The organism is Facklamia sp. P9177 (genome assembly GCF_050409585.1).
Lineage (GTDB): Bacteria > Bacillota > Bacilli > Lactobacillales > Aerococcaceae > Facklamia.
This window is the reverse complement of record NZ_JBNUPE010000013.1, coordinates 1-57,671: the sequence shown is the minus strand read 5'-3', so window position 1 is coordinate 57,671 and position 57,671 is coordinate 1. Positions and strand designations below refer to the sequence as shown.

At 34.9% G+C, this 57,671-nt stretch carries 53 protein-coding genes and 3 pseudogenes (1 of these 56 running past the window's edge); 44 read left to right on the top strand and 12 right to left on the bottom strand.

Annotation, left to right across the window (positions count from 1 at the left end; all coding sequences use genetic code 11):
- The coding region annotated (locus tag ACQV18_RS07410; RefSeq protein ID WP_428892864.1) for a winged helix-turn-helix transcriptional regulator crosses the window boundary (this coding region is incomplete at its 5' end): on the top strand, window positions 1-435 show 435 of its 1,223 nt. 788 nt of the annotated region lie to the left of the window's left edge.
- A 106-nt stretch (window positions 436-541) separates the two neighbouring features.
- On the opposite strand, the gene fni is transcribed toward ACQV18_RS07410, so the two are convergent.
- From fni to mvk, 4 genes are read right to left on the bottom strand one after another with little or no spacing between them, the layout of a single operon-like run.
- Window positions 542-1,630 carry a type 2 isopentenyl-diphosphate Delta-isomerase gene (gene fni / locus ACQV18_RS07405; protein WP_428892863.1) on the bottom strand — a complete coding sequence of 363 codons (1,089 nt, stop codon included), beginning with the start codon at window positions 1,628-1,630 and terminating at the stop codon, window positions 542-544.
- 3 nt (window positions 1,631-1,633) lie between these two features.
- Window positions 1,634-2,782 (bottom strand): phosphomevalonate kinase, encoded by a 1,149-nt coding sequence (locus ACQV18_RS07400; protein WP_428876171.1) that lies wholly within the window; start codon window positions 2,780-2,782, stop codon window positions 1,634-1,636.
- A 10-nt stretch (window positions 2,783-2,792) separates the two neighbouring features.
- The gene (gene mvaD / locus ACQV18_RS07395) at window positions 2,793-3,791 is read right to left on the bottom strand and encodes a diphosphomevalonate decarboxylase (protein ID WP_428876170.1); all 999 of its coding nucleotides are present in this window, start codon (window positions 3,789-3,791) and stop codon (window positions 2,793-2,795) included.
- Window positions 3,784-4,803: a mevalonate kinase gene (gene mvk / locus ACQV18_RS07390; protein ID WP_428892861.1), complete on the bottom strand. Its 1,020-nt coding sequence runs from the start codon at window positions 4,801-4,803 to the stop codon at window positions 3,784-3,786. The genes mvaD and mvk overlap by 8 nt, the downstream gene beginning before the upstream one ends.
- 160 nt (window positions 4,804-4,963) lie before the next feature.
- Between mvk and coaA the strand changes: the two genes are divergently transcribed.
- Complete coding sequence (gene coaA, locus ACQV18_RS07385; RefSeq protein WP_428892859.1) at window positions 4,964-5,911, top strand: type I pantothenate kinase; 948 nt, start codon at window positions 4,964-4,966, stop codon at window positions 5,909-5,911.
- Between the two features lie 192 nt (window positions 5,912-6,103).
- A pseudogene (guaA, locus tag ACQV18_RS07380) lies at window positions 6,104-7,030 on the top strand (glutamine-hydrolyzing GMP synthase); the annotation flags it as partial.
- A 210-nt stretch (window positions 7,031-7,240) separates the two neighbouring features.
- Here guaA and ACQV18_RS07375 read toward each other — a convergent pair.
- A pseudogene (locus tag ACQV18_RS07375) lies at window positions 7,241-8,551 on the bottom strand (ISL3 family transposase).
- A gap of 695 nt (window positions 8,552-9,246) precedes the next feature.
- Between ACQV18_RS07375 and ACQV18_RS07370 the strand changes: the two are divergent.
- Together ACQV18_RS07370 and ACQV18_RS07365 are read left to right on the top strand one after the other, a co-directional pair.
- Complete coding sequence (locus tag ACQV18_RS07370; RefSeq protein ID WP_428875290.1) at window positions 9,247-9,846, top strand: type IV toxin-antitoxin system AbiEi family antitoxin domain-containing protein; 600 nt, start codon at window positions 9,247-9,249, stop codon at window positions 9,844-9,846.
- Between the two features lie 77 nt (window positions 9,847-9,923).
- The gene (locus ACQV18_RS07365; RefSeq protein ID WP_428892857.1) at window positions 9,924-10,682 is read left to right on the top strand and encodes a nucleotidyl transferase AbiEii/AbiGii toxin family protein; all 759 of its coding nucleotides are present in this window, start codon (window positions 9,924-9,926) and stop codon (window positions 10,680-10,682) included.
- A gap of 644 nt (window positions 10,683-11,326) precedes the next feature.
- Here the strand turns inward: ACQV18_RS07365 and ACQV18_RS07360 are convergent.
- Window positions 11,327-11,962 carry a DUF2812 domain-containing protein gene (locus ACQV18_RS07360; RefSeq protein ID WP_428892855.1) on the bottom strand — a complete coding sequence of 212 codons (636 nt, stop codon included), beginning with the start codon at window positions 11,960-11,962 and terminating at the stop codon, window positions 11,327-11,329.
- Between the two features lies 1 nt (window position 11,963).
- On the bottom strand, window positions 11,964-12,284 hold the full coding sequence (locus tag ACQV18_RS07355; RefSeq protein ID WP_428892854.1) for a PadR family transcriptional regulator: 321 nt from the start codon (window positions 12,282-12,284) through the stop codon (window positions 11,964-11,966).
- 297 nt (window positions 12,285-12,581) lie between these two features.
- On the opposite strand from ACQV18_RS07355, the gene ACQV18_RS07350 reads away from it, so the two are divergent.
- The 21 genes from ACQV18_RS07350 (at window position 12,582) to ACQV18_RS07250 (ending at window position 31,267) form a co-directional block, all read left to right on the top strand.
- Window positions 12,582-13,112 (top strand): hypothetical protein, encoded by a 531-nt coding sequence (locus ACQV18_RS07350; protein ID WP_428892852.1) that lies wholly within the window; start codon window positions 12,582-12,584, stop codon window positions 13,110-13,112.
- Between the two features lie 636 nt (window positions 13,113-13,748).
- A complete protein-coding gene (locus tag ACQV18_RS07345) occupies window positions 13,749-14,165 on the top strand; it encodes an NUDIX domain-containing protein (RefSeq protein WP_428875285.1) in 417 nt (138 codons plus the stop codon).
- A 276-nt stretch (window positions 14,166-14,441) separates the two neighbouring features.
- A complete protein-coding gene (locus ACQV18_RS07340) occupies window positions 14,442-14,987 on the top strand; it encodes an N-acetyltransferase family protein (RefSeq protein WP_428892850.1) in 546 nt (181 codons plus the stop codon).
- A gap of 213 nt (window positions 14,988-15,200) precedes the next feature.
- A complete protein-coding gene (locus ACQV18_RS07335) occupies window positions 15,201-15,770 on the top strand; it encodes a DJ-1/PfpI family protein (protein WP_428892848.1) in 570 nt (189 codons plus the stop codon).
- Window positions 15,771-16,178: 408 nt separating this feature from the next.
- On the top strand, window positions 16,179-17,021 hold the full coding sequence (locus ACQV18_RS07330) for a hypothetical protein (protein WP_428892846.1): 843 nt from the start codon (window positions 16,179-16,181) through the stop codon (window positions 17,019-17,021).
- 271 nt (window positions 17,022-17,292) lie between these two features.
- Entirely contained in the window at window positions 17,293-17,502 is a 210-nt protein-coding gene (locus ACQV18_RS07325; RefSeq protein ID WP_428875281.1) for a PIN domain-containing protein, read from the top strand.
- Window positions 17,486-18,523 carry a PIN domain-containing protein gene (locus ACQV18_RS07320; RefSeq protein WP_428892845.1) on the top strand — a complete coding sequence of 346 codons (1,038 nt, stop codon included), beginning with the start codon at window positions 17,486-17,488 and terminating at the stop codon, window positions 18,521-18,523. Before ACQV18_RS07325 ends, ACQV18_RS07320 begins: the two co-directional genes overlap by 17 nt.
- 520 nt (window positions 18,524-19,043) lie before the next feature.
- Window positions 19,044-20,078, top strand: coding sequence for a phosphate/phosphite/phosphonate ABC transporter substrate-binding protein (locus ACQV18_RS07315; RefSeq protein ID WP_428892843.1), 1,035 nt, complete (start codon window positions 19,044-19,046; stop codon window positions 20,076-20,078).
- An 83-nt stretch (window positions 20,079-20,161) separates the two neighbouring features.
- Window positions 20,162-20,929 carry a phosphonate ABC transporter ATP-binding protein gene (phnC, locus tag ACQV18_RS07310; RefSeq protein WP_428892841.1) on the top strand — a complete coding sequence of 256 codons (768 nt, stop codon included), beginning with the start codon at window positions 20,162-20,164 and terminating at the stop codon, window positions 20,927-20,929.
- Window positions 20,922-21,746 carry a phosphonate ABC transporter, permease protein PhnE gene (phnE, locus tag ACQV18_RS07305; protein WP_428892840.1) on the top strand — a complete coding sequence of 275 codons (825 nt, stop codon included), beginning with the start codon at window positions 20,922-20,924 and terminating at the stop codon, window positions 21,744-21,746. Before phnC ends, phnE (ACQV18_RS07305) begins: the two co-directional genes overlap by 8 nt.
- A 9-nt stretch (window positions 21,747-21,755) precedes the next feature.
- On the top strand, window positions 21,756-22,565 hold the full coding sequence (gene phnE, locus ACQV18_RS07300; protein WP_428892838.1) for a phosphonate ABC transporter, permease protein PhnE: 810 nt from the start codon (window positions 21,756-21,758) through the stop codon (window positions 22,563-22,565).
- Window positions 22,566-22,932: 367 nt separating this feature from the next.
- The gene (locus ACQV18_RS07295; protein ID WP_428892837.1) at window positions 22,933-23,628 is read left to right on the top strand and encodes a type I restriction-modification system subunit M N-terminal domain-containing protein; all 696 of its coding nucleotides are present in this window, start codon (window positions 22,933-22,935) and stop codon (window positions 23,626-23,628) included.
- Window positions 23,618-24,112: a hypothetical protein gene (locus tag ACQV18_RS07290; protein ID WP_428892836.1), complete on the top strand. Its 495-nt coding sequence runs from the start codon at window positions 23,618-23,620 to the stop codon at window positions 24,110-24,112. The genes ACQV18_RS07295 and ACQV18_RS07290 overlap by 11 nt, the downstream gene beginning before the upstream one ends.
- Before the next feature lie 208 nt (window positions 24,113-24,320).
- Window positions 24,321-24,500, top strand: coding sequence for a hypothetical protein (locus tag ACQV18_RS07285; protein ID WP_428892835.1), 180 nt, complete (start codon window positions 24,321-24,323; stop codon window positions 24,498-24,500).
- 272 nt (window positions 24,501-24,772) lie between these two features.
- On the top strand, window positions 24,773-25,186 hold the full coding sequence (locus ACQV18_RS07280) for an ASCH domain-containing protein (protein WP_428892833.1): 414 nt from the start codon (window positions 24,773-24,775) through the stop codon (window positions 25,184-25,186).
- Between the two features lie 260 nt (window positions 25,187-25,446).
- Window positions 25,447-25,890 (top strand): 8-oxo-dGTP diphosphatase, encoded by a 444-nt coding sequence (locus ACQV18_RS07275; protein WP_428892832.1) that lies wholly within the window; start codon window positions 25,447-25,449, stop codon window positions 25,888-25,890.
- Window positions 25,891-26,409: 519 nt separating this feature from the next.
- Window positions 26,410-27,072 carry an ATP-binding protein gene (locus ACQV18_RS07270; RefSeq protein WP_428892865.1) on the top strand — a complete coding sequence of 221 codons (663 nt, stop codon included), beginning with the start codon at window positions 26,410-26,412 and terminating at the stop codon, window positions 27,070-27,072.
- Between the two features lie 58 nt (window positions 27,073-27,130).
- Window positions 27,131-27,844 carry a type I restriction-modification enzyme R subunit C-terminal domain-containing protein gene (locus tag ACQV18_RS07265; RefSeq protein WP_428892830.1) on the top strand — a complete coding sequence of 238 codons (714 nt, stop codon included), beginning with the start codon at window positions 27,131-27,133 and terminating at the stop codon, window positions 27,842-27,844.
- Between the two features lie 583 nt (window positions 27,845-28,427).
- Window positions 28,428-28,820: a hypothetical protein gene (locus ACQV18_RS07260; RefSeq protein ID WP_428892829.1), complete on the top strand. Its 393-nt coding sequence runs from the start codon at window positions 28,428-28,430 to the stop codon at window positions 28,818-28,820.
- A 209-nt stretch (window positions 28,821-29,029) separates the two neighbouring features.
- Window positions 29,030-29,446, top strand: a complete 417-nt coding sequence (locus tag ACQV18_RS07255) for a type I restriction enzyme endonuclease domain-containing protein (RefSeq protein ID WP_428892828.1) — start codon at window positions 29,030-29,032, stop codon at window positions 29,444-29,446.
- Window positions 29,447-29,476: 30 nt separating this feature from the next.
- On the top strand, window positions 29,477-31,267 hold the full coding sequence (locus ACQV18_RS07250; RefSeq protein WP_428892827.1) for a hypothetical protein: 1,791 nt from the start codon (window positions 29,477-29,479) through the stop codon (window positions 31,265-31,267).
- A 313-nt stretch (window positions 31,268-31,580) separates the two neighbouring features.
- Here ACQV18_RS07250 and ACQV18_RS07245 read toward each other — a convergent pair whose 3' ends face one another.
- Window positions 31,581-31,877, bottom strand: a complete 297-nt coding sequence (locus ACQV18_RS07245) for a hypothetical protein (protein ID WP_428875273.1) — start codon at window positions 31,875-31,877, stop codon at window positions 31,581-31,583.
- 426 nt (window positions 31,878-32,303) lie between these two features.
- Here ACQV18_RS07245 and ACQV18_RS07240 point away from each other — a divergent pair, with 426 nt between their 5' ends.
- The 5 genes from ACQV18_RS07240 (at window position 32,304) to ACQV18_RS07220 (ending at window position 37,396) form a co-directional block, all read left to right on the top strand.
- Window positions 32,304-32,936, top strand: coding sequence for a GntR family transcriptional regulator (locus ACQV18_RS07240; protein ID WP_428874098.1), 633 nt, complete (start codon window positions 32,304-32,306; stop codon window positions 32,934-32,936).
- Window positions 32,937-33,170: 234 nt separating this feature from the next.
- The gene (locus ACQV18_RS07235; protein ID WP_428892826.1) at window positions 33,171-33,542 is read left to right on the top strand and encodes a GrdX family protein; all 372 of its coding nucleotides are present in this window, start codon (window positions 33,171-33,173) and stop codon (window positions 33,540-33,542) included.
- A gap of 12 nt (window positions 33,543-33,554) precedes the next feature.
- A complete protein-coding gene (locus ACQV18_RS07230) occupies window positions 33,555-34,841 on the top strand; it encodes a glycine/sarcosine/betaine reductase component B subunit (protein ID WP_428874100.1) in 1,287 nt (428 codons plus the stop codon).
- Window positions 34,842-34,857: 16 nt separating this feature from the next.
- Window positions 34,858-36,153: a glycine/betaine/sarcosine/D-proline family reductase selenoprotein B gene (locus ACQV18_RS07225; RefSeq protein WP_428892825.1), complete on the top strand. Its 1,296-nt coding sequence runs from the start codon at window positions 34,858-34,860 to the stop codon at window positions 36,151-36,153.
- Between the two features lie 145 nt (window positions 36,154-36,298).
- Window positions 36,299-37,396, top strand: a complete 1,098-nt coding sequence (locus ACQV18_RS07220) for a YkvI family membrane protein (protein WP_428874102.1) — start codon at window positions 36,299-36,301, stop codon at window positions 37,394-37,396.
- A 502-nt stretch (window positions 37,397-37,898) separates the two neighbouring features.
- Here ACQV18_RS07220 and ACQV18_RS07215 read toward each other — a convergent pair.
- The 3 genes from ACQV18_RS07215 to ACQV18_RS07205 form a co-directional block, all read right to left on the bottom strand.
- Window positions 37,899-39,509: a hypothetical protein gene (locus tag ACQV18_RS07215; protein WP_428892824.1), complete on the bottom strand. Its 1,611-nt coding sequence runs from the start codon at window positions 39,507-39,509 to the stop codon at window positions 37,899-37,901.
- Window positions 39,502-40,200 (bottom strand): ATP-binding cassette domain-containing protein, encoded by a 699-nt coding sequence (locus ACQV18_RS07210; protein WP_428892823.1) that lies wholly within the window; start codon window positions 40,198-40,200, stop codon window positions 39,502-39,504. Before ACQV18_RS07210 ends, ACQV18_RS07215 begins: the two co-directional genes overlap by 8 nt.
- A gap of 224 nt (window positions 40,201-40,424) precedes the next feature.
- Window positions 40,425-41,012, bottom strand: coding sequence for a TetR/AcrR family transcriptional regulator C-terminal domain-containing protein (locus tag ACQV18_RS07205; RefSeq protein ID WP_428874105.1), 588 nt, complete (start codon window positions 41,010-41,012; stop codon window positions 40,425-40,427).
- 164 nt (window positions 41,013-41,176) lie between these two features.
- On the opposite strand from ACQV18_RS07205, the gene ACQV18_RS07200 reads away from it, so the two are divergent.
- A complete protein-coding gene (locus ACQV18_RS07200; protein WP_428875268.1) occupies window positions 41,177-43,240 on the top strand; it encodes an efflux RND transporter permease subunit in 2,064 nt (687 codons plus the stop codon).
- Window positions 43,241-43,242: 2 nt separating this feature from the next.
- The gene (locus tag ACQV18_RS07195) at window positions 43,243-45,243 is read left to right on the top strand and encodes a hypothetical protein (protein ID WP_428892822.1); all 2,001 of its coding nucleotides are present in this window, start codon (window positions 43,243-43,245) and stop codon (window positions 45,241-45,243) included.
- Between the two features lie 176 nt (window positions 45,244-45,419).
- Here ACQV18_RS07195 and ACQV18_RS07190 read toward each other — a convergent pair whose 3' ends face one another.
- Entirely contained in the window at window positions 45,420-46,016 is a 597-nt protein-coding gene (locus tag ACQV18_RS07190) for a hypothetical protein (RefSeq protein ID WP_428892821.1), read from the bottom strand.
- A 178-nt stretch (window positions 46,017-46,194) separates the two neighbouring features.
- Here ACQV18_RS07190 and ACQV18_RS07185 point away from each other — a divergent pair, with 178 nt between their 5' ends.
- The 11 genes and pseudogenes from ACQV18_RS07185 to ACQV18_RS07135 form a co-directional block, all read left to right on the top strand.
- A complete protein-coding gene (locus tag ACQV18_RS07185) occupies window positions 46,195-46,923 on the top strand; it encodes a LytR/AlgR family response regulator transcription factor (RefSeq protein ID WP_428885370.1) in 729 nt (242 codons plus the stop codon).
- Window positions 46,916-47,644 carry a sensor histidine kinase gene (locus ACQV18_RS07180; protein ID WP_428874110.1) on the top strand — a complete coding sequence of 243 codons (729 nt, stop codon included), beginning with the start codon at window positions 46,916-46,918 and terminating at the stop codon, window positions 47,642-47,644. Before ACQV18_RS07185 ends, ACQV18_RS07180 begins: the two co-directional genes overlap by 8 nt.
- A 76-nt stretch (window positions 47,645-47,720) precedes the next feature.
- The gene (locus ACQV18_RS07175) at window positions 47,721-49,541 is read left to right on the top strand and encodes an ABC transporter ATP-binding protein (protein ID WP_428892820.1); all 1,821 of its coding nucleotides are present in this window, start codon (window positions 47,721-47,723) and stop codon (window positions 49,539-49,541) included.
- A complete protein-coding gene (locus ACQV18_RS07170; protein ID WP_428892818.1) occupies window positions 49,541-51,355 on the top strand; it encodes an ABC transporter ATP-binding protein in 1,815 nt (604 codons plus the stop codon). The genes ACQV18_RS07175 and ACQV18_RS07170 overlap by 1 nt, the downstream gene beginning before the upstream one ends.
- A gap of 739 nt (window positions 51,356-52,094) precedes the next feature.
- On the top strand, window positions 52,095-52,361 hold the full coding sequence (locus ACQV18_RS07165; protein ID WP_428892817.1) for a hypothetical protein: 267 nt from the start codon (window positions 52,095-52,097) through the stop codon (window positions 52,359-52,361).
- A gap of 236 nt (window positions 52,362-52,597) precedes the next feature.
- Window positions 52,598-53,140, top strand: a pseudogene (locus tag ACQV18_RS07160) (nucleoside phosphorylase).
- Between the two features lie 73 nt (window positions 53,141-53,213).
- Window positions 53,214-53,588, top strand: coding sequence for a hypothetical protein (locus ACQV18_RS07155; protein WP_428874115.1), 375 nt, complete (start codon window positions 53,214-53,216; stop codon window positions 53,586-53,588).
- 449 nt (window positions 53,589-54,037) lie between these two features.
- A complete protein-coding gene (gene glnA / locus ACQV18_RS07150; protein ID WP_428874116.1) occupies window positions 54,038-55,378 on the top strand; it encodes a type I glutamate--ammonia ligase in 1,341 nt (446 codons plus the stop codon).
- A 111-nt stretch (window positions 55,379-55,489) separates the two neighbouring features.
- Window positions 55,490-55,957, top strand: coding sequence for a GNAT family N-acetyltransferase (locus ACQV18_RS07145; RefSeq protein ID WP_428892816.1), 468 nt, complete (start codon window positions 55,490-55,492; stop codon window positions 55,955-55,957).
- Window positions 55,958-55,961: 4 nt separating this feature from the next.
- Window positions 55,962-56,771 (top strand): hypothetical protein, encoded by an 810-nt coding sequence (locus ACQV18_RS07140; protein ID WP_428874118.1) that lies wholly within the window; start codon window positions 55,962-55,964, stop codon window positions 56,769-56,771.
- A 133-nt stretch (window positions 56,772-56,904) separates the two neighbouring features.
- Window positions 56,905-57,671: LysM peptidoglycan-binding domain-containing protein (locus ACQV18_RS07135; protein WP_428892815.1), on the top strand; the 767-nt coding region annotated here is incomplete at its 3' end.

The window sequence follows — 57,671 nt, the reverse complement described above, 5'->3', positions numbered from 1 at the left end:
AAAGTCTTTCGAGAAATTGGAATTGCTGATGAACTAGGCTCTGGTATGAGAAACACCTATAAATACGCAAAACTTTATTCAGGAGCCGAACCTGTTTTTGAAGAAGGAGATATTTTTAAAACCATCATTCCTCTTAAGGAAATTGCCACGAAAAAAGTGGGTGGGGAGACTGTCGTTCACGGTGACGCTCACGATGTCGTTCACGGTGACGCTCACGATGTCGTTCACGGTGACGCTCACGATGTCGTTCAGTCCAAGGAAGATTTAATAGACTTTATTATAGATAAGATAAGAGCTAACAATAAGATAACAAGAAAAGAAATAGCTGAACAAGCTGGTGTAAGTGAAAAAACTATTGAAAGACGAATTAAAGAAATAGAAAACCTAAGATATATTGGAAGTGGTAATAATGGATATTGGGAATTAGACGAATAAAAACTATTAAGAAAATTCTAGAGTTGTCAAACATATGTTACACAAGGTGCTTCTAAAATGGGCATGCTTATGTCTTAGCGTCTAACAAAAATAAACATTAAAAAAATTAAGTCTTGAAAGTTTCGCTTTTTCGACTGCGTTGGGCAAGAGCGTTGACATCAAGCTGTCTGGCTGTAGCCCAATGGTAACTTTCGCCACTGAGGATTAAATCTGTTTTGCGCAAATCTTCAATTGATTGACACGATAGGAGGAGTAAGGTTCGTTTAAGGGCTGAGGCCCAATCACCTACCCAATCAACGGTCGCATCAACACCTAATTGGTCCACCGAATGCAGAAATTTGCCTGCAATCCCACAACTTTTAGCGCCCAAAGCTAAAGCTTTGACGATGTCTAAAAAGTCGCGGATACCACCCGAAGCTAAAATGTTGATTTGATCTTGAAAATTCAGCGATTCTAGCAAAGCTTCTACACTGGTTTGCCCCCAGTTGGTCAAGCTTGAAAAGTCTAGCTGGTCATTGCGCTGATTTTCAATCTGAATAAAGTTGGTGCCACCACGTCCACCTAGGTCCACCGTTTGGACCCCTAATTCCTTTAGTTCTTGAAGGGTCTCTTGACTCATACCAAAGCCAACTTCTTTAACAATAACAGGCAACCCTAGGTCATCAACGATTTTTTGAATGTTTTCTTTCCAGTTTGAAAAATCACGATCCCCCTCTGGCATTACAACCTCTTGAGCGGTATTTAAATGAATCTGTAAGGCATCGGCTTGAACTAAGTCGACGGCTCTTTTGGCATTTTCCAGATCATGATGGGCTCCCAGGTTGGCTAAGATAAAGCCTTGGGGATTCATTTGACGAATAATGGTAAAGGAATCAGCCACTTGAGGGTCTTTAAGGGCAGCTGAAATAGAGCCGACCGCCATGGTTAAACCAGTACTTGCAGCAACTTGGGCTAAATGCTGATTGTAACTTTTTGTTTTAGGACTGCCACCTGTCATAGCATTTATATAAAAAGGTAAAGAATGTTTTTTACCTGCCCATTGAGTGGATAAATCAATTTGATGGATATGAAGACGACCCAGTGAATGGTGGACAAAACGGACGTCATCAAAGGAATTATTTTTTCTAGTCTTTTGTTGGTCTAAAGCATAACGCAGGTGGTCATCTTTACGATTGGTCGATAAAGAAGAAGTCATTATCTATTCAATCCTTTCTGAGCTTGATTGTGGGGCCACTTGAAGATTTAGGGGCACAATTCCTTGAACTTTCCATTGCTTGAGAATGCTCTCCTTGGTATTTATATCATAACCTAAGGCAATACCGCAATCTCCACCACCAGCCCCTGAACTCTTGCTAGCATAGCCATGTTGATTACCAATTTCAATCAGCTGATTTAAAGCAGCCGTTTCAATGGATAGGTTATAAGCCTTACCTAAGCCAAGTAGTAAGTTACGGTAATTACTGATGGCTTGTTGGATCAGGTCTGCTTGATTATTAATTAGTCCATCTTTTAATTGACGAACGACTGCAGGGGCTTGATCTATAAAGGCTTGGAAAGCTTGTGGCTGAGCAGATATTTGGTCTTTTAATTGTTTGACCAAATTGTCGGTAGAAGCCGTATGCTGAGTCCAGCCAATCAGGACTTGCAAGTCTTTAGAAACGGCTAAGTTTTCAATTATTAAATCTGGCCATTCTTGCTTTAATAAAGCCGTAATCGAAGGAGCGTTAGCGATCATTTCTTTTAAAAGCTTGCGATCAGGTGCCATATAATAGGTCCAACCACCAAAAGCGTTAGCAGCGATATCGCCAAAGCTACCAGAAGCTCCTAGACGCAGTTGACTGATAACGGCTAGGCGGTAGAGCCTCTCAGCTGAAAGCTTGATTTTGTGAAAGTTAAGTATAGCTTGGATGGTACCGACTGTTACGGCACCGCTAGAGCCTAGACCGTATTTTTTACCCGAGTCACTTAATAGTTGTGATCGAATGTGTAAATGAAAGTTTCGACTATTAAAGTTCGATTCTTGTAAGAAGGTGTGGGTCACCTTAGCTGCTTCTATCACGTAACGCCACTGGTCCAGTTGATCTTCTTCTAGGGAATAGTCTTCTGCAACTCTCAAGTGCGAATCATCTGTTTCTAAGCAAAGGGGCGCATAGCCTCCTTGATGGTTTTCAATCAGCCAGCCTTTCTTAGTCCTTTGACGGATTGTCAGCTCAAGGTACTGGTCGACTGCAATCAAGATAGCTGCTTGCTTAGGCGCCAAAACAGCGTATTCACCAGCAATATAGAGTTTGCCAGGGATTTTTATGGTTTGAGTTTGTGATGATTGAAGGCAATGCTTAGGATTCATGACGATCCTCCTAATGATTAATAAGCGGAATTGAGAAGGGTTGAGGTCCGGGGCGAGAGACAATAATTGTTTGCGGGTGAAAGTCTTGCCTCAACTTTTCTTGAATGGCAGGAATTTGACTGTAGGGACAGATGATTTTAACATTCGGTCCCGCATCCATGGTAAAGTAGGCAGTTAAGCCAGTCTTTCTCAGTTGGCGAACGGCTTCCATGGCCTTTAAGGATTCCGCTTGAAAGTAGCTAAAGCTTGGATTAGCTGCCAACATGGTTGCGTGCATCTTCATGGCATTATGTTCAGCGATTTGACCGATTTTTTGAATATCTCTAGCCTTAATGGCTGCCTTAATTAATGCTAAATCTTTAGCTACTTCCTCTGCCCATAAAGCGTAGAAAGGGGAAGTTTCAATGGTGTGTTGCATGGCTTGACGGCTGGAAAACTTTTTAGCCTTATGATTGACTACTAAAGCAATCATGCCAATGTCCCAATCGGCATCATCAAAAGCACGAGCAAAACTCGATTGAGAGTCCTCACCTTGTCCTTTTTCCCATTCCACAAAGCCGCCAAATAAAGAGCGAGAGGCAGAGCCTGAACCAAAGCGGGCCATGATTGAAAGTTCTTCTTGAGATAGATTGAGATTTAAGGCCTCATTACAGGCACAGGCTAAAGCAGCAAAGGCTGAGGCCGATGAAGCTAGACCCGCTGCAGTGGGGACGTGGTTGTAACTAATTACTCGTGCTTTTAAATCCGTGTTCTTGATTTGACGAAACGGGTCTAAAAAGCGCGAAATCTTTTGCCGCTCTTGGATAGATTGAGTTTGATCATTTAGGATAAATTGATCCTCGTCATAACTCTTAGAAAAATGCACTTGTGTTTGCGTATAAAAAGCCTCTAGCGTTAAAGAAAGGCTAGAGGTAACTGGCAACATCAAGTCTTGATTGCGTTTGCCCCAATACTTGATTAAAGCAATATTAGTATGGGCTTGAAAATTAGCAATAAAATCTTTAGTCATGATGTGACTCCTTTGCTTGTTCTGCTTTTGAAAGGTTAAGTAGCCATGTTTTTTCTGCACCGGCTTGTTCCATCGATTCAGCAATCATTTGGGCATGAGTTTGATCTTTAGCCAAGGCAATCACGCAACCGCCCATGCCACCACCGGTTAATTTAGCTCCTAAAGCGCCAGCTAACCAAGCGGCATTGACGATGTGGTCAAGGGAAGGGTTGGAAACACCTAATTGGTTGAGATAATAGTGGTTGTAAGTCATTAAACGACCCAGTTCAAGTGGATCTTTTTTACGAATCGCTAGGAAGGCTTGACGCACAAAAAACCCAATCGTTTCCATAGCGCCATTAACAAAGCTAGCCTTACTTTGTCTTAGTTGGGCAACGTGATTGACAGCTAATTTGGTCTGGCCAACTTGACCGGAATCAGCCACTACTAGATAAGCTTCTAAGTCCAAATCAAAATCACGAGCTTGCTGACTCTTACAGTATATAATAGATCGATTGGAAGAAGTTACTAGGGTATCTATCCCCGATGTTGATTGATGGGCAATCACTTCTGCTTCATTTGTAATCATGCGTAAGTGATAATCCTTGATGGTCTTACCATAATAGTCACAAACTGCTCGAATTAAAGCCACAGAAACAGCTGCTGAAGATCCCATACCACGCTCTTGTGGTATTTCAGATAGAATTTCAATATGAAGTGGTCTTTTGGGTAGTTGTTTGGAGTCTAAGGTTAGTTTTAAAGCCATCTTTAAATTATTTAAATGATCCGGTGCTTGTTCAAAAGCTCCCTTATAATAAGGACAGTGAATGGTTGAATAAGCGTAAGCAGAAGGTGTCACTTGGACTTTTACCTGACAGGGTTTGAAAGGAATGGCAATGGCCGGATAGTCATAAACCACGGCATGTTCACCCATTAAAATAATTTTAGAATGAGCAAATCCAAGGCCCAGCTTATTTTTTTTGCTTGAAGTTGATTTCAAAGAATAATGAGGTTTACCGAATGAATGGTTCATGAACTAGCTCCTTTCTGTAAAAGATATATATTAATGGTAGCGCTTATGCTAAAATAAGAGCCAAATTAACCATTAAAAAATACTGTTTCATTGGAGTATTTTAACACATATTACAAGAAGTTTGTATTAATTCATTATGAGACTTCAGTAGGAGGAAGATATGTATTTTGCAATGAACGATTATTATGCCACCTATAATCGTAAAGAATGGCAAGCTTTCCAATCGGAAAATTTAGAGATTTTACCGATTGATGAGCTGGCTAGTTTAGTGTCGCTCCAAGACCGTTTGACGCAAACAGATGTTAGAGAAATTTATGGTCCGTTATTACATTATATTGAAGCAGATTTTCAACATACCATGAAATACAATATGGCTAAACAGGAATTTTTTGCCATGGGGGAAGTGGACCCATTTGCATACCGCAAGGTGCCTTTCATCATTGGAATTTCAGGTTCAGTAGCTGTTGGCAAATCAACGACGGCTCGTTTGCTCCATCAATTGCTAAGTGAGACCTTCCCTAAACGGAAAGTGGAGTTAATCACTACCGATGGTTTTCTCTATCCAAATGAGGTTCTAGAACAAAGAGGGATGCTACACCGTAAAGGTTTTCCAGAGTCCTATGATATGTCCTTACTCTTAGAATTTATGACTCATATTAAGACGCAGACTTCTCCTTTCTCAGTACCAACCTATTCCCATCTATGTTATGACATTGTCAAAGGTCAGTATCAAATCATCAATAATCCGGACATTTTAATTGTGGAAGGGATTAATGTTTTGCAACTTCCTTCCAATCAACAAATCTATGTCAGTGATTTCTTTGATTTTTCGATCTATATGGATGCTGAACAAGAACTAATCCATAAGTGGTTTGTTGAGCGATTCTTGGTTCACTTACAAATGGCGAAAACAGATTCTTCTAATTATTATCATAAAATGAGTAATATGAGTCGAGAAGAAGCCATCGCTTATGCAGATAATGTTTGGTTTACCATCAACTTGCCTAACTTAATCCAACATATTAAGCCAACTCGTTCACGAGCGGATGTGGTCTTGCATAAGTCGGTTAATCACTATATCGACTATATTCACGTTAAAAAATACTAAAACTTATCTTTTGGCTGAATAGATTTAAAAGGCGAACAAAAAGGATAAATTCCGAATAAAAACTTGTAAAAACATACTTTCATTCGCTGAAGCATGATAGAATAAACGCAAGAGATAAAATTTAGGAGGAATACAATGGTAGAAGTAAGAAGACCTGAAGCTATGGAACGTATTTCAAGCCCAGAGATGGCTGAGAAATTTATTGAAGAACAAATTTCCTTAATCAGAGAACAAGTAGGCGACAAGAAAGTTCTATTAGCATTATCGGGAGGCGTGGATTCCTCTGTAGTAGCTGCATTATTAATTAAAGCCATTGGCAAACAATTAATCTGTGTCCATGTCAATCATGGCTTATTGCGTAAAGGCGAGCCAGAACAAGTAGTTGAAGTCTTTAAAAACCAAATGGATGCCAACTTAATTTATTCAGATAGTGTGGAGCGCTTCTTAACGAAATTAGAAGGCGTAACTGATCCTGAAGAAAAGCGGATGATTATCGGTAATGAATTTATCGAAGTTTTTGCTGAAGAAGCGCGCAAGTTAGAAGGCGTAGATTTCTTAGCTCAAGGAACTATCTGGCCCGATATTTTAGAAAGTGAAGACGGCATCAAAGCCCACCACAACGCGGGGGGGTTACCAGAAGACATGAACTTTGAATTAGTAGAACCCGTGCGGATTCTCTTCAAGGATGAAGTGCGTATAGTTGGTGAAACTTTGGGACTCCCTCATGAGATGGTCTACCGTCAACCCTTCCCAGGACCAGGTTTAGGCGTTCGTTGTTTGGGCGAAATTACTCGTGACCGTTTAGAAGCAGTCAGAGAATCAGATGCAATTTTACGCGAAGAATTTGCTAAGAACGGTCTGGCTGAAAAAGTATGGCAGTATTTTACCGTGGTACCTGATTTTAAATCAACTGGTATCAAAGACGGTAAGCGTACTTACGATTGGCCAGTTATTGTGCGTGCCGTCAATACCAAAGATGCAATGACAGCAACCGTCGAAAACATTCCATTCGATCTTATGCAACAGATTGTTGATCGCATTACCCACGAAGTGCCAGGCGTGAGTCGTGTACTTTATGACTTCACACCAAAACCGACAGGAACGATTGAGTGGGAGTAGTTTAAAGAATGATTTTAACTGATGTAGCAATATGTTTGAAATCAAAGCTTCTTTTTGATTCTAAATGATACATCTAAATATAAAGGCTTTTTGTCAAATCGGGTTGATGAGTAGGTGAGGTAACCGTGCGGTTACTTCGCCTCTTTTTTTATAGATTCAAATATATAATAAGCGAATAAGTGATTGGATCGATTGTATCTAAGGTCAATGTTAAGAAGCAACGCTTTTGGATGAGTGTTTTGATTGATATAAACGCATCATCAATAAAATTCTATTTTTAAAGTGTGAATAATTACGGTACCCAGAAGCATTGCGCTTAAGCACTTTGATTTTGTTGTTCAATCCTTCAATTGGCCCATTCGTTAAGGTCGGATCGGTAAAGGTATTTTGAATATAAGTGTGATAGTTTTTAAATGTTCTTAAAACGGTTTTTAGTGATTTTGGAAGAGGTAATGTTAGGCCATAATTGATTCAATGTTCAAATCGATCGATTTGAAGGTCTTCAAGGGCTTCTCTTAATTGATGAACGACCTCGTAAGTGACTTTTAATTCACTGCTTGATGCTAATAAATGATCAACAATGCCACTCGTGTGTGTTAGCCAGTCGAATAGTCGGTAGGATTGATACGTTGCATAACGAAGTTGATCTCTTGGTATCAATAGAAGTCGCCAATAGCGTTTATGTTTGTTATAAAGGCGTTTGTCTTTCGTTCTGAAAGTATTCATCACACGAATTCTTGTGCGATTTAATTCACGGTTCAAGGCTTGAATGAGATGAAATTTATCAATAATAATCTGTGCATTTGGAAAAGTTCTTTTAATTAAATCGATGTAAGGACGGTACATATCAATCGTAATCGTTTGGACAGATTGACGAGTTTCCAACGGAAACTGTTGGAAATAGTTCATCAATAGTGACTGCTTGCGATCAAAAGAAATATCAATTAAGCGATGCGTTTTAGCATCACAGTAAATAAAGATCATCGCTGCATTAATGCTTCGAACACTTTTGAATTCATCAAAACATAGATGGTTCGGTAATGTGTGCAATGGTTTGAATTGAAGGTGTTGTGCCACTTGATCGGTCACACGACGAACGGTATGAACAGAGACATGAACTAATTGGGCAATGTAAGATTCTGATATCGTGTGTGTTAATTGATCAGCGATATACCGTTTCAAATGATTGGATAAATGACAGTGACGAGCGACTTCTGGTGTTTGAGCGGTAAAAGATGAGTGACAAACTTTGCAGTAATAACGCTGTTTTTTCAAATTTAAATAAGTGGGATAGCCTGCCATTGGTGGTAATTGAATACGTGATGTACGCGTACCATTTTTAACAATGGAATAGTTAGCCGCTGGTTGACCACAACATGGACAACCATCAAGAGGTTCGATTAATTGACCAGATAACAGAAAAGACAATCGTCCTTTAATTGAACATTTTTCGAACTTTTGGTCATTTATTTTAATGTTTTTATCGTTTAATCCGAGTAAAGATGATATAATGTGAGTCATGGGACAGCTCTCCTTTATTATGGTTTTGTCGCTTATAATATACAGGAGATCTGTTCTTTTTTGTACCCTAAAATAAAAAATAGAGTTGAGGTCTTCGGCCATCAACCCTATAAATTATAGAACCAGAAATTCACCAAGTGGGGTTTCGATTCGGGTCAAACTTTATTATCAAAAGTGAGAGCAAATAGAAGGTGATTTTACCGAGAGGGTCACGGAAAACATTCCAAAAGAATGGCGAGAACCTGAACAGATAAAAATGGCCATAGAGTAGAAAAAAACGGGGATAAAATTTGTAACTTGTAACTAAGTTTTTAAAAGCCTATGAATTAGGCGAGTGAAAATCAGAAGTTAGTCCTAGCAAAAGTTTCAAGACTTATCAAGAAGATTTCTGCCTCATTGAAACACTTTTGAAAGTGCAGGTTACAGTTACAAACTCTCCTGTGTCAATTTTTCCAAGAAGATAAATTAGAAAATAAATTTTAAAAAATTGAATAAAAAATGAATAGCAAGCACAGCAAGTGAGTACTCACTTGCTAAAATGTTTCCGGTCAATTCATTTATAAATTTATATGCAAATTTTTAGGGATAACCCTAAGATCTTAGAAGTAATGAACAAAAACTAAAGAAACCCACTTCACAAACGTGCGTTAATAATATATAATTAAAGCGCGAAAGATGATAGGAGAGAAGCAATCATGAATAAAGAAAAAGACCTTTTAGAAAAATTATCTGATGAACATGGCTTAATCTTTGTAAGAGAAGCTGAAGCCAAAGGCATTGACCGATATAGACTATCTTACTTGGCTAAGGAAGATAAAATAGAACGAGTGGGTCATGGTGTTTATACTTTGAAAGATGAAATCATTGATGATTACGTCTTGCTTCAAAGAAGCAGCAAACGAGTGATTTATTCTTACCATACTGCCCTTTATTTTCATGATTTAGCTGACAGAGTGCCTTCCCAGATTCATATTTCTGTTCCCCAAGGTTACAATGCGTCCAGACTAAAAGAAAGATTTGATGACCTTGTTGTTCACTATGTAAAGATAGAACTTTTTGAATTAGGGAGAGAAATGACCACAAGTCCTCTAGGTGGAGAGATTATTCTATATGATGTCGAACGAACCATTTGTGATATTGTAAAAGACCAAAGGAATATCGATTCTCAAATTTTTACAGGAGCTATTAAAGAATATTTTGGTAGAGGAAATATCAACTTCAGAAAACTTATTAAGTATGCTAGAGCTTTAAAAGTCGAAGAAGAGATAAGACGTTATTTAGAGGTGATGATATGAGATCAAGTGAGCAAATAAAAGGGAAAATCAAGCACTTAGCCAAGACAAAAAAACTAAAGCCACAGGAAGTTTTTCAAATGTACTTTTTTGAAAGAGTCCTAGAAAGACTAGAAAAATCTTTCTACCGGCATTCCTTCATTATCAAGGGAGGACTTCTAATTTCTTCTCTCATTGGTATCGATAATCGCACGACCAAGGATATAGATGCGACGGTCAGAGGCATTACCTTAACGGAAGAAAATATTACTAAAATTGTGAAAGAAATTTTGGCAATTGATGTTCAAGATGGGATTGATTTTGTCTTTGAAGGGGTAAGAGAAATCAGAGAAAGCGATGAGTATGAAAATTACCGTATTAGCTTTTCGGCCCGCTATGGCAGAATTAATAATCCCATGAAGATGGATATCACCACAGGTGATGCTATTACACCAAAGGAAATGATTTATCAATACCCACTAATGTTTGATGAAGGTCATGTGGAAGTCATGGCTTATCCTTTGGAAACCATTTTGGCAGAAAAGATTGAAACCATCATCAGAAGAAACATTGCCACTACAAGGATGAGAGATTTTTATGATATCTATCTCTTGCGTAAACTTTATGGGGATAAAATTAACTTTAAAACTCTAGCACGTGCCATTGAGAATACGTCTAAGAAAAGAGAATCTTTAGATGATTTGGCTGATTATAAAGAAATTTTAGAAGATATATCGAGTGATGATTATCTTAAACAGCATTGGCAAAACTATCTTCAAGACAACCCTTATATCGGAGAGGTTGATTTAGATGATACCTTAGATGTTTTATCAGAAATATTCCAAAAGATAAGCAATTGATAGAAAAGTTTGTATGAAAATTATGAGTTAGTCCACCATTTTAGTGGGTTAGCTTTTTAAATTAGATTGAGGATAAAGAAACTTAAAAAAGAAGTATCACAATCTGAATGCTCTTTATGAAATCCTGATTTAGGACGCCATCTTCAAGAAAACATTTTAATCATACTAACTTATAATTCATTAGTGATACTAAAATGATACTATTCCTTTAAAAACAGAGGAAAATATGAGTAAAAACTAGATTCTATTCACAAAAGTGACTATTAAAAAACTTATAAATAGCCATTTCAAGTTTTCCATCAAGGAGTGGGAGTAATTTGATAAAAAGAATAATGGATCAATATCAGCGCTTTAAAAACGCAAATAAAAAATTTAAAGAAGAAAAAATAGTGTTAAGAATGGCTTCTACTTAGTTAGAATGAGCTAAAACTCTAGTCTATATGACTGGAGTTTTTTATATTTTTTCTAATTTAGACTATTAGAGTCATTATTAAGAAGTATAACAACAAGAATTTGTTTAAGATAATGAAAGATGATTCAAAGAAACGTGAGGAATCTATAGCATCTTACGAAAAAATATGGTGAGCAAAGAAAGACGACAGTAATAATTCATCACTGTCGTCTTTGATGTTTTTTCAAAAATATTAATTGCTATTATGAATTAAGTCATTATATTTACGCTTATTTACAAAAGCTTCAAACCCCATCCATGCTGCTAATACCAACCAAATAACTTTAGAGAGTAGTCTCATTAATGCAAAAGGAATTTCAAATATAAAGGAAGACCAGAACTGCCAGCCGGTCATTTCCCATAAGCCAGGTGTAAGAAATGCAGTCCTTGGGTTAAAAAGTGAATAACTGATATCTCCAGTAGAAAAGATAGTAAAGAAAAACAGAAATATAATAGACCAGTTTAGAGCTTGTTGGCTGTAGCGCTTGTATATTTCAGCATAGGACTCTTTATTTGAATAAATAAAGTCTTCTGAATTAGGATTATTTTGCTGAAAGTAATGCACACCGGAATTTTTCCTGCTTGAAACAACTGTCCATCCCATATCACTAAAAAGTTGAATGTAGTTTTGATATTCACTCGATTTCTCAAATTCACGATAATCAATCCGAGTAATAGGAACTTTATCATCAATTTTTTCAAACACAAAGCAAGCAGGGAACTTTTTATTTATAAAGCGATAACCTTCTTTTCTAAAGGAGTTAATCCAAGCTTCTTGTTTGTCTAAATCTTTGAATAAGAATACTTTCCTTTTTATAATTTGTTTCATTTTAGCTTTCTCCTCTCATCAGTTCTTCTGCAAGGTTAAGCAATTTGTGCATTCTCTTTGTTTCAGCTTCAATGACATCATAACCAGATTTAGTAATTTGGTAGACTTTGCGACGTTTGTCTTCGCTTTTTACCTCTTTAATCCAACCTTGTTTTAGTAAATTATCTAAGGCACCATACATGGTGCCAGGCGCAATTTTTACATTGTTATTACTAAGCCGATCAACTTCTTGCATTATTACATAGCCGTGTGCAGGTTTTATTAGTGACAACAAAATTAAATAAGTCGTTTCTGTTAAGGGTAAACTTGGGTGTCTAGGCATAATATTAGCTCCTTTATATCGTTAAACTATTCAGTTTAAATGTATAGTCCGATTGTATATCGTCGAACTGAATAAGTCAATACATATAAAGATAAATTCTGAAATCGGACTATCGAGAGATTGGAAAAGGAAGCAACTAAAATTGAACCTATTTAGAAATATTGTCTGAAAAGAAGTTGCAGTACTGTCAAAGTTCATATTAATTTACTCTTCTATATTCATAAAGAATATCTTATCATGGGAGTAGAGTATTAAAAATTTTATGTTATTTAAAAAAACATAAAGGAGAATTGAAATTTGGATTCATATTTCTACATTATTTTATTTTCAACCATTTCAGCAATGTCCAGAGGATTAATAAGTGTGATTGATAGGTATCAAATAGGGTATAAAAAACAATCTGTGTTAAAAGTTAATTTTTCAAACAATTTATATACGCTATTATTCATAATAATTTCGTTCTTTTATATAAATGTTAATGATCTGTTTACTATGATTCTTAATTATAAAATAATCATTTACAGCATCTTAGTACAAATTGTTGCAGTAGGATACTCAAAACTATTTAAACGCTTATCCATTTTTGAATCGGCGATCGTATCAAAAACAGCTGTTTTTTTTATTCCTTTAGCCTTATTTTTTACGACAGGAAGAATAAATTTTGGTAATTATTTCATTTCTATCTTAACAACTATCATAATTATTATTTGGGTAAAGAAAAAAAGTGATTTAAAAACATTATTACATGGAGTAATTATTATTGTTCCACCGTTAGTTATACAAGCTTGCTTATTTCCTCTTTTGGTTGGAGACTATAAAAAATATTGATTCACTGATTTTATTTACAGTAAGTACTTTAATATTAAGATTTTTTGTATCTTTTATAAGTTTGATTCCAACCTTAAATCAAACTGATTGGAAAAGACACAATAAAAACTCTTTCGATAATCTTTATTTTTTAGAGCAATTTTAACGTGTATTGCACAAATAACATTTGTTTTTGTGACATCTTCTAATATTTCTTCAATTGCTTGGATCTTCTTGAATATTACATCGCTTTATGGAGTAATGTTTTCAAATTTGATTTTGAAAGAGAGTAAGAATAAGAACGAGATTTATATAATCATTGTTGTGAGTACTATAACAATTTTATCGCAATTATTAATTCATGGATGATTTACACGAAGAATTTAAAAAAGCGATTTTTGTAAAAACTATCTGCACTAAAAAAAAGGCTTATATAGTTGCAAAATAAATTGGCTGGATCTAAATTTTTAGACACTACTGCTCGATTTCGTGTCATAATTAGCCATAATGCAAATAACGGTAATTGATGTTGAGTTTAAAAACTTTCTACTAGGAAAACAAATTAAAGAATGATCTACCTTTTAGAGTGATTATTGAGTTAGTTTATTCTTAAAATTTAAAAGAGCAAAAACATAATTAGATTGAGGAGGTTTAATCATGAATCAAATGAATTTTATAGGTGTTAAAGTAGCACTCATTAATAAAGGGAAAGTATTAACTATTTTAAGAGATAATCTCCCAAACATTCCTTATCCTAATATGTGGGATTTAGCTGGTGGTGGAAGAGAAAATGAAGAAACACCATATGAAACTATGAGAAGAGAGGTTAAAGAAGAATTAGCTATTGATATTTCTGAATCAAATATTGTATGGACCAAATACCATGAAAGCATCACAAATGCAGGAGAAAAATCAGTTTTTATGGTTGCTAATATATGTGATAGTCAAATCGAGAATATAAAATTTGGAGAAGAGGGACAAAAGTATGAAATGCTAGCTTTTGAAGATTTTATTGATAATGAAGATGTAATCGAACAATTAAAAAAACGTTTCTTAGAATATCTTAATAAGTAATTTAAAACTAACCAATCTCAGTTTGTTAAGTAACAAACTCTTCTAAAACAATGAAGAGTTTGAATCTACAACCATTGATATTGCGTAATATTTTTCACCCGAATCTAGTGTCAAAGTTATGAAAAGAGCAAATAGTAAAGATGAAAACTGGGTTCAAACCTTCTACTAAGGAAACGAAATGTCGAGTTAAGTGCTTTTTAGAGCAACAGATGATTATTTTCCTCTAAAAATAATACTAGGAAAAAGTACAAATTTAAATTTATGTGGGGGATAAATATGAAATATACACCAGAAAATTTTAAACTAAAAGATGGCAGAATCTGCAAAATTCGAGAGATTCAAGTAAAAGACGCTGCAGAAACTGCTGAATATTTGAAAACCATTATGGGAGAATCTGACTTTTTGAATTCCTATCCAGAAGAAATAACCATAACTGTTGAAGAGGAAGCAAAAATGATCAAAGGCTTTAATGAATCTGATAATACACTTATGATTGTTGTTGAAATGGATGGAAGACTGATTGCAAACGGCACAATAACAAGACTAAGAAAACAGAAAATGCGCCATCGAGGAAATGTTGCCCTTGCTGTGCTAAAAGAATTCTGGAACTTAGGAATAGGGAAGAAGTTACTTCAAGTTCTCGAAGACTATGCTAAAGAATGGGGCCTTTCCCAACTTGAGCTTGACTATTTCTCAGGTAATGAAAGAGGCAGGGTTCTTTATGAGAAATGCGGATTCATCCAAGTGGGAGAAACTCCTAATGCCTACATTTTGAAAGATGGAACCCGATACAACAATATAAAAATGGTAAAAAGTATTTAGAAAAGTTTTAGTTCTACAAATCCCAGTTTATTGGATTAACAGTCCACCTGAATATCTAGAAAACTTAGTATATATAAGTGTTGATATTACTTTATGATTTCACAGGTGAGTTTTGTGTCATAATTATGACAACGGTACATAGTAGCGATGGTGACTGGGTTCTAGGCTTCTACTGGAGAAATGAAACATAGCAAAATATGTGGAGGTTAACTAATGAACAAAACAGCAGTGCTTATATATGATCAATTTTGTTATTTTGAAATAAGTGTGGCATTAGAAACTTTGGCCTTAAATGGTAGAAGGATTGATGTATTTGCAAAAACTAAAGATATAGTTAAATGTGAAGAAGGTCTAAAAGTTCTCCCAGATCAAACAATTTATGATTTAAACATAGAGAGATATGATAGTCTCTTATTACCCGGTGCGGTTGATATACGTTCAGCAGTTGAAGATCATGAAATAATTGAATTTATTAAAAAGTTTGAAGGTAAAATAATAGGTGCCATTTCTATTGCTCCTATTTTGCTGGTAAGAGCCGGCATATTAAATGGCAAGGCTTTTATGATAGGAACAGATAAAGAAGGTTTGCTACAGGAGGGATACAGTGAGGCTGATCTTAAATATATGAAGGATTGGAATAATTGTATAACAAAACCTATTGAAGAAGGTTATATTCTAAATGATAATATAGTCACGTCTGTTTCTTTTGAATTTATAAGATTTGGAATTCAGTTTTGTAATATGTTGGGAATTGAAATGTCTCCAAAAAGTTTTGGATTGTAAGATATTAACCACATGTTTTATTTAGCTTTAATAAAAGCTATAAGATTTATCATCTAGGTCTCATTTCATAATTATGATAATGGTAGATAGTAACGGTGAACACTAGCTTTTAAGCGCTCTATTAAGAAATTTAATATGGATTGATGTGCTTTTTAGAATACTACTTTGAAAATGTATGTATATAGGTTTGATTAAAATTTAATATTAGAAATTGTTTTTAACATTGGCAATAACGTAAGAATTAGGACATTGGGAAATAGATAAAGTAATAGGTAAAAAGGAAGCAGATAATCCTGTTCTCTTAACTTCAGTTATAAGAAGGGGTAGGTTTGAATGGATGATTAAGATAGACGGGAAAACAGCAGAAGGAGAATTTTTAAAATAGGAGAAAAAGAAAGTAGAATATATATGAGATTTAGTAAATATGATACTCAAGAGACAAAGATTAAAAAAATTGAAAAAGATATAGAGAGAGCTAAGTTTAATTGCCTTACTTTAAATGAGTTAATTGAATTGTTAAAAATAAGTTCTTTTTCTATTTTCAATCATTGTGAAAATATTTTAAATAGAATTGGAGACTATATTTATTTAAAAAAATACACTGATATCCAAATAGAGTATTTAATTTCTTTAGTTGAACGAACGATTAAAGAAGGGGAAGAAATTCCATCTAAATATAGGTATAAAAGTGATAGCTTACTTAAAAAATTACTTAGAATATTGCCAAGTGAAATCTCTTATAAATATGCAATGTCTTGTTTTAAGCATAGAAGAAAAGCTAGAAGAGAAGTAGGGTTTAATTATTTTAAAAGAAATTCTCAGTGCAAAGAAAGTATTAACAAATTATTAGAATTGTATAGAGAGACCTTTGATAAAAGAATTTTGGAGCTTATTGCTAGAAATTATAAAGTAGGTTTTCTAGAACCAAAGGATTTGAATTTTGTTTTATCTGAAATTGAAGAAGGATATTGGAGAACTCGTATAATTGAAGTTTTAATTGAAGGTGTATTAGAAGAAAATACAATAAAAATAATAAACCAATACCCTTATGACTCTACATATGCAATGGGAAGACTTGAAGATGATTCAATACTGCCAATAATAATAGATAGTTTTGAAAGTTTTGCTAGTGATTTAGAATCAATAGGGTTAGTTTTTTGGGCATTGGGTAAGGTTGGGGCTAAAGATGAAATAAATAAATTAGCCAAGATGTTTTATCAATGCTATCCGGTGGAAGAAATTAGAAAATAATAAACTATATGTACAATTAGGCTTAGTTTTAGCTACATAGTGTAGAATATCTTGTGTAAACCTAAATTGTTCATTGAATATAAAAAGCCCCGGGTTTCGTGTCATAATTATGACAACGGCAGATAGTAACGATGAACACTGGCTTTCAAGCCACGTACTATAGATACAAAATAAGGATTGGTGTATTTTTTAGACCAATTATGGCTCACGATTGTTCTAAAAGGCGTATTGGAATAGATATAATTTGTTAATTATTAAAAAGGAGGAAGAATTGGAAGGTAAAGAAGAATTAGAGTTTCCATTAAATGTTTTTGTTGATACACAAATATTTGAAAGTCAAAGTTTTGATATAAGTGATAAAAGTAGATTAGGATTGCTAAAAAAACAAGTTAAAAAGGGTGCTATCAATTTTCTTACAAGTGAGATAATTGTTGGAGAGGCAAATAAGCACATAAAAGAAAATGTTGAAAAAAAACAATGAAATAAACCAAAACTTTAATAGCAGAGAAATAGCTATTCTTAGAAACAGTAAGTATGCTGATAGTTTTAATAAATTGGATACTGAAGAGGTAGTTCAAGAAGCGCTAAATCAATTTCATAATTATTTAAATGAGGCAGAAGTAACATATTTAGATTTAGATAGTATTGAATTAAAAACTATACTAAATGATTATTTTAATAACAGAAAGCCATTCGGAACAGGTAAGAAGAAGCACGAGTTTCCTGATGCTTTTAATATTTCAATGTTAAAGAGTTTAAGAAAAAAAGAATATCAACCCATATATGTAATAAGTGGAGATAAAGATTTTGAGGACATAAAAGGAATTTATCTTTATAAAAGTATAGATGAATTATTGAATCTTATTAATACGGATAAACTTATCGCTCAACAAGCTTTAAAGTACATCAATAGTATTAATTATAGGTTTGCTGAGGAAATTAAAGAACAATTTTTGATAATTCACAAAACATCGAAATTGACGGGTTTGATTATGATCGTAAAGGCATTATCGGTGGATATGAATATGATGAAACTGAGCTTCAAAATGTTAAGCTATGTAGTTATAGATTATAACTCTGAAGAGCATGAAATAGTAGTTGCTTTAAAGTGTTTAGTAGAAATTGTAATTAACTGTACATTTTTTGATTTAGAGAACTCTATTTGGGATTCTGATGATAAAGAATACGCTACAATGGAATATGGTTTAATAAAAGAAAATCACAATAAAAAAATTGAGATAGTTGCACGTATACACTATGAGTATGAAAATGAAGACGAAGATTCTTATCCAGAATTTGAAGTAGATAGCATTGAAGTAGATAGCATTGAAGTAGATACAGCACAAAAACTTACGCAGAGAACGTTAAATAGTAAAGGTAGACAAATCATTAATTATCCAGATCTTATTTGGGAAAATTATTGTCCAGATTGTGGATGTGGACTAACATGGGAAAATGATGGTGGAAACGATTTTTGTGATAAGTGCGCTCCTAATCATTAACAATTCACCTAAAACAAAGGAAATATACAGAAAACACCTGGGTTTAATAATAAAAGCTCTAGTAATGTGTTAGGAATAAACTACATCCACTTTTGTATTCGCTGAAATTGCTCATGATTTTACACCCGGTAGTGGTAACTTTCTAACAGAAACTTATATTACTTTTCGTAGACTAGAAAATCAAATTCTAAAGACCCCTAAGGAAACCAGATTGTAAGGGAGAAAATGCACAACCTTATTTAGGTTTTCATTAGTCAGTTTTATGGAATTGAAATTATTGATTTTGCTGTTTCAATAATAAAAGCTTTTTAATGTAGAGAGTTTTGTCAAATTTATTTTATACGAAAATAAAAATATCTTCTTAGTATGAGAAAATAGTATTAAAAAAACACATGATAACAGGAGAATGATTGAATGGCTTCTTACCTACTGTAAACTTTATGTAAAATTGAACAAGCAAGTTGCTCTACTTTACTTAGTTCGTTATAATTGAGCTATCAAATATTTGGAGGTAACATCTGTGAAGAAAAAGTTTAGTCTATTAATGGTCCTATTTCTACTGGCAAGTGTTTTTTTGAATGTATTTACTGTAAATGCCCAAGAAGAAGCAGTTGAAATTGAGACGTTAAAAGTTGCTTTTGTTCCATCCCGTGATCCCGAAGAAATTATTACAACAACAGAACCTTTGAAACAGCTCTTGATTGATGAGTTAGCTAAAGAAGGATTTGATGTTAAGAATGTCGAAATTACTGTCGGAACATCTTATGAAGCAGTCGGAGAAGGTATGGCTGCAGGAACGATTGATGTTGGTTTAATTCCTGGCGGAACATATGTCTTGTTCGAAGACGATGTGGACGTCCTTCTTACATCGACCCGTCAAGGTTTATCGAAAGACTCTGAGAATCCAGCAGACTGGAATGACGGCCAAGCGACTGAATTAATTGAAGACCAAGTGTCTTACTACAAAGGCTTAATTATTGCAGGACCTTCTGAAAAAGGCCAAGAATTAGCTGAGAAAGTAAACAATGGCGAAGAATTAACATGGGAAGACTTAGACTCTGCTAAGTGGTCAGTTATGTCCTCCTCTTCTTCATCAGGCTACATTTATCCTTCCATTTGGTTAGGAAACCAATTTGACGGCAAACAAATTTCTGATTTATCTAATGTTGTTCAAGCAGATTCCTATCCTTCTTCGATTGCTCGTTTAGCATCCGAGCAAGTAGATGTGGTGGTTGGCTTTGCTGACTTACGTCGTGATAATGTAGAAGCATGGATGGAAGATATGGGACGCGAAGCGAGTATTTGGGAAGAAACAAATGTCATTGGAGTCACTCCAAATGTTTACAATGATACAGTTTCTGTAAGTAAGACTTCAGAAATAATGACAGACGAATTAAAAACAGCCCTTCAAAATGCTTTCATTAATATTGCTGAAACCGAAGAAGGTAAAGAAGTCATTGCCATCTACAGTCACGAAGGCTACAAACCAGCCAAAGCTGAAGATTATGAAACAGAACGCGAAGCACAAAAGATTTTACGCGAACAAGGGGAATAATAAATACAGGCCAATCGATTAAAGTAAAACACCCACTGGATGGTGGGTGTTTCTTTAGTTGAAAGAGGAAAAAGGAGAACGCAATGATCAAATTTGAACATGTCTATAAGAGATATCCGAAAGGTGTATTGGCATTACAAGATATTAATTTGGAGATTGATCAAGGAGAATTTGTTGGAATTATCGGTTTATCGGGTGCAGGAAAATCGACACTCATTCGAACCATTAATAAAATGCATTCTATTTCAGAAGGAAAATTAACGGTTGACGGGGTGGATGTCAATGGTTTGAAAGGTAAGAGCTTGCGTCAGTTTCGCCGTAAAATAGGGATGATCTTTCAGTCTTTTAACTTAGTGACTCGTGCAAAGGTCATCACCAATGTCTTATCGGCTTTTGTCCCTGATTTACCTTTTTGGCGCGTCTTAATCGGCTATTACAAGAAGGAAGAAGAATTAAAAGCCCTGGAAGCTTTAGACCGGGTAGGAATTCTAGATAAGGCCTATACGCGAGTCGACCACCTATCGGGTGGCCAACAACAGCGGGTGGCTCTGGCTAGGACTTTGGCGCAAGATCCACGGATTATTCTAGCCGATGAGCCTGTTGCTTCTTTGGACCCGGTCACTGCTGCTGTAGTGATGCGAGATTTCCAGAATATCAATCAAACAGACAACATCACCGTCATCATTAATATTCATCATGTGGAATTGGCGCTTGAATATTGTGATCGGATTATTGGCATTCGCGAAGGAGCTATTGTTTATGATGGGCCTTCAAATGAAGTCACCCAAGAAGTCCTAAACCATATTTATAAGGGACAAACCATAGAAGAGGAACGTGGGTCCTATGAATAATCCATTACTTTCATTTATGCGCTCAAAAGAATTAGTCCTTTCAAATGGCAAGAAGGTGTATAAGAAACGTTCTTATACCCTGTTGGTTGTTTTATTGATTGCGTTATTGATTTACTGGTCAGCCAAAATGACTGGCTTTGATCTACAAGTCTTAATCAAGCGTGGTGAGGAATTCTTCGTTATTTTAAAACGGATGGTACCACCCAATACGGCTTATTTTAATGAGGTAATCCCTCCGCTGCTCGATACGATTAAAATGTCTGTACTGGGGACCTTTATTGGTGCGCTTTTAGCGATACCTTATGCCATGTGGTCTGCCACTAACTTAACCAGAAATCACTGGATAACTAGTCTTTTAAAACTATTGTTGAGTCTAATCAGAACTTTACCAACCTTAGTGACCGCTCTGATTTTGACTTATATTTTTGGCTTGGGGACTTTTGCAGGGACCTTGGCAATTGCTTTATTCACCTTTTCTTTCATAGCTAAACAACTTTATGAAGCAATAGAGACAGCGGATATGTCGCCCTATGAAGCCATGGAAGCTTTAGGAGCGAATAAAATGTATAGTTTTCTCGGAGCGATTAAGCCTCAGGTGCTTCCAACTTATCTGTCAGTAGCCTTGTATACTTTCGAAGGAAATGTTCGCCACGCTGCTATTTTGGGTTATGTTGGTGCGGGAGGAATCGGTATTATTCTTGATGAGAACTTAGGGTGGCGAGAATATCAGAATGTCGGAATGATCCTGCTTTGTCTGTTCTTAACGGTAGTGGTGATTGAAAGTGTCAGTCGCTATCTAAGAACAAAGTTAACATAGGAGGTAGTCATGGTAGATAAAATCAATCAAATGTATGAAACTAAAGACACTCAGCGTTGGCAAGCACTTGCTTGGACGATGTTAGTAGTTGGGCTAGTCATCTGGTCTGCTTCAACCATTAATGAAGTTGGCATTGCTAAGCGGGGCATTACTTTTGCTCTAAGTATCATCCAAGGAATTGTTAACCCAGACAGAGAACTGCTTTTTAATCTTACGAAACAGTCGGTTCCTTATTTATTATTGGAGACGATGGCGATTGCCTTTTTAGGGACTCTGGTCGGAGCAGTTTTCTCCTTTCCTCTTTCCTTTTTAGCATCGAGTAAAGTAGTTCCGGTTCCTGTTGTAGTGATGACCCGTTTTTTGGTGATGGCTATTCGAACCATTCCAGCCTTTGTCTATGGTCTAATGTTTATTCGGGTGACGGGTCCAGGACCTTTTGCAGGCGTTATGACGATCTCAGTGACTTCCATTGGTATGTTAACCAAGTTATTTAGTGAAGCCATTGACGATATGGATAAATCCATTTTAGAAGCGCTCGATGCAGCTGGCTGCAATACTTTCGAGAAGATTCGTTGTGGGATTATTCCTCAATTATGGTCTAGTTTACTATCAACAATTATTTTCCGCTTCGATATGAATTTAAGGGATGCTTCTATTTTAGGTCTGGTAGGAGGGGGAGGAATTGGTGCACCCCTTAAATTTGCCATGTCCTCCAACCGTTGGTCGCAAGTAGGAGCCATTCTAGTAGGACTGGTTGTGCTCATTCTAGTGGTCGAATTTTCTTCTTCGTCTATTCGTAAACAATTGACAAATGGTTAGTAGAAGATAAAACACAGACTTACTAATGTAATGAGCTTAGTATTGGACTGAAACTGAATAATAGTACAAAACTTTAGAACACTCCCATTGGATTCAAGGAAAATGAATTTGATGGGAGTGTTTTTGTATGAAAAGAGTCTTCAATTCAGATGAAGCGAAACTTATGTAAATATTCCGTTTAAAATCATAGGTTTTAATTATATAATTAGGCCAAACTAGGGTTTTGTGAGGGTGAAAATGAAGAACTCACTATTAACAAAATAATTTGTATAGGATTAGTGTGCGGAAATTCAATTTAAATAAAAATTTAATATTTAATGTAATAAATTAAAGGTATATTTAAATTGAATTTTATAGGAGGGAAAATATGTTGACAGGTGAATTAAAGAATAAAGTAGATAGAATATGGGAAACATTTTGGACGGGTGGAGTTACTAATCCGTTAACTGTAATCGAGCAATTTACATATCTCATCTTTATAAAAACATTAGATGATAAACAATTACAAAGTGAAGCAGAAGCGAATATATTAGGTCTTGAACCAAAAATTATATTTAAAGGGAATAGTAAAAAATACAAAAACAGCTTTGATTATGAAGACTTGAGATGGCACAATTTCAAAGAGTTTGAAGCAGAAAAAATGCATAAAACGATTGTTGAAGGAGTATTTCCATTTATAAAAGACTTGAATAGCAATGAAGGATCCTCCTTTTCTAAATTTATGACAGATGCAATGTTTCAAATTCCTACAGCTCAAATGTTAGAGAAAATTGTAACAGCAATAAATAGTTTAGTTTTAGAAGGAGATTTAAAGGGAGATCTTTATGAGTACTTGCTATCTAAACTATTTACATCAGGTACAAACGGCCAGTTTAGGACACCTAGACATATTATAAAGATGATGGTCGAACTGGTAAAGCCAACCCCATCAGACATCATAATAGATCCAGCCTGTGGGTCTCGTGTCATAATTATGATAACGGCAAATAATAACGATGAATACGGGGTTTCCAGACCCTCGAATAGAAATAGAATAGTAAACTGGGGGAGTAATGGACTATAAATTAATAGTGGAGAGCATTAAAGATGAAGGCAAGCTACTCCATGACATATGTGATTATATCCAAATAGACAATAAAACAATCGCCTTTGGTAACGATACAAGTCCCTCAAAAACTGATATTAGAATTAATTTTTATGTCAATAAGGATTGGGTCATTAAAATTAATTCAAAAAATGAATTAACTCAAAATGACTTTATTGAAATGATTAAAGTGATTGATAACTATAACAATAGTGGCATTTATGTACCAAGTTACCTTCAATCTCCCGATGGAAATTACTTATATGAATTTAACTTGGAAAAAATAGAATTTGTTTCTTGGATTGAAGAATATGTTCCATACGAAATCTGTAACTTCAATGACTATTCAGACAATATAAAATTTGAAGTGTTAAAAAATACTGCCAAATATATGGCAAAAAATTCAAATAAAGATTTGATGAGTAGATGGAGTATGTGGTCAATCATTGAATTACCAGATTGAGAAGAAAAAATTGATGAGAAAGAACAAAATTATCATTTATTAAGAGAATGCTTATTGTCTATAAAACCAATCAAATTTAATTTCTACATTAGATGAGGTAAATCAGAACTATAGGAATGGAATAAAAGAAGCTCTGCCTCAATTAAGAAAGTGCTCCATACAAGGCGATCTTAATGCAACAAATATTTTAGTTAATAAGAATGAATTTGTGGGTCTAATTGATTTTAATATGTCTGGAACGGTAGTGAATAATAATAATATTCTTAACGAAACAAGATATGAATTATCTATGTATGATTTTGAGAATCTAACGGCGAAAGAAAGCTTCGAGAAAATGACCGACTATCGTAATGATTTGCTGAATCATGTTTTAAAATTTATGATTTAGATAATATCGAGCAGAGTGTTTGGGATGATTATCGAAGGATTGTAGATTTATTTTTATGGCCGAATGTTGGTCTATGGAATTATTTGATTAAAGAAGATATTCATGTTGATAAAGTTATGGATCTTATAACGTTAATAATCAAGAGTTAGTAAGAAATTTTAGGAGTTTACATCTGGGTTTCGTGTCATAATAATGACACAGGCAAATAGTCAAGTAAATACAAGGGTTTTAGAGCTTCTAACAAAGTTTAAAATCAAAAAAATGAGTTATTGATGTACTATGTAGCAGGGTTTTTCGATAATAAATATTCTAAACAGTACATCATTAGGGAGGTGAATAATTTGATTCATTATATGAACTTACATCCTGAACCTTTTTATAAAATAAAGTATAAGCAAAAAGATATTGAATTGCGATTATTAGATGAAAAAAGGCAAATGATACAAGTTGGAGATTTCATTAAGTTTACAAATACTGAGAATAGTGAATGTAAATTAAGTGCAGTCGTGGTTGCATTACATAAATTTCCATCATTTGATAAGTTGTATGAGTCATTATCTTTATTGCGATGTGGTTATACTATCGACAATATTAATCAAGCTTCATCAGCTGATATGGATGTATACTATCCAAAAGAAAAACAGCAAGAGTATGGTGTAGTTGGTATTGAGATAAGAATATTATAAATTTGAGTTTATAAGGTTAGCAATTCACCTGAATAGATATAAAATTTGTATTTATAAGTGTAGATATTACTATACGATTTAACAGCCGGGTCTTGTGTCATAATTATGACAACGGAAGATAATAACGATAAACACTAGATTTCAAACCCTCTACTAGAGAAACAAAATATGAAATGAAATACTATTAGATCAATAAATTAATTATTTTGCTCTAAAAAGCATGAAAAAAGATAAATTATAATTTACAGGAGTTTTGATAAATGATAGAAAAAGTTGAATTCACGAATATGTGTATGATATGTGATGGCAGTAAGGTTATTGTCATTGATAGAAAAAAGGAGGACTGGCCAGGAATTACTTTTCCAGGCGGTAAAGTAGAGTTAGGAGAATCTTTCTCTGATGCAGTAATTCGAGAGGTAAAAGAGGAAACAGGACTTGATATATATTCTCCACAGCTGTGTGGAATTAAGGATTGGTATGATAATCAATGTAGGTATGTAGTTTTTTTCTATAAAACAAGTAATTTTCAGGGTAATCTCCAGTCTTCCATTGAAGGTGAAGTTTGGTGGGAAGAGATAGATAATCTTCCGAATTTGAAGCTCTCATTAGATATGAATGATATGATTCGGGTTTTCACTGAAGAAGTATTAAGCGAATTTTTCTACTATAAAGTTGGAGATGATTGGAAGTATAGCTTGAAATAAAAATGATAAATACAAGCTTGTAGTATTAGCAATCCATCCTAACAGGTAAAAATTTTATATCTACAAGTGTTGATATTACTATACGATTTTACACCCAGGTCTCGTGTCATCATTATGTCGACGGCAAATCTTAACGATGGATACTGAGCTTTAGAGCTTTCATCAAAGAAATAAAAGTTGAATCAGAATACACATATTTCCCAAAATTGAAATAAAATTGATTTTGGGAAATAATATAAAATAAGCTTAGGAAGGTGAGCTTATGAAAATAATTAAAAAAATATTTGGATAGACTTATTAGTTTAAAAGATACTCCAGATATAAAAATTTTTACGGGTATACGTCGTTCTGGGAAATCAGAACTGCTTAAATCCTATATAGATTATGTAAAAAAGTAGAGCCAAAAGCAAACATAGTTTTTCTATATTTGCAAGTTTTAAGCAATGAGCCTTACTTAGATTATAGAGAAATGAATATGTTTGTTGATAGCCAATATATTCCAGATGAAAAGAATTATTTATTGATGAAGTCCAATTATGTGAAAATTTCAAGAAAACGATAAATAGTCTACATTCAAAAAAACAATATGATATCTATTTGACAGCGTCAAATGCTTTTTTGTTGAGTAGTGACTTGGCAACTTTATTCACAGGTAGAACAATAGAAATAGAGGTTTTTCCATTTTTCTTTATAGAGTTTTACGAGTATTTTGATTTTAAAGATGTTACAGATGCTTTTGAAGCATATGTCGACATAGGTGGGATGTCAGGCTCATATGTATACGAAGATAATCTTGATAGGAAAGCATATTTAAAGAACGTATATGAAACAATTTTGTTAAGAGATTTAGTCGATAGACATGGTATTCGAGATGTAATGCAATTGGAGACAATTGGTAAATTTATGTTTTCAAACATCTCAAACTTAACCTCATTCAGAAAGATTGCAGATACACTTACAAGTAATAAACAAAATATAAATCACAAGACTGTAGGAGAATATATTTCTCATTTAGTAGATGCCTTTTTATTCTATAGAGTAGACCGATATGATGTCCAAGGAAAAGCATATTTATCGACTATTAAAAAATACTACTTAGTTGATCATGGATTTAGAACGGCCATTCTTGGAAGAAAAAACATGGATTACGGACACGTTTATGAAAAAATTATAGCTATTTAACTACTAAGACGAGGTTATGAAGTTTACGTTGGCAAACTATATAAAAAGGAGATAGATTTTGTTTACTATTCAGTTTGCCTATTTAGAAAAAAGATCAATGAATAGACCTGTTGGAAGAGTCATTGGAACTGCGGAAAAACTAGAAACTAAAGGATCAATAGATCAAGTTAGGAAGAATGCAAATTTGATAGATAAGATCCAAATAAAAGAATTCTGGGAAGATGTAGATATACTCGACCATGAATTGGTAAGGAAGGCATTAAGAGAACTCATCAAACTTTTGGATAGTAATACAGAAGTATATTACACTGATTTTAAAGATGAAGTGGTGGGTGTGAGAGAATCTAGCCCTATTTATGGTGTAAATGATTTAGGTAACTATAAAAGAAGAGTTGAACATTATTTAAAGGAATATAAAGATAATTTATATATTTATAAGTTAAGGAATAATGAGGAGCTAACAGAATCTGATATAAAATATTTTGAAAGGATTCTATGGGAAGAATTGGGGAGTAAAGAAGAATATGAAAATACTTTCGGAGAAGAACTTTTATTAGAATTAGTAGCTAGTATAACAGGAATGGAAAGAAGTGCAGCAGAGAAAGAATTTTCAAAATTTTTAGCAGATGAAAAACTTAATTCAAATCAAATTGATTTTGTAAACAATATTGTAAATTATATAGTTAAAAATGGTTCTATTGAGAAAAAATTTTACAAACACATCCCTTTAATAAAAATGGTGGGATTATTAATTTGCTCAAAGACCAGATAGATGTAGTTAAAGATATTGTTTTAACTATAGATACAGTTAATAATAGACTCAGTGTTTAATGAAAAGATTGACAATAAAGTAAATAATAAGAAGGTTTTATACAGTACTTTTATACAATCAGTTATAACTCTTTGTAAAGACTCTTTTCATAACAAGTAATAGTCCTCTTAAATTCATTTTGCATGAACTTAAGAGTACTGTTTCTGTTTTTCTATTACTATTTAGAGTCAGTAAGAAATAAGAAAAGGTTTTTATTTAGAATTTCAAACTTTGTTTCGAGAAATATATCAAATAAATGTTAAGTAAATCTAGAGTAAATAATATTTAACTAATTATATACTACAAAAAAATGAATTTTGATTATATAATTAGGACAAACTTCATAGGGTATCCAAGAGAGCAAGTAATAAAATAAGTATAGAAAGAAAAAAATTTATTGGGAATGAGGTGCATTTCTAGACATGAAAGATACAGAGTTAAATGAAGCACTACTATTTACTGCAGATTACTTTATACGAAGTAATCATAATCAAGGAAAACCTGCTTTTTACATTCGATAAGAGTTTCTCAACTTGCTCTCAAAATGAATTATGAAAGAGAAATTGTTATTACTGCTGCATTGCATGATCTTATAGAGGATACAGATTGTACAATTTTAGATATTCAAAAGAAATGGGGATCATTTATTTCTAAAATAGTGGATTCATTGACAGTTAAGAATAGTGGAATTACTAAATTAGAAGCATTTTATGATTCTATAGAAAGATCAATTATAGTTGGAAAAGAATCGTTAATCGTCAGAGTTTTAGATGTAATCGATAATATGGATTATTTTGATCTTGCTGATGAAGAAGATAAAAAATATCTTCGAGAAAAGTATAGTTGTTTGTCTGAAGTCTGTAAAAGAGAAATACCAAAAGAATCATCCTTTCTATATTTTCAGGATAAGTTTCAAAGAATGTTTTTTAAACATTAGCAATAACTTTTAATGAAATATCAGTTATTAGTGATTTGACATTGAGAATACTATATAGCGTTTCTATAGCTGTATTAATAATTGGAATAATCAATAACAAAAATACCTCGTCGTGTCTAATATTATGAGACTTAGGAATCTATGACTGAAGAGTTCATGAAAGGTTAGTTCCTGTCGATAATGCAGAAACATTAGATCGATTTACAGGTTTGGCTGAGGTATTAAATGAAGAGGATTCAGATTATGAAACCAATCGCCTATCTGATATTAGAAAACAATTAATTGACCTCGCAAAAGAAACGATGGAATCTGAAAAAGAGCATGAGAATATTGGTTTATCAAGAGCAGAAATGGCCTTTTATAATGCTGTCGCTAATTCAGAGAACATCCAGGACTTCTATACTGATGAACAACTAATCAAGCTTACAAAAGAGTTGACCGAAACCATCTCTAATGAAATGACTCAAGATTGGGCAGTAAAAGAATCTGGAAGAGCAAACGTTAGAAGGACTATTAAGAGATTGCTTAAGAAATATAAATATCCTGGTAATTTTAAGGAGACTATACAGTTAGTCGTGAAGCAGGCGGAGCATTGGGATGTGATTAAGGACTCTAAAATTTCTTAGATATATATAAGTAAAAAGGAGGAAGTGTGTTTGAGTAAACTAGATAATTTAGCAATTGAAACACTAGCTGTAAACGCTGTAAAAGATACTTTATCTGTATCTCCTTTTATGTCTCCTTTTATATCTGATAATGATAAAGAACCATCTTGGGATGGCGATGTATATCTTTATAAAACTAGAGATAAAAAAATCAAATCTAATCTAAAAGGGAGAGTACCAGTTCAAGTTAAAGGGAAACATGTAGCTAATTTTTCAAATAGGAAAGTTAAATATCCTATACAAATTTCAGACTTACAGAACTATTTGAATGATGGTGGTATTATTTTTTTTCTTGTTCACATAGTAGATGCAACTAAAAAGAAAATTTATTATATAGAGTTGACACCTGTGAGAATAAAAAAGGTTTTAAACTTTGGGAAAAATACACACAGTTATTCCTTTGAAATGAAAGAATTTCCAAATAACGAAGCTAAAAAAGCCTCTATTTTTTTCAACTGCTTTGATCACTGCCAAAAACAAAAAAGTTTTGTACAATCAGAACCTTATTTTTTAAAAGATATAAAGAGCGTTAGTGGCTTTGATAGTATATCAATGAAAGTAACGGGGGTTGGTATATCAGACCCTATAGAAGCATTTCTATCTGGAGATGTATACATGTACTTAGAAGGAAAAGAGTTTAGTATACCTTTCCCAATAGAGGATATTCCAGAAAATCTGCGCATGTTTACCGAAAAAAGTGCTGAGGTTAAGGTGAAAGATAAATCTTTTTATCATAAGATAGGATTAGTGCGTGATATAAATAGCTCTACTATAAAAATAGGTAAAAGTTTGACTTTAGAATTCTCTGGGAAAAACAAAGTGACTTTTAATTATAGACATTCAGATAGTGTAAAAGCATTAAAAATTGATTTAGACTTTTTTATATCATTTTTTGAAAATAAGAGTTTTTATATTAACGATAATGAAGTTCCTTTTCCAAACAATGAAGCTTTCTCAGAAGGGTTTGATATTGAAGATAATAGAGAACTGTTGGATAATGCGAAGAAATGTGTTGAAGTTTTAGATTTTTTAAATTGTGAGGATGATTTGAACCTTTTTGAATTAAATCAAGAAGAACTTAGAAATATTAATATACTTTGGGATGCACTTATTGAAAATAAGTCTGTTGTAGGTTTGAAAGCAGATCTTCCAGCTGCAATGAAATTAAAAATCCAAAATTTGAATTTCATTTTAAATATGGAAAAGAGAACTGGATTTTTAGAAGATGAATATATTATATCGGATTTCTTTTCTAAAAAGACCGTGGAAGTTGTATATTATGACAATAACGAAAAAATATATTTAATGTCTCGCTTCGAAAGCTTAACAGAAGAAGACTTACTTCAAATAAGTAATTTTAGCACTAAATATATTTTGGAATCATTTAAAGAAATTGATAATAAAGATATATTTAACAGAGCAAATTTCTTTTTGCTAAAGTTAATAAATGCATATGATAAAAGTGATGGCAAAAGGGAAGACTTATTAATCTTAGCTGAAGATTTTGTAAATTGGTTAAAGAACAATAAAGAAAGAATTGGAGAAGAAGTTCTTTTACTTAATGAATTACAAATATATAAGAGAAAAAGAGATTTATCTATTTCAGAAGAACAAAGTCTATGGAGTATTATAGAAAGATTTAATGATGACCACAGAGTTAAAGCGGGAGCATATATACTATTAAACCAAAAGATTCCTGTTGAAAATTGTTTAAAAAAAATGACCCAAGAAGAGCTTGAAGAATTTCAAAAATATCCTATATACTACTTATACAACAAATGATTTTCAGGGAATATTTTATGTCAATTAGGTAAAAAATATATTTAATAAAAAGGTTTTTAGCTAATAAAAGCTAGTTATTTACAGAAAGAATATTGATTTTTCCGATGGACAGAACAATTCTAAACACGGTATTTAGCATCATTAATATTTGAACAGGCGATGAGAAAATAATAATAATATTAGAACATTTTAAGCCCCTAAGGCATTATCATCTGCCTTCAGGGGCTTAAAACATGTTTGGTAATGGACTGGTCGTATTCCTTCAAAGAGGGGAACGGAGATATATTCAAAATAACTTTCTGAAACTTCAATTTTATCTCAGTTTAAAACGTTTGGGTCCAAATAAATAGACGATCATTATACCTAAAACAAAATACTTTAAGGCATTAAGAATAAGAAGAGTGATGTCAATGATGGCTAATCGAATCTGAATTTTCTTTATAAAGACTGAACCAATTTGGTCATAGAAAATCTTATTAATATAGATAATTCCCTGATCATTGGAATAATCAGTCTTTCCTATTCGGATATCTTCGACTTTCACTTTTGCGGACTGGCTATCTATTTCTTCAACGAATTGTCGGGATTCAATTAAATTGCTTATATTCAAACAATTAAAACAAACTGCTCGAGATAAGAAGTTTTTAAAGTAAAAATAATGGTTAGAACGAGCATTAAAAGACCAGGGGCTAAAAAATTGATTGAGAAAAATAAGTCATAGCTAAACTCTAAATCTACCAAAGTACCGGCTAATGCGAAAAGAAAACCAACATCGCAAGTGAAAAAACACTATGAATGAGATAATCAAAGAAAAAATAGTTTAAACGATTTAAGAGAGAGGATTTAAGAATTCATACTTTATAAAAGTTCTTTTAATTCGCTGTGCAAAATAAAATTGAGTGCTAACGTAAAGATAACCTAGGAGATTATACATAATTAAACATTATTTGATTTTCCTCAAAGATTGAGGTTATAATAAGTGAGGTCTATGTATAGTGTTATACAGAATGGCTTGATAGCTAAGAGGTGAAGAAGATTGGATCAGAAAAATTTAAGTATCTATAATCAATTGAAGCGTCGCATCATTGAGTTTGAATATAAACCCGGAAAAATACTCAATGAAGTTGATCTAGCTGAAGAGTTTGGCGTAAGTCGTTCACCGATTCGATCAGCCTTGCAAGAGCTAGAGCGAGATGATCTCATTAATATTGTGCCAAGGTTTGGAGCACAAGTTGCTCCTATCGATTTTCGTAATATCAAGGGGCTATTTGATGTAACAAAGCAACTAGATCCCTATGCGACTCGTCAAGCCGTAAAACGGATCACCCCCTCACAATTAGCAGAGTTGAAGCAAATTATTAAAAATTTAGAATCTTATTCTACTACAGCAAGTTATCAAGAGGCTATCAACGAAGATGAACGATTCCATCAAATTATTTTTCAAGCTTGTGATAATCGATGGTTAAAAGAAACACTAGCTCATCTTCATTTACATACCGAAAGATTGTGGCATTATTGTAATGATTACTTTGATGATATGACTATCTTTACCAGAACCTTCCGTAAAATCGTGCAAGCGATTGAAGATCAAGATGAAGAGGCAGCCGAACAATATGCTTACGAACATATTGAAGACTTTCTTTCTAGAATTAAAGAATCTCTCTTTTAAGAGTGAATGAAATATAGTTAAAAACCTTAAGGTCTTAGTAAAAAGATCTTAAGGTTTTTTTATGTAAATTTTTATTTTAAATAAATCAAAATTTTTATCTAAATACAATTGACATTCATCTGAAAAACAGTTAGTATATCAGTGAGGTGATGAGATGGTTTCAACCCACAATTTATTATTGGATGTAAGCGTTAGCATTGTCTTCATTAAAAGTGAAAAGATAGAGGTGGTGATATGATTTTAACGAATAATATAACCGTCAATGAAAGCGGTAACACAATCTTGGTTGAAGGTGATCAATTAGCTGTTTTGAAAAAGGCACGTGACTTGATTCACAAAGGACATTATTTAATGGCATCTCCTTTGGCCGCCAGTGGTCGGATGCATTTTTCTCCCGTACGGTCGATCTTGATATCAGATAAACCAGAAGGAGATAACACTCAGTCTCTTTTGGCAATTGAAAATAGCATAGAACTTTTACAAAACTCTTTAGCTACCCATACAGTGGATTACAAGAATAAGGAGGATTACGAATTTATTGATTACGAGCTTTTAAAAGTAGCTCTTAAAGAGGTAAGTGAGTTGGGAGATCGTTTTAACAAATAGGAGGGAATCAATTTGAAACTAGAAAGACGTAAAGTAAAAATTAATGATGTTGTCTTTGGCGATAAAAATGAAGTAGTAGGAGAAAAACTCGTTTTAAATCGCGAAGAATTAGTCAATTATATTAAGAGTTTGGACAATATTAAAGAGGTTACTGTCGATATCGCTAAACCAGGTGAAAAGACACGCATCATCCCTGTAAAAGATGTCATTGAACCACGGGTAAAAGTAGAAGGTGTTCCTGGATTTGCTGGGATAACTTCGCAGACTGGCCAGCTTGGGAATGGAGCTTATAACGTATTAGAAGGCGTTGCTATCGTTACAATTGGAGATATTGTCGGCTTCCAAGAAGGTGTGATTGATATGTGGGGAGAAGGAGCAAAATGGACGCCCTTCTCCAAGACTTTTAATTTAGTGGTGGATCTATCGGTAGTCGACGGATTAACAGCGCATGAACATGAATTAGCAGTTCGAATGGCAGGTCTATTAATCTCTGAATATGTCGGACAGTTTGCAAAAGACGCTCCAGTCTATGAAATCGAAACGTTTGAAGTAGGATCAAATCCAGAAGAAACAGCTAAATATCCAGATCTTCCTAAGGTAGTCTATGCTGAGATGTTAATCACTCAAGGACTTCTCCATGACTCTTATATCTATGGAGTGGATGCTAAAAATATTATTCCAACACTTCTGCATCCGCTGGAAGAACTGGATGGAGCAGTCGTTTCGGGCAACTGTGTAGCAGCTTGCGATAAGATTACGACTTATCAACATCAAACCAATCCAGTTATCTTAGAACTTTTGAAAAAACACGGCAAAGAAATTAATTTCCTTGGTGTGGTTATGGTTCCAGAACTAACAACCTTAGAAGGAAAATTTAGATCGTGTGATTTCACTGCTAAATTATGCAAGCAGTTGGGGGCAGATGGGGTGATTGTATCGGAAGAAGGATATGGAAATCCAGACTCTGACTTAGTCATGATTGCTGAACGATTAGAAAAACAAGGGATAAAAGCTGTTCTGATTACAGATGAATGTTCTGGTTGGGATGGAGCCAGTCAACCACTCGCAGACTCAAAGCCAGAAGCAAAAGCTGTAATATCAACAGGAAACGTTTCTCACGTTGTAACATTACCAAAAGCGGACCGTATCCTGGGAGATCCAGAAGCGATTGCCAATTTGGCAGGAGGATGGGCTGGAGCCTATGATGCTGAAACCGGTGTTATGAAGTGTGAATTAAATGCTGTGATTGGAGCCACTTCAGAGATCGGATATCATAATTTGATGGTCACTGAGTATTAGAACGAGGAGGAAGACAATGGAAAAAAGAATCTTATATTATTTGAATCAGTTTTTTGGCCAGATTGGTGGAGAAGACAATGCCGACTTTGCTCCCGTTTTAAAGGAAGGGACAGTCGGTCCTGCCGTAGGATTTGAAAAGGAGTTGGGCGATGTAGGTAAAGTGGTCGCGACTTTTATTTGTGGCGATAACTATATCAATGAAAACAATGAAGCAGCTTTAGCTGAGTTTAAGAAAGCAATGGATGAGATTCAACCGGATTTAGTAGTAGTCGGCCCCTCCTTTAATGCGGGCCGCTATGGGGTGGCTTCATCCTTAATTGCTCAGTTCGTGGTGGATAAATACGATATCCCTGTAGTATCAGGTATGTATGAAGAAAACCCAGGTCTTGAAATTACCAGACTAAAAGCATATACCGTTCCAACTGGAAATAGTGCAGTTGATATGCGATCTGCCTTACCTAAAATGGCTGCGATTGCGAAGAAAATATTAGCAGGCGAGCAAGTTATTCCTGAAGAAGATGGGATCTTCAAGCAAGGTAAGCGTATTACAGGCTTTTCCGATAAAATCGGTGCCGTTCGTGCGGTTGAGATGCTGATGAAGCGCTTGAACAATGAAGAATATGAAACTGAAATGCCAATGCCTAGCTTTGACTTGGTTGAGCCAGCCCCTCCAATTAAGGACTTAACTAAAGCCACAATAGCTTTGGTAACTACTGGAGGGATTGTACCGGTAGGAAATCCCGATCGGATTCAGTCTGCCTCTGCTCAAAAATGGGGTAAATACAATATCGAAGATCATGCTAACCTTACAGGCGATTTCATCACCATTCATGGTGGTTTTGATCCTATCTATTGTAATGAATCGCCAGATCGTGTTCTTCCATTAGACTCTCTTAGAATAATGGAAAAAGAAGGCAAAATTGGTAAGGTTCATGAGAAATTCTACACCACGACAGGTACAGGTACGGCAGTTGGTAATGCCATCATATTCGGTAAAGAAATAGGAAAAGAATTGAAGGAAGCGGGAGTTGACGGAGTAATTCTTACCAGTACTTGAGGGACCTGTACACGTTGCGGAGCAACAATCGTTAAAGAAATCGAACGTTTTGGTATTCCAATTGTTCATATGGCTACAATTATTACCATTTCTCAATCTGTTGGAGCGAACCGAATTGTGCCAACAGTTGCTATTCCTCACCCTACTGGAGATCCATCCCTGGAGCGAAAAGATGAAGAGAAATTGCGCATGAAGATGGTTGAACGTGCGATAAATGCACTGAGCCAACCAGTAACGGAAGTTACGGTCTTCTAAATCCACTCGAACAGAGTGAATAGATTCTAAAATAATAAGAGCAGTCCCGATCGAATAGCTTTATAACTGTTCTATGGACTGCTTTTTTTAAAATTTACTTCTTCAGAATGACAAGATGTTCGAAAGTAGAAAAGAGGGGGAAAACATGGAAAAATCAAAAATGAACATTTGGACGATTCTAGGATTTACAGGCGCGTGTATCGCCTTTTACATTGGGGCCGGATTTGCGACAATGCAAGAAGTAATGCAATATGAGGCTTCCTATGGCTCACGATTTTGGATTGTCATAGCTGTTGCGGCAATCATTTATGTCTATACGAATTTATCCTTTGCGACCAATGGTAATCGCTTGAAACTTGAAAGAGGCGGCGACATATACCAACATTATACCGGTAAGTACATCGGTGCTTTCTTTGATTATTTTTCTGCCTTTTTCTGTTATATGTGTTTTATCGTTATGTGTGGAGGGGCGAATGCTACGGCCTCTCAACAATGGGGATTAGCAAACGGAGTAGGTGCATTGGTTCTAACCATTGCAGTAGTTGCTACAGCTGTCTTTGGATTAGACGGAATTATCAAGGCACTTAGTAAAATAGGACCGATTATTATTATTCTTATTCTGATTGTATCAACAATTACTGCGATCACTGGCTTTCCAAACTTCAGCGAAAATGTAAGCGCAATTGATCGAGGCGTTTATGATTTGGTTCAAGTAGGCGGCGACAATCCATTTTTTTCAGGCGCATCATACGGTGGCTTTGTTATTTTGTGGTTTGCAGCTTTTCTATCTGAAATTGGTGCAAAAAATAAATTAAAAGAAGTGAACACAGGAATGCTTCTATCTACTTTATTCATTTTCGGGGCAGCAGCCATTTGTTGTATCGCTTTAATTAGCTACATTGGTGAAACTGGTAAGGCTGATATTCCAGCATTGGTATTAGCTAATAAAGTGAACCCGGTATTTGCGCAAGCTTTTGCCGTTATTGTTTTTGCTGGAATCTATACCACGGCAGTTCCTCTACTCTGGACAGGGGTGGGTCGTGTGGCCACAGATGGAAGCTCACGCTATAAAATCTTAACCATTTTGGGTGGAGTTATTGGAATGGTAATCGCTATTTTCTTGCCCTACAAGGATCTTGTAAATGTCCTTTATGGAATTAATGGGTATTTAGGATTTATTCTGGTTGGTTTTATGGTTGTTCATGATATCCGAACAAAAATGGGTTCAAAATTGATTCAATAAATTAAATGTCTATACTCTATTTTAAATGGCTATTCTCTTTCTTCATTGATAGCAAAGGATCCAATCAACTAAGACCGCCATTCTTTGTGATTGCTTAACTTCAAAATAGCATAATGTTTAAAGGCATGTTAAAGTTATAAAGGAAATTCTTTGTAAATGGTTAAGTGTATAGGTTAAAGAAGGGTTTTGACTGTAAGCTTTTTCCTTAACCAATGGGGAAAACAAAATCAAATGAATAAAAAGTAGGCAAATACAGACGGATAAATGAAGGTTTGAATAATATAGATGGTCTATGTAGTAGAGTTAAAATAGACTGGGCGATTATTGGATTGAGATTAAATAGCGAGAGAAAATAAAAGCACTCCCCTCAAAGTCATGTGGAATGGATTAGAAGGGAGTGCTATTCGCTGTGAGAAAAAGGTTTATTTATGGACTTTAAACGGTCATTTTATCAGATGGAAATTATTGAAATGATAAATATTTTGCATATTCTTTTGCGTATTTATCTCAGTCTAAAACGTTTGGGTCCAAATAAATATACGATCATTATACCCAAAACAACATACAAGATCACGAATAAGAAAAAGCCGAATACCAAATAGTGAGTATAGGAAGATAATCTAACCATACTAAAATACAAAATATAGAGGACAAAATTGAGAATTCCAGTATAGACAGGGTTTTTTACCTTCATTTGATTGGTAAAGGGTTGAAACATATAATAAGCAAAAAGAAAATGAAAGGTCATAAAGACATACCCACTGATTAAACTGGTGACCATCACTAAAACGCTTTGACTATCGAATAAATCCCAATGATAATAGGTGAATAATAGACCAATTAAAGCGACAATAAATTGTGGACGATTGTACTTAAGCAACTGTTTTGTTCTAAAAACAATAGCAGTAGTTATATTTTCTTTCGCTCGATAAAAATGAAAGCTTAACAGTTTACGGTCCATATAGTAAAAGCTTGTTTTGGTAAAAAACTCACCTAAATACATACTTCTAGCAAGCAGTAATAATATTAATGGAATAAATTGTGAGAGCCCTTTGACATCGGCAGGAGAGAGGGGAACAAAATACTTTACGACATTAAGCATAACAAGAGTGATGCCAATGAAGGCTAATCGAATCAGGATTTTCTTTTTAAAGACTGAACCAATTCGGTCATAAAAAATCTTGTTAAGATAGATAATTCCTTGATCATTGGAATAATCAGTCTTTCCTATTCGGATATCTTTGTCTTCCACTTTGGCGGACTGGCTATTTATTTCATCAACGAATTGTTGCGATTCAAGCAAGTCGCTGATATTTAAAGACTTCAAAATAAATTGTTCCAGATAAGTAGTTTTCAAAGTGAAAATAATGGTTAAAACGAGCATTAAAAGACCAGGGGCTAAAAAAATGACCGAGAAAAAGAAGGCATAGTTAAATCCTAAATCGATAAAAGTACCGACTATTGCCAAAAGAAAGCCTACTCCACAAGTGAAAAAAACTAGAAAATTAGCCACTTTTTTGCCGAGAGGATAATTGTTGCGACACAAGTAGAGAAAGATACTTCTAATAAATAATCTTAGTCCAATCGAAAAAATAACAAATGAAAAGCCTTCAAGTAAAGTGATCTTGAAAATAAAAGAAAAGAGGAACATCCCAATACTAAATCCGACGATTTTAGGTCCAAATTTCAAAAGATCATTGGCTAAAGAGTAGGTTCTAGGATTCACTCTAAAAATTTTGATATGCATATATTTATCTTCAGCATTTTCAAAGGCGCTATAAACTTCACTTGCTACTGCCATCATTAGCATCACAATCGATAGATAAAAGGGTCCATAGCTCAAAAACATAATCTCTTCTGATTCGACATACTTATTCGAAAAAGTAGGAAGCAAAAGACCGATAAGCGCGATAAAAATTATATTTGTTACAATGGGTTTTATAATTTGAAAGATTACTGAAAGTGGAGTTCCCCATTTAAGTAAGAATTTAGAGTGGTATAACTTATTCGAAAAGATTTTTCCAATGAGAGGTATTCTTTGCAAATTAAAAATGAACCCATTGTAAAAACTAATCAGTTGGTATTGGATTAAAAAGGTTAATATTTTATTCACCTCCTTTGTCCTCCTTTAAAAGTTCGACAATTTTCGATTCAAAATCTTCATCTTTTTTTAGGTGTTCAAAGGGCATGCATTTTCCATCACTTAATATGACTATTTCATCACATAGTTCTTTGGCAAGTTCAAGCATATGCGTAGAGAGAATCAAAATATGTTCTTTTTTTAATTCTTTTAATATTTTCTTTATCTCAGCCGCCATTACAACATCGATGGAAGTCAGTGGTTCATCTAAAAGAATTATTTTTTGTTTTCCAATGATAATTGAGAGGAGCGAGAGTTTCGATTTCATCCCATGCGAATAGTCTTTGATTAAGCGGTGTCTGTCTTCTTCAGAGAACGCCATCAAATCCAGGTAATGATCGGGAGCTTGACCTTCTCCGTTTAAATCATTAAAAAACTTAACATACTCATAGCCTGTTAAGAAATCGGGCAAAAAATTTTCTGAAAATAGCATGCCAACCTGCTCATAGCTGATATCAGAAAGCCTTCCGTTTTCTTCAAGAAAAAAGAGACCACCACTTTGTTCTAGTTCACCATAAATAATATTGAAAAAGGTCGTTTTACCTGCTCCATTTTTCCCTAAAAGACCATATATTTTGCCTGCTTCAAACTCAAAGTTAACGTCTTTTAAGACTTGTGTTTCTTTAAAATCTTTTTTAAGTGTTTTATTATTAACTTCATCCAATGGGCTCCTTACCTTTAATTAGTTTGAGTACTTTGTACCAGTAAAACTTAAGATAATAAAATCTTATCATACAAATTATTCATTAACGACTAAAAATTGAATGACAAAGGGGCTGATAACTGACGGTTTCGAGTATATTTCTGGCGAGTAAAGATCAAATAACTTTTATTAAGAAAACAAAGCCCCTGAGATCAGTCCAATCTGACTTCAGGGGTTTTTAATAGTTACTGATTAGCAAAGTGTTCATGTGTCCGTTCAAGATCAGGACGTATTCCTTCAAAGAGGGTAATAGAGATGTATTCAATATATTTTTCCTTATCTTTTTTATCTTTGTTGTGTGTCCAATTAGTCAGTAGGGAAGCAAAGGAATCGGTATAAAAGTCAATCAGGAAGTCCTTATAATCTTCAGGAATGACCATCTCTTTTGAAATGTCATCGACAATATTACGCATATTTTCAATGAAGTTATTATAGAAGAATTTTTTCAATTCATCTCTACCTAAGGCATTGATGGCTGAGCTAACTACGTGTTCATTTTCTTCCACATAGTTCATGGCAAAGCGCACCACTTCATCATATTCGGTAAAATAGTCATATTTTTGTATCGGTTCAATCGCTTCATCTTCAAACATCCAGTTGAGTAAATCGTAGATATTAGTAAAATGGTAATAAAATGTTTTGCGGTTGACGCCACAGTCTTCTACAATTTCACGAATCGATATCTTGTCTAAGGCTTTTTTATTCATTAGTTTCTTTAAAGAATCAGCTAAAGCTCTTTTCGTCATTGTTGTTGTAATTCGTTCTTTTTTCATACTTCCTCCTTGAATGAACAATCGGACAAATAATATAAAATGTCTAAAAATAGGCCAACTGTCCTTATATTGAACATTGTCTAATATATCTAGCTCTAATATACTCTAAAAGTAGTCGTTTAACAATCCTATTTAACGACAATATTTTTATTTAAGGAGGAAGTATGGAAAAAGTATTTAGAAAGATATTGCAGCATGACAAGCTTGTCTTGTTCTTTTTTATGATTGGATCTGTAATAAGTCTATTAAGTGTGCCTAGAGTACAGGTGAACTATGATATGAATGATTATCTTCCTTCAGACAGTCCTTCTACGCAAGCTTTATCAATGATGGAGGAAGAGTTTGAAGGTCAAGTCCCTAATGCGCGTTTAATGCTAGAGAACCTAACCATTCCTCAAGCGTTAGCATTTAAGGATAAAATTAGTCAAATTAAAGGAGTGGATGAGGTCCTTTGGTTAGATGACACTGTTAACATAACGGAACCATTGGATCAATATGATCAAGAGCTTGTTGAGGCTTATTATAAAAACCAAAATGCATTGTATTCAATTACTATCGATGAAAGAGAGCGAATAAAAGCGGTTGATGCTCTGCGCGATTTGATAGGAAATAGGGGATATTTGGAGGGAGCGGCGGTTAACACGGCAGTTGCAGCTGAATCCACGGTTGAAGAAATCGGTAAAATCATTAAGGTTACGATTCCAGTTGTCTTAGTTATTTTATTAATTACGACCAATTATTGGTTTGAGCCCCTTATTTTATTGTTAACGATTGGGGTATCAATTCTTTTAAATGCTGGGTCAAACTTGCTTTTTGGTACCATTTCCTTTGTAACCAGCGGTGCTGGCAATATTTTGCTCTTAGCAGTATCGCTTGACTATTCGGTCTTTTTACTTCATCGTTTTGAAGAAAATCGGCAGCTAGGTATGGAAGCTGAGGCAGCGATGGTCAAAGCTTTAAGTCAATCACGTGGTTCGATCGCTTCTAGTGGCTTGACCACCGGCATTAGTTTTGCTGCATTGACCTTAATGCAATTTAAAATTGGCCCTGATTTAGGTATAGCCTTAGCTAAAGGGATTGTGATTAGCTTACTTACTGTTTTTATCTTATTACCAGTCTTGGTTATAAAAACCTACCGTTTAATGGAAAGGACGAAACATCAACCACTTCTACCACAATTTAGAAGATTAGGTAAGGGCGTTACTAAAATGATGTTTCCATTAGTAGTTGTTTTTGCTATTTTGGTAGTTCCTTCTTTTTTAGCGCAAAAGGAAAATAACTACTATTACGGCCCTGAACATATATTTGGACCAGAGACAAAACTGGGTCAAGATTCTGCGAAAATCAAGGAACACTTTGGTCAGTCCAATCGGATGGTTTTAATTGTACCTAAAGGTGAGCAGACTAAAGAAATCGCTCTGAGTAATCAGTTGAAAAAAATTCCTGAGGTCAAGGAGATCATTTCTTATGTAGATACCGTTGGGCCTGAAATCCCAAAAGAGTTTTTAGATGCAGAGACCCTAAAGCTATTAGAATCAGAAAACTATAGTCGAATGATTCTAACAGTTGATTCGGAATATGAAGGAGAAAAATCTTTTAACTTAGTTGAGGAAATACGTGAAGCAGCTGATAAATTCTACCCTCATCAAGCCCATTTGGCGGGAGAAAGTGCGAGTACTTACGACCTAATGGATACCATAACAAAGGATAACTTGAGCGTCAATTTGATCTCAACAGCTGCTGTATTCATTGTTTTAGCCATTAGTTTCAAATCAATAATTATTCCATTCATCTTGGTTTTATCCATCGAAACAGCTGTTTGGATTAACTTAGCCACTCCTTATTTCACTGATCAGGTTCTTTTTTATTTTTCATATTTACTTGTAGGAGCGATTCAATTGGGGGCTACTGTTGATTATGCCATATTGCTGGCAAGAAGATATTTAGAAAACCGTGAAAGGCTTGAGAGAAAAGCAGCTATTATCGAAACGATTTCTAATGTTACGGTTTCAATTATGACATCCGGATCTGCCATTGTTTTAGTAGGGTCACTACTTGGTTATATAACGACCCACGGCATTTTAATGCAATTAGGAAGGCTGCTAGCTAGGGGATCTGTCTTTTCTATTTTAATTGTCCTTTTTGTTTTACCTGGTTTGCTTTATTTATTTGACAAGCCGATTGAAAAATTAACTTATGGTTTAAAATTCGTGAAGGAGGAACACTAAATATGAAGACTCAATTAATCAATAAATTGGTAAGTGGAATAGTTATTATGAATATTTTAAGCAGCAGTTTACCCAATGCTTTGGCAAGGGAAGTGAATTTAGCTAAAGAGGAGGTTGTGTATGGACTGTTAAATTATGACGGAAGTCTTAATGATGCCTATATAGTTAATATTTTTGATCAGGAAGGGGATATTACCGATTACGGTGACTATACTGAGGTTAGAAATATGACATCGGAGACTGAGTTGAAGCTAAAGGAGGGAAAGGTCGACTTTACGAATGGTAAAGATAAGCTGTATTATGAAGGGAAATTAAATAATCAACAACTACCATGGGCAATTTCGATTAAGTATTTACTTAATCAACAAGAAGTAAGCGCTCAAGACTTGATGGGTCAATCAGGCGATTTGGAAATAAAATTAAGGATTAAAGAAAATGAACAAGTGGATCCTTTCTTTTTTAATAATTATGGTCTTCAGGCTACTTTAGTTTTTGATACTGAAAAAGTAAAAGCTATTCAAGCAGAAGAAGCAACTATCGCTAATGTGGGGAAAAACAAACAATTAACTTATACTGTTTTACCTAAACAAGGTGCCAATTTTTCAATCAAGGCTAAAGTAGAAAATTTTGAAATGGAGCCAATCGCTATTAATGGTATCAATATCAATTTGGGATTTGATTTGGAAGATGCCAACTTGCTTGAAAAAATTGAAGAATTACAAAGTGGTGTTAAGCAAATAGATGAGGGGGCAGGCGAATTAAAAGATGGAGCTTTGCAATTAAGTGAAGGGTCTGGTCAATTAGCAAGTGGTAGTCAGCGTTTAGAAGAAGGAGCTGTCAGGGTAAATAACGGAATTGTCACGCTAAAAAAAGGGATTGAGCAAATGCATGCCGGATTAGTGGAGCTCGATAGTCATTCCGAAGAATTGAGACAAGGTTCGGATCAATTTAAAGCACTAATCAATGCATCGAATGATCAATTAAGCTTGCTAGCAGAAAAGTTAGGTAAGCTGCAACAATTAAATCAAGCATCGATCGAAATGCAAGCCGGAATAGGGGAGTTAAATAGTGGGATTACCCAATTGAATCAAAGTGTAGGCTACCAGCAATATACAGCAGCTTTAGGACAGAATGGTTTAGACATGCAGCAATTGCAAGCAGGCAATAATAATGGAATGCAAGCCGTAAACAATTTAAACCTATCCTTATCCAGTGTCGCTTCTCAAATCAGGGCTTCAGAAATTGAGAATAAGGAAGAGCTAGCTGCTCAGCTTGATCAAGTCATTGCTCAGACACAAGCAGCGAATTTGGAACAAGTACTTGCGGCTAACAATGCGATGATTGATGCCACAGCCCAATATTTAGAGACAGTTTCTAGCTCAACTATGCAACTACAAGCAGGTAGTCAAGAGTTGACGACTGCTTATTCAGACTTTCACGCAGCCATTCAAGCAATGGTTAGTACTTCAGATGAGCTAGTAGCTGAACTACCTAAATTAAGTAGCGGTGTGGAAGATTTGGCAGTTAAATATACTCAATTTGATCAAGGACTCGATGATTATACGGGATCTCTTGGAAAGCTTGTGTCCAGTCATCAAGCTATTTTAAATCGTATTAGAAGTTTAAGTGAGGGCAGCGCCTCATTAGTGGAAGGCAGTTCTTCATTAGACGCTAATTTGAATCGATTAGTTAACGCTTCTAATGATTTATATGAGGGCAGCGACAAACTAAAGCAAGGTTCTAATAAGTTTAAGAATAAAACAGCCGGCTTAGATCAAGAAGTAGAGCAAGAAATTGATGCGACTCTTTCTGAACTGACAGGAAATGCCAATCAACCGATTTCTTACGCTTCAAGCAAGAATGGAAAAATCAAGTCCGTGCAGTTTGTCTTGAAGACAGAAAAAATACAAGCAGACAAAGAAGAGCCAGAACTCGAGCGAGAAGAATCGCAACCTTCAGTCTGGGAAAAAATAAAAGATTTATTCCAAAAGAAAGAGGATTAAATAATTCATAAAATATTTATAGTTGTTGAATAATTAGTAGCCTAAAAGCAAAACAGTTCGAATAATCGCTTGAAGGGGTAACTGAGAAGAGGCGATTTGACAAAGATTTAATTTAAAAAATACTAAAACTATAAAAGAAGTTAGACTAAAGTGTCTAACTTTTTTTATAGGAGAGACTATTTTTTCTTAGCATTCAAGTTAATCGACCCAACTAAATAGGAGCGGCAATCAGGATTATTTGATAGCTTCATAATTTCATTATGCGCAAAGGATTGATTAAAATCGTACAGAAAGTCATTGTTTTTAGTTTTGTAGATATTCAATCCATAAAGTAATAAGAAGGGGTTGGGTTGTAAACTTTCCCCCTTAATCATCATTGTAAATAAAGTTAAATGAATAAATAGGTAGGCTAATACAGAAGGCCATGTGAATGACTGAATCATATAGACCGTCGTCACATTGGAAATCAAAAAAGAGACGGGTTGACCATTGATATCGGTGATTTTATCTTTGGTAAAGTCTTCTATATGATATTGGTCTTGCTGAATATAGGCTTTACGGGCGTATTGCTTTTTCAAATGGGCATAGAGCCATCTACTTAAAAGACCTAAAACGAATAGGACCACGAGGACAATCAATATAACATGAAAATGATTGAGCTTGTATTGATCAAAGTTACTATAGAGTATTTTTAACGTGAACAAAATAATTGATAGGGACATGGAGCTGATATAATAGATAATTTGATAAAGTCTTGGTAAGTCTTTTAACATACTATTCCTTTCTTTTGCCAAAGTAACGTACATAGTTAGTAAACCATAATATTTAATAAAATAAGAATGATATGCTTCAATCAAAACAATTACTGTTTAATTTTTAAATGTGTAATCGTTTTTAATATTTTTATGATTATTTGCTATAATAAGAGAAAAATGACGACGGAGGGTAGTTATGCGTATTGTTCAAATAGTCCTAGCAGAGGATGAAGCGATTCAACGAAAAAACATGACGCGGATGATTGAAGCAGCGTGTCAAACACTCCATATCAAGCCGATTATTACTTGTTATGAATCCGCCGAGGCTTTTTTATTTCATTTAGAAGACCATCAAGAATGGCAAATCGCTTTTCTCGATATTGAAATGGCTGAAATCAATGGCATGGAATTAGCCCATCAATTAAAAGAAAAGGCCCCTTATTTAAAAATTATTTTTGCTACGGCTTATGCGGAATATGCTGTGGAAGGCTACCAAGTAGATGCGCTAGATTTTTTGTTAAAGCCGATTAATACAACAGCAATAGAGCGGGCACTTTCTAAATATCTGCTGATTCAACCGAAATCTGAACGTTTTCTGGTTGTTGAAGACCTGATAGGAAAGCGATATGTCTTGGAACTTGATGATTTGATCCTGGTTGAGGTTAATAAACGTGAGTTGCGGTTAGTTTTATTAGACCAAGAGCTTTTTATAACAGGGGCATTAGCTCGTTTTAAAGAGGACTTAGACCAACGGTTTGTAGCACCACATCGTTCTTATTTAATTAATTTGAATCATGTTGAGAGTATTGGGAAAGAAGAAGTCATTCTTTCTTCTGGTGCAAAGGTTCCTCTCTCGCGTCGCTCAGTTAAGACAATTCAAAAGGCTTTTATCGAACATTATAAAGGAAGTGCCTTTTATGGTTAAAGCGTTAGTAAGTTTAGTGCTTTTTGTTTTATTGCTGAGTCTGTGGTATATCTACCGTTTAAGACTGGATTTGCGTTTTCATCAAATTCAGCAAAAGGAATTGGATGACTATGCACTGGAAGTCGAGTCAATCTACCGGCAGATGCGGGGTATCCGGCATGATTACCGCAACCATCTTCAAGTCATTCAAGCCTATTTAACCAGTCAAGACTATCAAGCCTTGGATCAGTATCTGCAAGAACTGACGAATGAAATGAATCAAGTGGATACGATTATTCGGACCGGAAATACCTTAATTGATGCCTTGGTTAATACCAAGTTGACTCGGGCTCAAGCAAAGGGAGTCGACGTTCATGCCAACGCAATCGCCCCTAAAAATCTAAGTATTCATTCGACGGATTTGGCCGTTATTTTAGGGAATTTATTAAACAATGCACTTGAAGCAACCATTCATGCAAAGGATAAGCAGCCGGCCTTTATCCGTTTATACATTGCCCCCTTAAAAAACACTTTTTATATCAGCGTTCAAAACTCCATGGCTCAAAGACCCAGACAGAACTTCTTATCTTTAAAAGCGCTCAACCGGCAAGGCTTTGGGTTAAAACGGATTGATGCGGCAGTCAATAAAAATCAAGGCATTGTTAATAGACAATGGGAAGAAGGGGTTTTTGCGACAGAAGTTACCTTGCCTTTGCAAAATGACCACTCATGTCAAAATTAGAACCATTGATGCACTTTCTGTTTTGAAGGTGCATTTTCCTTCTATAATATTGTCAAGAAAAGGAGAGGTGATTGCAATGAGAGACCGCATCCATACTTTAAAATTTTTAGTCACTCGTTTGTGGCAATTTGATCAATGTTTTTTCTTTTATTATTTCCTCGATATTGTATTAAGAATTATGACCCCCCTTTATCAACTATTTGTATCGGTCCATCTTATTTCTATATTAATGAAAGAAAGTGACCTCTTATCCTTTTCAAAGCAAGTGTTAGGAGTCATCGGTGGATTAATTGTTTTGGAAGCTTTAAAAACATTTGTATTGACTACCATAGAAAAGCATAGAGTATCATTTCACATACATATGTTTAATGATGTTTTTGCAGAAAGAGCAAGATTGGATTATCCTCTGTTAGTCGGGTCAGATGCCGCTAAACTCTTTGATAATGCGTCACGGTGTTTAGACCATAGTGAGGAAGCATTGGGTGGTATCATTGCGAACTCTGCTGAAGTGATGATTGCCTTGCTATCCGTTTTAATCTACATCAATGTTTTAGCTCAACTGTCTAGTATCTTTCTCTTGTTACTGGTCGTGATGATCAGTGGCTTATTGGTAATCAAGCATTTCCAAAATAAATTATTAAAGGCTAATCGTCCCCTTCATGTCAAGAATAATACGAAGTTTAGCTATTTGAATCATACGATGGGAGATCAACGAGTGGCTAAAGATGTTCGACTCTATTCCATGAGCGCTTGGTTTAAGGACATTTTCGATCAACTTTGGGCAGACTATGAAAGGATTGTGCACCCTGAGAATAAATGGAAACGGATTGAAGGGCTCTATGTAATGAGCATGCTAGTGATCATGATGGGCCTTGCATATCATCAAAGTGTGCAAGAGATTCGAGCAGGCCAAATGGAGCCGTCAAACTTTTTGATTTATGCGAGCTTGGTAACCATGATGGCAAGCAGTTTAACCAACTTTATTAATGCGAGCGCCACCTTTTTCTTACAAAATGAAAAGTTAATGGCTCTGTATTATTATTTTAACCAGAGACCCGTCTTGAACCACCAGCCGCACGAAGCAATACCACAAGAAATTAAAACAATCGAGTTTCGTAATGTGACCTACACTTATCCGAATGCGAACCGACCGATTATTAACAACTTCAATTTAAAGATTCATGCTAATGAAAAGCTAGCTATCGTTGGTGAAAATGGAGCAGGCAAAACCACTTTAATTAAATTAATGCTAGGACTTTTAAAACCCGATCATGGTGAAGTATTAATCAATGGCATTGATCGAAGTAAATTTGCTATTGAAGATTATTACCGCCTGTTTGCGCCTGTTTTTCAAGATAATTACCTTTTTACGTTTACGATCAAAGACACTATTCTTCAAGGATATGAGGAAGATGCGCTTCGTTACCACCAAGTGCTCAATCAAAGTGGTATGGCTAAAGTGGTGGCCAGTTTGCCTCAGGGCGATCAAACTGCCATTGTTCGTGAAGTAAATAGTGAAGGCATGCAGTTATCCGGTGGGCAATTACAAAAATTAAAGTTAGCGCAAGCTTTATACAAAAAGGCTCCAATATTAGTGCTTGATGAACCGACAGCGGCTCTTGACCCGATTAGTGAGAGTGAAGTCTATCAGAATTATTTAGCCTTTTCGAAAGGGAAGATCGCCCTGTTTATATCCCACCGTCTAGCCTCGACCCAATTTTGTGAGCGAATTATATATTTACATAAGGGGCAAGTAGCAGAAGAGGGAAGTCACAAAGACTTAATGCAAGAAAAGGGCGCTTATTATCATATGTTTGAAACGCAAGCTTATTATTATCGGGAGAAGATCACAGAGCCTGAGAGTGAAGAACTTAGTGAGCAAGGAGGACTAATCTAATGACCAAGCGTCAATTATTTCTAAGAACATTTAAAGATATCTGGCAGTACGGTAAGCAAGGGCTTCTTTATAAGTTAGTAATCAGTATTTTTTCTAGTGCCATTCCTTTCTTAAATTTCATCTACATTGCTCAAATCCTAACTCATTTAGCAGCCAAAGATTTCGACCACGTCTATCAGCTAATTGCTCAATACCTCGTGCTCTTTTTAATTTTAAATACGCTGGTCCATTGGTTAAAACCAATGGTCGACAAAAAACATCAAGCCATACTGCGTAAAATAACGGCTTTACCTAACGAAAAATTACTGGTCATGAATTTCCACTATGCGGATGAGGCGACGATTAAGGAAAAAATCCACCAAATAAACCGTGATCAAATTCAAAATGCTTCCAGTTTCAAAGTTATTTATCATAACACTTACTTATTAGTGGAAGCTCTCGTTCAAATTGTTTTTGCCCTTATTCTTTTAACGCCTTTGTGGCAATTGGATAAAGGGTATCCTTTCAATTGGTTTCACCCCTATAGTTTAAATGGTATACTCATTGTTCTTATTATAGTAGTCATCACGCTTCAGACAATTTGGTCTCAAAAAACCATGCAAGGAGTAGACGAGTTATCCGGTTGGTTACTTAAGACGAATAATGCCTTTAATTATTTGGCTCATAACCTGAGTGAAGTAGAAGCTGGGAAAGAAGTGAGACTGTATCATTTACAAGATAAAATTAAACAGCATACGCAAAGGTATTTGGATGAATATAAGGTGTTTGAGAGAGTGTACTATGGAGGCTTTGGTAAAGTTCGCTTAATCAACAATGTGGGTTCACAACTTGTCACCGGAGCCATTTATTTATTAATTGGGGTACGTGTTATTTCTGGGAATTTATCGGTAGGCTTGGTTGTTCAAATGATTGGAGGGATCAACCAATTGATGGTGTCTTTGATTGAAGCCATGGCGTTTTTAAACATTTTTGCCCAAACAGCTCCCATGCAAAGGTACTATGAATTAATGGATTTACCTGATGAAGAAGCCAAAGGTTCTCTTCCGATTGAAAAAAGACTGGATAATGATTACCAATTGACTGTAAAGAACCTTTCTTTCACTTTCCCAGGTGCTGATCAAGCAACCTTACAGGGTATTACTGAAACGTTTGAAGTGGGCAAACACTATGCGATTGTTGGAGAGAATGGATCCGGTAAGACGACATTCATAAAAGTGTTGATGCGACTTTATGAACCTACTCAAGGAAAAGTTCTATTGAATAAAATTGATGCCGATAAATACGCTTTAAAAGAATTTTACCAATTATTCTCCGTAGTTTTTCAAGATTTCCGGTTGTTAGGACTTTCTATGGCAGAAAATATTGCAGTTCGACCAGATTATGATCGCCATCAAGTAAATAATGCGCTTAGAGAACTAGGTCTGAACGATTTTGTAGAAACGCTTGATAGAGGAATTGAAACATATTTAGGCACGGAGTATGATCCTGAGGGGGTCCATGTTTCTGGTGGGCAGGCTCAAAAAATTGCCATGGCCCGTGCCATATATAAAGATGCGCCAGTTTTTATTCTAGACGAGCCGACGGCAGCCTTAGATCCGATGGCTGAATTTGAAATTTACCAAAATTTTTCCCAAATTGTAAGGGATAAAACAGCCTTCTATATTTCCCACCGTTTGTCTTCTTGCCGCTTTTGTGATGAAGTTCTCGTTTTTGATCGAGGACGAATTGTTCAAAGAGGTAGTCATGAAAACTTGGTTCACCAAGAAGGTAAATACAAGGAGTTGTGGCAAGCACAAGCACAGTATTATCAGTAAACAGTCACAGACATCTCTTGTTTTTGAGATGTCTGTAGTTGTATAGTTTTCGTTTTAAATAGTTGCCCTAAACAGCTCTTGTTCAGAATGATGGAAGGAAAACGCGTTGAAAAGTTAGGCCCTGCACCCATCCAAACAGGATAGGAAGCACTATTAGCTGAAAATCGTTCATTGCTCAGAGCGAAGTTGATTTTTATTGGCCTGTTAAAGGTAAATTTATTTTTAATATCTAGTCGCTTATATTTTTAATATAAAGAGAGTTTTAAGCAAAATCATTATTTTAGTATTATAATATAATAACGTAAAACTTTTGATGTTGATTAAGATTCACTATGCAATTATAGGATAAGAAGTAATAATGTGAAAAAATTGTTCAACCACTGATAAAAAAGTGGCCGGTTTTAGCCACACTATTAATGAGTGTAATAATAAGTGGATTTACGGTTAATGCTCAAAATAAATAGCCATCCAACCAAGAAACCTATTCTATTATAACTGCTTCTGATTATGCACCTTTTGAATTTACCGATGATGAAGGTAATCTTAAAGGAATTGACATTTAAATTCTCGAAGCCATAGCTGAAGAAGCTGGCTTCAAGATTGATTATAAAATTATGCCTTCTTCTGGCCTGCAAGCCTTAGAAAGTAATCAAGCAGATGGGATGATTGCTGCTATGGGTATAACTATGAAAGAAAAGAGACCTTTGATTTCTCAGACCTTTATTTTGAAGTAGGCTCGATGTTTACAGTGAAAGAAGATTCGAAGATGGTGGGCGATATTTTGGAAGTTATGCCAAATTTAGCAAATGATGGGATGACCATGGTGGTAACCCACGAGATAGGCTTTGCCCGCGAAGTGTCAGACCGAGTGATCTTCGTGGAAGAAGGCTATGTAATTGAAGATGCCGATACCAATCTAATTTTTAAACATCCTGCCGAAGCCAGAACCAAAAGTTCTTGGATAAGGAGTTATAATCAATTGCGACTCAGTCTAATTATAGGCTGAGTTTTTAATTGTATCTAACTAGTATATTAAGACGTGTACCTTCTTGAAAATAATATTGTTTAGGAAGATTTAAATATGCAACCCTTAGACCAACTCCACAAAACTATTGCAGACCCAATGAATCAAGCGTATAGTAAAAAAGGTGTTCTGCCACTTTATAAATAATGTAAGAGGAAAGATGAGTCATTGTGAAGCAAGCCCTAAGCAAAAACCAGAGGTCCGTCCCCTCTTTTGGAATGATTCCAGTATGTCTAGTCCAAGCTCCTGTTGGTGCCGCAGCAGCTACGGCTATTTTAGAATTTTTAATTGCTTATGGGGTGGAAGAAGTTATAAGTGCGGGCTGCTGTGGGGCTTTAGAAGATATAGCAGAAAACACTTTTTTAATTCCCTTTAAAGCCTTGCGAGACGAAGGGAATTCCTATCATTATCAAGAACCTACTCGTTTGGTTGAAATGAATCGTCGAGCTTTAAAAGCGATTGAACAGGCCCTATCCTACCACTAACTCCCCTATCAAGAAGTGACCACTTGGACAACCGATGGCTTCTACCGTGAAACGAAGGACATGGTGGCTTATCGCAAGGAAGAAGGTTGTGCAGTAGTTGAGATGGAATGTGCTGCTTTGGCTGCGTGTGCCGAAATGCGCAATATTATCTGGGGACAAATTTTATTTACTGCCGATACCTTGGTCAACCTCGATCAGTACGATACTCGTAGTTGGGGAGAAGATTCCTTTGAAGATGCTCTCATTCTTTGTCTAGATGCTGTTATAAATATCTGAGGAAATTTACTTTCATCTTTTTAAGACTTACTTTCGCTTGTGATATAATTAAACGAAATAGAGGAGGAATAATATGCAGGTAAAGATTACAAGAAATGCTTATTTTATGGGGGGATTAATGCCCCTAACTGTCTATCAGGATGGCAAGTCAATTGGGAAAATACATACGAATGAGACAATCACTCTTGAGGTAGTAGAAGGTTCAACTATAGTTGTTAAGCAATTAGGGATGAGAAGCAATCCCCTAGAGGTCAAATCGGGTGATTATATAGAGATTTCAGGTAAACCCTGGTTAGGTCTTCTTCAAGTTGTTCTTCTAATTAGTTTTCTTTTTTTATCATATATTTCAGACAATACTTTTAAAATAATTAGTTATTTTATACTACCGATTCTCTATTTTTCCTCCGTATTTTTAATTGAAAATTTTAAGCTGGAGAAAAAGAAATAAAATCATCCTGTAATTTAGGAACTATTTTGCTATTCCATTTATAGATAATGAGAATCTAATGGCATCAATTATGCAGCTGATCGATGATTTATAGGCGAAAAAACAGGCTAATTGAATCATTATCTTGAGCTGTGTTTCAATCCTATTAAGCATAATGCTGATAAAAGTAACTCTAAGTATGAAGTTAAAAAGATCATTAAAAATAAGCGATTTCTAAGTGTCAAACTTCTGACAGCTCCAAGATGTCTTTTCTTATCCCGAGTCCAAATACTTTAGAAGTTTTGAGTAATAACTCCATTTATTTTAAGTCCCCCTTATAGAAAGGAGAAAAATAAGTGGATTTATATTTCTGAACGTTCGGAAATTCAACTTAAGAAACTTTAGATTAAAGTGAAACAAGTCCCAAATAGAGGACTATAATGAGCTTATTCTTAGCTTAGGAGGCAATTATGTCACAAAACAAATGGACACGCGCAGCGATCTTACAGGATATTAAGGAACAAAAGGTTCAATTCATTCGTTTAATGTTTACCGATATTATGGGGAAAATTAAAAACGTAGAAATTCCAGTCTCACAAATCGAAAAAGCTCTTGATAATAATATGACTTTTGATGGTTCCTCCATTGATGGTTTTGTTCGGATAGAAGAAAGTGATATGTATTTGGTACCGGATTATGATTCTTGGTTAGTTTATAATTGGAAAGAAGGAAGCGGTAATGTTGCTTCTTTAATTTGTGATGTGGAAACAGCCCATCGTCAGCCCTTCTCAGGTGATCCGAGAACTAACCTGAAAAGAGTGCTTACTAAAATGCAAAAACTAGGTTTTACTTCATTCAACTTGGGGCCAGAACCAGAATTTTATCTTTTTAAAAATGATGAGAATGGGAATCCCACCATGGAATTAAATGATAAGGGAGGCTATTTTGACTTAGCTCCGATTGATTCAGCAGAAAATACTCGTCGTGATATTGTTTTAGAGTTAGAAGACTTAGGGTTTGAGATTGAAGCCAGTCACCATGAATGCGGACCTGGCCAACACGAAATTGATTGGAAATATTCAGATGCTTTAACAGCTTGTGATAACATTCAAATTTTCAAATTAATTGTTCGCTCAGTAGCCCATCGTCATAATATGCACGCATCCTTTATGCCAAAACCGGTTTATGGTTTGGCAGGTTCAGGTATGCACTTTAATCTGTCTTTGTTTACAGAAGATGGTAATGCTTTTTATGACCCGGAAGGTAAAGAGGGGCTTTCGCAAACAGCTTATTATTTCATTGGTGGTTTAATGAAGTATGCATCAGCTTACACAGCTATTGTGAATCCAACTGTTAATTCATACAAGCGCTTAGTCAGTGGCTATGAAGCGCCTGTTTATATTGCCTGGTCTGGTCAAAACCGTTCACCATTAATTCGCATTCCAGCTGCGCGTGGTAATTCTACTCGTATCGAAGTTAGAAGTGTAGATCCTTCAGCTAATCCTTATTTAGCCTTAGCTTCACTATTAACAGCTGGACTAAAAGGGATTGAGGAGAAAATTACTCCTCCAGCAGAAGTACGTGAAAATATTTATGAAATGGATCAAGAAAAACGTATGCTTAAAGGGATCTATCAGCTCCCAGCTAGTTTAAAAGAGGCTGTGAATGCACTGAAGACCAGTCCAGAAATAATGGAAAGTTTAGGTGAACATATCGCCAGTAACTTTATTCGAGAAAAAACATTGGAATATGAGGATTATTTAAAAAATGTTTCCCAATGGGAACTGGATCGATATTTTGAGACCTATTAATAGAGGTAGAGAAAATAAGGACTTAGCATTCTTTATTGCTTAGTTCTTATTTTATTGTTAAAATCAATAAGTAATTAATAAGAGCGCATCCATTAAAATAGGAGGGCTTAAATGACATGGAAAATAAAACAATTTAATGACTTGAGCACTTACGAACTTTATCAAATATTGCAATTACGGTGCCAAGTATTTGTGGTTGAGCAAAAGTGTCCCTATTTAGACATTGATTATTTAGATATAGAGGCTGATCATTTATTCCTTGAAGAAAATGGGGAAATATTTGCCTATTGTCGATTATTAGCTCCTGGGGTGAGTTTTGAAGAAGCATCAATTGGTCGTGTTTTGGTGAAAGAAGATCAACGGAATCAAGGCTTATCTTATCAAATAATGACTAAAGCTATTGAATTTCTATTTAATCAAAAAAATTATCCTTCGATCAAGCTATCCGGTCAAACTTATTTGATCGATTTTTACAAGGGCTTAGGCTTTCAACCAACTAGTTCAGCTTATCTAGAGGATAATATTGAACACATTGATTTACTGTTAAATAAGAAACTTCATAATGGAGAGAAGGAATGAAAAAATGAAAAAAATGATATTAAGTTTAATTGCAACCGTTGTGCTATTGCCACTAGTCAATCCTATTGATGCTGAGGATGACCAAACAACAGTGGAAGTAACTAGCGAGTATGTATCAAAAAAAGATGACCAAGCAATTATTGAATTTTTACCACAGGCTTATCTTGAAGCTAAGATGGAAGTAAGTGATGAAATTGAAGCCTTTAAAGAAAAATACAGAAAGTTCCGTTTAACGGAAGTCTATCAGGACCTGCTGAAAGAAGACCCGGAAGTTGAGAATTTTACCGGTTATATGTCGGTTGCTTTAAATCAGCTAAACAGTATAGTGGATCAAACCTACCTAGTTTATTTGAGAAACTACCAAGAGCGATTAGCTAAAATCGAACAAGATTTTGAGTTGGGACAATTGCAATTAACAGAAGAAGTTGCCAAGTTTGTTTCGGATTATTCTTTAACAGAGCCTGAGAAAGTAAAAGCTAAAGAATATAGTCAAGAGGAATTATTAACTCATTGGAAAAATTATGCCTATTACCAGCAAACATTAGACTTGGATAAACAAATGGAAAGTTTGTATCAAAAACATTTTGATAATCTTGCTTCATTGCCTGAAGACCAGCAAACTTATGAGGCCAATCGTGATAAAATTCAAGATATGTATCAGGAATTCGTAGATCAATTAGAATTTGCTGACCAAATTAAAAAAAGTGATTTGACTAAGATCAGTGAGTCGCAGGAGACGCTTAGTGATTTATTAGAACAATTAAAAAACATATCGCTTGAGGATGCAATTAAAGAGCAAAAGCTTTTTGAATAAATAGATTTTTATAGCCAGTTTTACTGGCTTTTTTATTACAAATATTACGAATGCGTATTATTCATTATTTTTACACAATGATATGATATACTTTGTAAGTAAAGTCAACCGAATTAATAAAGGAGGATCCATAATGAGACACAAAGCAATCAAGACAAGCCTATTGTCTATTTCAATGTCAGTATTAGCTACAGTAGCAGTTACTCAAATAGATAACTTACCAAGTGTTTATGCCCAAGAAAGTAATTATGCAATCGGTAGTTATACGGTACAGGCCGGCGACGGAGTTTATCGTATCGCGGTTAATCATGGAATGACTATGGATGAGTTGAAGGAATTAAATGGTTTAACTAGCAACCTAATCCATCCAGGAGATGTACTGAAGGTATGGGTGAAGAATGCTCATTCAGTTGTAGAAAATCAGGCAGATATTAAAGAGGAGACAACAGAAACACCTACAACAAAAACAGAAACAAGTCCGACAATTAATCAAAATGTTTCTACTAATCAACCAGCAGTATTTGTATCTCATGCAAAAACTTATACCGTACGTTCAGGCGATTGGTTAGCTAGAATAGCTGACATGCATGGGATTACGGTTGCGCAATTGAAGACTTGGAATAATCTAAGAAGTGACTTAATTCATCCAGGCAATGTTTTGATTGTGGCAAAAGGTGAAGCGTCAAGTCCAGCACCAACACCAGAAAAGCCGGCTGAACCAACACCAGAAAAACCAAGCACACCGACAGTAAGCAAAACTTATACGGTAAAACGAGGCGATTGGCTAAGCAAAATAGCTAATATGCATGGGATTACGGTTGCACAATTGAAGTCTTGGAATAATTTAAGAAGTGACTTAATTCATCCAGGCAATGTTTTGATTGTGGCAAAAGGTGAAGC

Excerpts from the sequence above, each read along its gene's own strand:
- ACQV18_RS07220 (WP_428874102.1), top strand. The coding sequence starts at position 36,299 with ATGGAAAAATCAAAAATGAACATTTGGACGATTCTAGGATTTACAGGC.
- ACQV18_RS07170 (WP_428892818.1), top strand. The coding sequence starts at position 49,541 with ATGACCAAGCGTCAATTATTTCTAAGAACATTTAAAGATATCTGGCAG.
- phnE (WP_428892840.1), top strand. The coding sequence starts at position 20,922 with ATGAATAATCCATTACTTTCATTTATGCGCTCAAAAGAATTAGTCCTT.
- coaA (WP_428892859.1), top strand. The coding sequence starts at position 4,964 with ATGTATTTTGCAATGAACGATTATTATGCCACCTATAATCGTAAAGAA.
- mvk (WP_428892861.1), bottom strand. The coding sequence starts at position 4,803 with ATGAACCATTCATTCGGTAAACCTCATTATTCTTTGAAATCAACTTCA.
- ACQV18_RS07370 (WP_428875290.1), top strand. The coding sequence starts at position 9,247 with ATGAATAAAGAAAAAGACCTTTTAGAAAAATTATCTGATGAACATGGC.
- glnA (WP_428874116.1), top strand. The coding sequence starts at position 54,038 with ATGTCACAAAACAAATGGACACGCGCAGCGATCTTACAGGATATTAAG.
- ACQV18_RS07195 (WP_428892822.1), top strand. The coding sequence starts at position 43,243 with ATGAAGACTCAATTAATCAATAAATTGGTAAGTGGAATAGTTATTATG.
- ACQV18_RS07155 (WP_428874115.1), top strand. The coding sequence starts at position 53,214 with ATGCAGGTAAAGATTACAAGAAATGCTTATTTTATGGGGGGATTAATG.
- ACQV18_RS07290 (WP_428892836.1), top strand. The coding sequence starts at position 23,618 with ATGGACTATAAATTAATAGTGGAGAGCATTAAAGATGAAGGCAAGCTA.
- ACQV18_RS07280 (WP_428892833.1), top strand. The coding sequence starts at position 24,773 with ATGTACTATGTAGCAGGGTTTTTCGATAATAAATATTCTAAACAGTAC.
- ACQV18_RS07190 (WP_428892821.1), bottom strand. The coding sequence starts at position 46,016 with ATGTTAAAAGACTTACCAAGACTTTATCAAATTATCTATTATATCAGC.
- ACQV18_RS07330 (WP_428892846.1), top strand. The coding sequence starts at position 16,179 with ATGAGATTTAGTAAATATGATACTCAAGAGACAAAGATTAAAAAAATT.
- mvaD (WP_428876170.1), bottom strand. The coding sequence starts at position 3,791 with ATGACTAAAGATTTTATTGCTAATTTTCAAGCCCATACTAATATTGCT.
- ACQV18_RS07175 (WP_428892820.1), top strand. The coding sequence starts at position 47,721 with ATGAGAGACCGCATCCATACTTTAAAATTTTTAGTCACTCGTTTGTGG.
- ACQV18_RS07165 (WP_428892817.1), top strand. The coding sequence starts at position 52,095 with ATGTTTACAGTGAAAGAAGATTCGAAGATGGTGGGCGATATTTTGGAA.
- ACQV18_RS07345 (WP_428875285.1), top strand. The coding sequence starts at position 13,749 with ATGAATCAAATGAATTTTATAGGTGTTAAAGTAGCACTCATTAATAAA.
- phnE (WP_428892838.1), top strand. The coding sequence starts at position 21,756 with ATGGTAGATAAAATCAATCAAATGTATGAAACTAAAGACACTCAGCGT.
- ACQV18_RS07260 (WP_428892829.1), top strand. The coding sequence starts at position 28,428 with ATGAATTATGAAAGAGAAATTGTTATTACTGCTGCATTGCATGATCTT.
- ACQV18_RS07295 (WP_428892837.1), top strand. The coding sequence starts at position 22,933 with ATGTTGACAGGTGAATTAAAGAATAAAGTAGATAGAATATGGGAAACA.
- fni (WP_428892863.1), bottom strand. The coding sequence starts at position 1,630 with ATGACTTCTTCTTTATCGACCAATCGTAAAGATGACCACCTGCGTTAT.
- ACQV18_RS07400 (WP_428876171.1), bottom strand. The coding sequence starts at position 2,782 with ATGAATCCTAAGCATTGCCTTCAATCATCACAAACTCAAACCATAAAA.
- ACQV18_RS07335 (WP_428892848.1), top strand. The coding sequence starts at position 15,201 with ATGAACAAAACAGCAGTGCTTATATATGATCAATTTTGTTATTTTGAA.
- ACQV18_RS07365 (WP_428892857.1), top strand. The coding sequence starts at position 9,924 with ATGTACTTTTTTGAAAGAGTCCTAGAAAGACTAGAAAAATCTTTCTAC.
- ACQV18_RS07360 (WP_428892855.1), bottom strand. The coding sequence starts at position 11,962 with ATGAAACAAATTATAAAAAGGAAAGTATTCTTATTCAAAGATTTAGAC.
- ACQV18_RS07180 (WP_428874110.1), top strand. The coding sequence starts at position 46,916 with ATGGTTAAAGCGTTAGTAAGTTTAGTGCTTTTTGTTTTATTGCTGAGT.
- ACQV18_RS07205 (WP_428874105.1), bottom strand. The coding sequence starts at position 41,012 with ATGAAAAAAGAACGAATTACAACAACAATGACGAAAAGAGCTTTAGCT.
- phnC (WP_428892841.1), top strand. The coding sequence starts at position 20,162 with ATGATCAAATTTGAACATGTCTATAAGAGATATCCGAAAGGTGTATTG.
- ACQV18_RS07275 (WP_428892832.1), top strand. The coding sequence starts at position 25,447 with ATGATAGAAAAAGTTGAATTCACGAATATGTGTATGATATGTGATGGC.
- ACQV18_RS07145 (WP_428892816.1), top strand. The coding sequence starts at position 55,490 with ATGACATGGAAAATAAAACAATTTAATGACTTGAGCACTTACGAACTT.
- ACQV18_RS07355 (WP_428892854.1), bottom strand. The coding sequence starts at position 12,284 with ATGCCTAGACACCCAAGTTTACCCTTAACAGAAACGACTTATTTAATT.
- ACQV18_RS07185 (WP_428885370.1), top strand. The coding sequence starts at position 46,195 with ATGCGTATTGTTCAAATAGTCCTAGCAGAGGATGAAGCGATTCAACGA.
- ACQV18_RS07200 (WP_428875268.1), top strand. The coding sequence starts at position 41,177 with ATGGAAAAAGTATTTAGAAAGATATTGCAGCATGACAAGCTTGTCTTG.
- ACQV18_RS07340 (WP_428892850.1), top strand. The coding sequence starts at position 14,442 with ATGAAATATACACCAGAAAATTTTAAACTAAAAGATGGCAGAATCTGC.
- ACQV18_RS07235 (WP_428892826.1), top strand. The coding sequence starts at position 33,171 with ATGATTTTAACGAATAATATAACCGTCAATGAAAGCGGTAACACAATC.
- ACQV18_RS07140 (WP_428874118.1), top strand. The coding sequence starts at position 55,962 with ATGAAAAAAATGATATTAAGTTTAATTGCAACCGTTGTGCTATTGCCA.